Annotated in this window: 54 protein-coding genes (1 of these 54 running past the window's edge); 21 read left to right on the top strand and 33 right to left on the bottom strand. The window is 69.9% G+C overall.

Annotated elements, in window-relative coordinates; all coding sequences use genetic code 11:
• From secA to HQ308_RS15150, 14 genes are all read right to left on the bottom strand, one after another.
• A protein-coding gene (secA, locus tag HQ308_RS15215) for a preprotein translocase subunit SecA (protein ID WP_027506864.1) crosses the window boundary here: on the bottom strand, positions 1-1134 show its 5' end (the start). It extends 1779 nt beyond the left edge of the window; 1134 of the gene's 2913 nt are visible here — the first part of the coding sequence; it begins with the start codon at positions 1132-1134; its stop codon lies off the left edge, out of view.
• 218 nt (positions 1135-1352) lie between these two features.
• Positions 1353-1940, bottom strand: a complete 588-nt coding sequence (gene hpf, locus HQ308_RS15210; RefSeq protein WP_027506865.1) for a ribosome hibernation-promoting factor, HPF/YfiA family — start codon at positions 1938-1940, stop codon at positions 1353-1355.
• Positions 1941-2386: 446 nt separating this feature from the next.
• Positions 2387-3055 carry a ComF family protein gene (locus HQ308_RS15205; RefSeq protein ID WP_056447788.1) on the bottom strand — a complete coding sequence of 223 codons (669 nt, stop codon included), beginning with the start codon at positions 3053-3055 and terminating at the stop codon, positions 2387-2389.
• A 42-nt stretch (positions 3056-3097) separates the two neighbouring features.
• Complete coding sequence (lpqB, locus tag HQ308_RS15200) at positions 3098-4867, bottom strand: MtrAB system accessory lipoprotein LpqB (RefSeq protein WP_027506867.1); 1770 nt, start codon at positions 4865-4867, stop codon at positions 3098-3100.
• Between the two features lie 11 nt (positions 4868-4878).
• Entirely contained in the window at positions 4879-6564 is a 1686-nt protein-coding gene (mtrB, locus tag HQ308_RS15195; RefSeq protein ID WP_027506868.1) for an MtrAB system histidine kinase MtrB, read from the bottom strand.
• A 28-nt stretch (positions 6565-6592) separates the two neighbouring features.
• A complete protein-coding gene (mtrA, locus tag HQ308_RS15190) occupies positions 6593-7270 on the bottom strand; it encodes an MtrAB system response regulator MtrA (RefSeq protein ID WP_027506869.1) in 678 nt (225 codons plus the stop codon).
• Between the two features lie 5 nt (positions 7271-7275).
• Positions 7276-7959 carry a dTMP kinase gene (locus tag HQ308_RS15185; protein ID WP_222638677.1) on the bottom strand — a complete coding sequence of 228 codons (684 nt, stop codon included), beginning with the start codon at positions 7957-7959 and terminating at the stop codon, positions 7276-7278.
• A gap of 40 nt (positions 7960-7999) precedes the next feature.
• Positions 8000-9511, bottom strand: a complete 1512-nt coding sequence (gene ahcY / locus HQ308_RS15180; protein ID WP_222647023.1) for an adenosylhomocysteinase — start codon at positions 9509-9511, stop codon at positions 8000-8002.
• Positions 9512-9625: 114 nt separating this feature from the next.
• Complete coding sequence (locus HQ308_RS15175; RefSeq protein WP_222647021.1) at positions 9626-10786, bottom strand: alkane 1-monooxygenase; 1161 nt, start codon at positions 10784-10786, stop codon at positions 9626-9628.
• 155 nt (positions 10787-10941) lie between these two features.
• Positions 10942-12369, bottom strand: coding sequence for an amino acid permease (locus HQ308_RS15170; protein ID WP_222628507.1), 1428 nt, complete (start codon positions 12367-12369; stop codon positions 10942-10944).
• A 178-nt stretch (positions 12370-12547) separates the two neighbouring features.
• A complete protein-coding gene (gene manA / locus HQ308_RS15165; protein WP_222627119.1) occupies positions 12548-13795 on the bottom strand; it encodes a mannose-6-phosphate isomerase, class I in 1248 nt (415 codons plus the stop codon).
• Positions 13796-13844: 49 nt separating this feature from the next.
• A complete protein-coding gene (locus HQ308_RS15160; protein ID WP_027506874.1) occupies positions 13845-14999 on the bottom strand; it encodes a hypothetical protein in 1155 nt (384 codons plus the stop codon).
• A 56-nt stretch (positions 15000-15055) separates the two neighbouring features.
• The gene (locus HQ308_RS15155) at positions 15056-16426 is read right to left on the bottom strand and encodes a phosphomannomutase/phosphoglucomutase (protein ID WP_222638679.1); all 1371 of its coding nucleotides are present in this window, start codon (positions 16424-16426) and stop codon (positions 15056-15058) included.
• 136 nt (positions 16427-16562) lie between these two features.
• The gene (locus HQ308_RS15150) at positions 16563-16970 is read right to left on the bottom strand and encodes a DUF3499 domain-containing protein (RefSeq protein ID WP_200933827.1); all 408 of its coding nucleotides are present in this window, start codon (positions 16968-16970) and stop codon (positions 16563-16565) included.
• A gap of 167 nt (positions 16971-17137) precedes the next feature.
• Here HQ308_RS15150 and HQ308_RS15145 point away from each other — a divergent pair, with 167 nt between their 5' ends.
• Positions 17138-17560, top strand: a complete 423-nt coding sequence (locus HQ308_RS15145; RefSeq protein ID WP_051613606.1) for a metallopeptidase family protein — start codon at positions 17138-17140, stop codon at positions 17558-17560.
• Between the two features lie 50 nt (positions 17561-17610).
• Here HQ308_RS15145 and HQ308_RS15140 read toward each other — a convergent pair whose 3' ends face one another.
• Positions 17611-17841 (bottom strand): WhiB family transcriptional regulator, encoded by a 231-nt coding sequence (locus HQ308_RS15140; RefSeq protein ID WP_197027846.1) that lies wholly within the window; start codon positions 17839-17841, stop codon positions 17611-17613.
• A 603-nt stretch (positions 17842-18444) separates the two neighbouring features.
• Here HQ308_RS15140 and cofD point away from each other — a divergent pair.
• The 3 genes from cofD to HQ308_RS15130 are packed head-to-tail and all read left to right on the top strand — an operon-like array spanning position 18445 to position 21324.
• The gene (cofD, locus tag HQ308_RS22655) at positions 18445-19401 is read left to right on the top strand and encodes a 2-phospho-L-lactate transferase (RefSeq protein ID WP_308115791.1); all 957 of its coding nucleotides are present in this window, start codon (positions 18445-18447) and stop codon (positions 19399-19401) included.
• Positions 19398-20756: a coenzyme F420-0:L-glutamate ligase gene (locus tag HQ308_RS15135; RefSeq protein WP_308115790.1), complete on the top strand. Its 1359-nt coding sequence runs from the start codon at positions 19398-19400 to the stop codon at positions 20754-20756. The genes cofD and HQ308_RS15135 overlap by 4 nt, the downstream gene beginning before the upstream one ends.
• 10 nt (positions 20757-20766) lie before the next feature.
• On the top strand, positions 20767-21324 hold the full coding sequence (locus tag HQ308_RS15130; RefSeq protein ID WP_027506881.1) for an NUDIX hydrolase: 558 nt from the start codon (positions 20767-20769) through the stop codon (positions 21322-21324).
• Between the two features lie 54 nt (positions 21325-21378).
• Here HQ308_RS15130 and HQ308_RS15125 read toward each other — a convergent pair whose 3' ends face one another.
• Genes HQ308_RS15125 through rfbD form a run of 3 tightly spaced genes read right to left on the bottom strand, consistent with a single transcriptional unit; the run spans position 21379 to position 24291 of the window.
• Complete coding sequence (locus HQ308_RS15125; RefSeq protein ID WP_027506882.1) at positions 21379-22455, bottom strand: sugar phosphate nucleotidyltransferase; 1077 nt, start codon at positions 22453-22455, stop codon at positions 21379-21381.
• Positions 22456-22481: 26 nt separating this feature from the next.
• Entirely contained in the window at positions 22482-23372 is an 891-nt protein-coding gene (locus HQ308_RS15120; protein WP_222647020.1) for a glycosyltransferase family 2 protein, read from the bottom strand.
• Positions 23373-23382: 10 nt separating this feature from the next.
• Positions 23383-24291: a dTDP-4-dehydrorhamnose reductase gene (gene rfbD, locus HQ308_RS15115; RefSeq protein WP_285188816.1), complete on the bottom strand. Its 909-nt coding sequence runs from the start codon at positions 24289-24291 to the stop codon at positions 23383-23385.
• 267 nt (positions 24292-24558) lie between these two features.
• On the opposite strand from rfbD, the gene HQ308_RS15110 reads away from it, so the two are divergent.
• Together HQ308_RS15110 and HQ308_RS15105 are read left to right on the top strand one after the other, a co-directional pair.
• Complete coding sequence (locus HQ308_RS15110) at positions 24559-25995, top strand: LCP family protein (RefSeq protein ID WP_222647106.1); 1437 nt, start codon at positions 24559-24561, stop codon at positions 25993-25995.
• Positions 25996-26022: 27 nt separating this feature from the next.
• Positions 26023-26736: a TIGR03089 family protein gene (locus tag HQ308_RS15105; protein WP_056448037.1), complete on the top strand. Its 714-nt coding sequence runs from the start codon at positions 26023-26025 to the stop codon at positions 26734-26736.
• Here the strand turns inward: HQ308_RS15105 and HQ308_RS15100 are convergent.
• The 5 genes from HQ308_RS15100 to HQ308_RS15080 are packed head-to-tail and all read right to left on the bottom strand — an operon-like array spanning position 26717 to position 29750.
• The gene (locus tag HQ308_RS15100) at positions 26717-27130 is read right to left on the bottom strand and encodes a hypothetical protein (RefSeq protein ID WP_308115789.1); all 414 of its coding nucleotides are present in this window, start codon (positions 27128-27130) and stop codon (positions 26717-26719) included. The two genes, HQ308_RS15105 and HQ308_RS15100, sit on opposite strands and share 20 nt — an antisense overlap.
• Positions 27127-27513: a fluoride efflux transporter CrcB gene (gene crcB, locus HQ308_RS15095; protein WP_222647018.1), complete on the bottom strand. Its 387-nt coding sequence runs from the start codon at positions 27511-27513 to the stop codon at positions 27127-27129. Before crcB ends, HQ308_RS15100 begins: the two co-directional genes overlap by 4 nt.
• A complete protein-coding gene (locus HQ308_RS15090) occupies positions 27510-27950 on the bottom strand; it encodes a CrcB family protein (RefSeq protein ID WP_222647016.1) in 441 nt (146 codons plus the stop codon). The genes crcB and HQ308_RS15090 overlap by 4 nt, the downstream gene beginning before the upstream one ends.
• Complete coding sequence (gene purE, locus HQ308_RS15085) at positions 27947-28465, bottom strand: 5-(carboxyamino)imidazole ribonucleotide mutase (protein ID WP_027506889.1); 519 nt, start codon at positions 28463-28465, stop codon at positions 27947-27949. The genes HQ308_RS15090 and purE overlap by 4 nt, the downstream gene beginning before the upstream one ends.
• Complete coding sequence (locus HQ308_RS15080) at positions 28458-29750, bottom strand: 5-(carboxyamino)imidazole ribonucleotide synthase (protein ID WP_222647015.1); 1293 nt, start codon at positions 29748-29750, stop codon at positions 28458-28460. Before HQ308_RS15080 ends, purE begins: the two co-directional genes overlap by 8 nt.
• 54 nt (positions 29751-29804) lie before the next feature.
• Here HQ308_RS15080 and HQ308_RS15075 point away from each other — a divergent pair, with 54 nt between their 5' ends.
• The gene (locus HQ308_RS15075) at positions 29805-30395 is read left to right on the top strand and encodes a GtrA family protein (RefSeq protein ID WP_037186749.1); all 591 of its coding nucleotides are present in this window, start codon (positions 29805-29807) and stop codon (positions 30393-30395) included.
• Positions 30396-30560: 165 nt separating this feature from the next.
• Positions 30561-33002, top strand: a complete 2442-nt coding sequence (locus HQ308_RS15070; RefSeq protein WP_222647014.1) for a cytochrome P450/oxidoreductase — start codon at positions 30561-30563, stop codon at positions 33000-33002.
• A 33-nt stretch (positions 33003-33035) separates the two neighbouring features.
• Here HQ308_RS15070 and HQ308_RS15065 read toward each other — a convergent pair whose 3' ends face one another.
• Genes HQ308_RS15065 through HQ308_RS15045 form a run of 5 tightly spaced genes read right to left on the bottom strand, consistent with a single transcriptional unit; the run spans position 33036 to position 37075 of the window.
• Entirely contained in the window at positions 33036-33593 is a 558-nt protein-coding gene (locus HQ308_RS15065; protein ID WP_027506893.1) for a TetR family transcriptional regulator, read from the bottom strand.
• A 27-nt stretch (positions 33594-33620) separates the two neighbouring features.
• Positions 33621-34946 carry an ATP-binding protein gene (locus HQ308_RS15060; RefSeq protein ID WP_222647012.1) on the bottom strand — a complete coding sequence of 442 codons (1326 nt, stop codon included), beginning with the start codon at positions 34944-34946 and terminating at the stop codon, positions 33621-33623.
• 12 nt (positions 34947-34958) lie between these two features.
• The gene (locus tag HQ308_RS15055; RefSeq protein ID WP_222638688.1) at positions 34959-35642 is read right to left on the bottom strand and encodes a response regulator transcription factor; all 684 of its coding nucleotides are present in this window, start codon (positions 35640-35642) and stop codon (positions 34959-34961) included.
• 9 nt (positions 35643-35651) lie between these two features.
• Positions 35652-36194, bottom strand: coding sequence for a PH domain-containing protein (locus tag HQ308_RS15050; RefSeq protein WP_222647010.1), 543 nt, complete (start codon positions 36192-36194; stop codon positions 35652-35654).
• Positions 36195-36220: 26 nt separating this feature from the next.
• On the bottom strand, positions 36221-37075 hold the full coding sequence (locus HQ308_RS15045) for a biotin--[acetyl-CoA-carboxylase] ligase (protein ID WP_056448034.1): 855 nt from the start codon (positions 37073-37075) through the stop codon (positions 36221-36223).
• Positions 37076-37152: 77 nt separating this feature from the next.
• Here HQ308_RS15045 and HQ308_RS15040 point away from each other — a divergent pair, with 77 nt between their 5' ends.
• A complete protein-coding gene (locus HQ308_RS15040) occupies positions 37153-38814 on the top strand; it encodes an acyl-CoA carboxylase subunit beta (RefSeq protein WP_261776163.1) in 1662 nt (553 codons plus the stop codon).
• A gap of 3 nt (positions 38815-38817) precedes the next feature.
• Here the strand turns inward: HQ308_RS15040 and HQ308_RS15035 are convergent, their stop codons facing one another.
• Genes HQ308_RS15035 through HQ308_RS15025 form a run of 3 tightly spaced genes read right to left on the bottom strand, consistent with a single transcriptional unit; the run spans position 38818 to position 42840 of the window.
• Entirely contained in the window at positions 38818-40215 is a 1398-nt protein-coding gene (locus HQ308_RS15035) for a hypothetical protein (RefSeq protein WP_222647008.1), read from the bottom strand.
• Complete coding sequence (locus HQ308_RS15030) at positions 40202-41548, bottom strand: hypothetical protein (RefSeq protein ID WP_222647006.1); 1347 nt, start codon at positions 41546-41548, stop codon at positions 40202-40204. The genes HQ308_RS15035 and HQ308_RS15030 overlap by 14 nt, the downstream gene beginning before the upstream one ends.
• A complete protein-coding gene (locus HQ308_RS15025; protein ID WP_222647005.1) occupies positions 41545-42840 on the bottom strand; it encodes a glycosyltransferase in 1296 nt (431 codons plus the stop codon). The genes HQ308_RS15030 and HQ308_RS15025 overlap by 4 nt, the downstream gene beginning before the upstream one ends.
• A 443-nt stretch (positions 42841-43283) precedes the next feature.
• Here HQ308_RS15025 and HQ308_RS15020 point away from each other — a divergent pair, with 443 nt between their 5' ends.
• The 12 genes from HQ308_RS15020 to HQ308_RS14965 all read left to right on the top strand — a co-directional run bounded on the left by HQ308_RS15020 (position 43284) and on the right by HQ308_RS14965 (position 56459).
• Entirely contained in the window at positions 43284-44621 is a 1338-nt protein-coding gene (locus HQ308_RS15020) for a glycosyltransferase (RefSeq protein ID WP_222647004.1), read from the top strand.
• Entirely contained in the window at positions 44618-45493 is an 876-nt protein-coding gene (locus HQ308_RS15015) for a glycosyltransferase family 2 protein (RefSeq protein ID WP_222647002.1), read from the top strand. The genes HQ308_RS15020 and HQ308_RS15015 overlap by 4 nt, the downstream gene beginning before the upstream one ends.
• Before the next feature lie 58 nt (positions 45494-45551).
• On the top strand, positions 45552-47012 hold the full coding sequence (locus HQ308_RS15010) for a condensation domain-containing protein (protein ID WP_222647000.1): 1461 nt from the start codon (positions 45552-45554) through the stop codon (positions 47010-47012).
• Positions 47009-48439, top strand: coding sequence for a condensation domain-containing protein (locus HQ308_RS15005; protein WP_222646998.1), 1431 nt, complete (start codon positions 47009-47011; stop codon positions 48437-48439). The genes HQ308_RS15010 and HQ308_RS15005 overlap by 4 nt, the downstream gene beginning before the upstream one ends.
• On the top strand, positions 48430-49818 hold the full coding sequence (locus HQ308_RS15000; RefSeq protein WP_222646996.1) for a condensation domain-containing protein: 1389 nt from the start codon (positions 48430-48432) through the stop codon (positions 49816-49818). Before HQ308_RS15005 ends, HQ308_RS15000 begins: the two co-directional genes overlap by 10 nt.
• A 36-nt stretch (positions 49819-49854) precedes the next feature.
• A complete protein-coding gene (locus tag HQ308_RS14995) occupies positions 49855-50112 on the top strand; it encodes an acyl-CoA carboxylase subunit epsilon (protein WP_027506905.1) in 258 nt (85 codons plus the stop codon).
• Positions 50109-50789, top strand: coding sequence for a nucleoside triphosphate pyrophosphatase (locus tag HQ308_RS14990; RefSeq protein ID WP_222646990.1), 681 nt, complete (start codon positions 50109-50111; stop codon positions 50787-50789). Before HQ308_RS14995 ends, HQ308_RS14990 begins: the two co-directional genes overlap by 4 nt.
• Positions 50790-50871: 82 nt before the next feature.
• Positions 50872-51759, top strand: coding sequence for a sulfurtransferase (locus HQ308_RS14985; RefSeq protein WP_027506907.1), 888 nt, complete (start codon positions 50872-50874; stop codon positions 51757-51759).
• Positions 51756-52175: a SufE family protein gene (locus HQ308_RS14980; protein WP_222646989.1), complete on the top strand. Its 420-nt coding sequence runs from the start codon at positions 51756-51758 to the stop codon at positions 52173-52175. The genes HQ308_RS14985 and HQ308_RS14980 overlap by 4 nt, the downstream gene beginning before the upstream one ends.
• A 102-nt stretch (positions 52176-52277) precedes the next feature.
• Positions 52278-53735 carry a condensation domain-containing protein gene (locus HQ308_RS14975; protein WP_222646988.1) on the top strand — a complete coding sequence of 486 codons (1458 nt, stop codon included), beginning with the start codon at positions 52278-52280 and terminating at the stop codon, positions 53733-53735.
• Between the two features lie 89 nt (positions 53736-53824).
• Positions 53825-55618, top strand: coding sequence for an acetyl/propionyl/methylcrotonyl-CoA carboxylase subunit alpha (locus HQ308_RS14970; protein WP_222646987.1), 1794 nt, complete (start codon positions 53825-53827; stop codon positions 55616-55618).
• A 115-nt stretch (positions 55619-55733) separates the two neighbouring features.
• Positions 55734-56459, top strand: coding sequence for a haloacid dehalogenase type II (locus HQ308_RS14965; protein ID WP_222646986.1), 726 nt, complete (start codon positions 55734-55736; stop codon positions 56457-56459).
• Here the strand turns inward: HQ308_RS14965 and HQ308_RS14960 are convergent.
• Entirely contained in the window at positions 56438-56950 is a 513-nt protein-coding gene (locus tag HQ308_RS14960) for a bifunctional 2-polyprenyl-6-hydroxyphenol methylase/3-demethylubiquinol 3-O-methyltransferase UbiG (protein WP_222646985.1), read from the bottom strand. The two genes, HQ308_RS14965 and HQ308_RS14960, sit on opposite strands and share 22 nt — an antisense overlap.
• A 42-nt stretch (positions 56951-56992) precedes the next feature.
• On the bottom strand, positions 56993-57671 hold a 679-nt coding region (locus HQ308_RS14955), incomplete at its 5' end, for a nucleotidyltransferase family protein (RefSeq protein ID WP_308115788.1).

Raw genomic sequence — 57671 nt, 5'->3', positions numbered from 1 at the left:
GGTCTCGGCGGTACCGGTCATGCCGGAGAGCTTGTCGTACAGACGGAAGTAGTTCTGCAGCGTGATCGTGGCGAGGGTCTGGTTCTCGGCCTTGATCTCCACCTTCTCCTTGGCCTCGATGGCCTGGTGCATGCCCTCGTTGTAGCGGCGCCCCACCAGGATGCGGCCGGTGAACTCGTCGACGATGATGACGTCGCCGTCTCGGACGATGTAGTCCTTGTCGCGCTGGTAGAGCTCCTTCGCCTTGATGGCGTTGTTCAGGTAGCTCACCAGCGGCGAGTTGGCGGCCTCGTACAGGTTGTCGATGCCGAGCTGGTCCTCGACGAACTCGACGCCCGCCTCGTGCACACCCACCGTGCGCTTCTTGATGTCCACCTCGTAGTGGACGTCCTTCTTCATCATGGGGGCGATGCGGGCGAACTCGGGGTACCACTTCGACGACGCGTCCGCGGGGCCCGAGATGATCAGCGGGGTACGGGCCTCGTCGATGAGGATCGAGTCCACCTCGTCCACCACGGCGAAGTTGTGTCCGCGCTGGACCAGGTCGTCCAGCGAGTGCGTCATGTTGTCGCGGAGGTAGTCGAAACCGAACTCGTTGTTGGTGCCGTACGTGATGTCGGCCGCGTAGGCGGCACGCCGCTCGGCGGGCGTCATGCCCGAGAGGATCACGTCCACGCTCAGTCCGAGGAAGCGGTGAACGCGGCCCATCCACTCCGAGTCACGCTTGGCCAGGTAGTCGTTGACCGTGACGACGTGGACGCCGTCACCGGACAGCGCGTTGAGGTACGCCGGGAGGACGCAGGTGAGGGTCTTGCCCTCACCGGTCTTCATCTCGGCGACGTTGCCGAAGTGCAGCGCGGCACCGCCCATGACCTGGACGTCGAAGTGGCGCTGGGACAGCACCCGCTTGGACGCCTCGCGGGCGACCGCGAACGCCTCGGGCAGCAGTTCGTCGAGGCTCTCGCCGTCCTGGTGCCGCTTCGTGAACTCGTCGGTCTTCGCACGCAGTTCGGCGTCCGACAGGGACTCGACGTCCGGCGACAGGGACGACACGTGGTCGGCGATGTGCTTCAGCCGCTTGACCATGCGACCTTCACCGACACGGAGCAACTTGGACAACGACAACGTCGGCACGGGCTATTCGTCCTCAATATCGGGTACGTGGGGCGTGAACCGAGCCCGTCCACACGGGGGGCGCAGTTCGATGCGAAGAGACCTCGTCGGTCTCCCGGCGGAACCATCGTAGGCGTCGAGCCTGACAGCGCGCTGTGAGGCACACCGGATGTTCCGCGCACGACACCGGGCGCCCGCCGGAGCGGACGCCCGATGTGGTCGGCGCGGCGGTGCGAGCGTCAGGACAGACGCAGCAGTCCGTAGTCGAACGCGTGGCGGCGATAGACGACCGACGGCCGGTCGGACTCCTTGTCGTGGAACAGGAAGAAGTCGTGGCCCACGAGCTCCATCTCGTACAGGGCGTCGTCGACGGTCATCGGCACGGCCGGGTGTTCCTTGACGCGCACCACGGTGCCCGGGCCCTCGGTGGCGTGGTCGTCGACGGCGGGCGCCTCCTCGACGGGGGCAGTGACGGCCTCCTCGACGAGCGCGGCGGTCGCCTCGGCCACCGACACGGGCCGCTTCTCCCCGTAGTGGACCTTGCGGCGGTCCTTCGTCCGTCGGAGTCGGCTCTCGAGCTTGGTGGTCGCCGACTCGAGGGCGGCGTAGAAACTGTCCGCGCAGGCCTCGGCACGCGCGACGGGGCCCTTGCCCCGCACGGTGATCTCGACTCGCTGGCAACTCTTGGACTGACGACGGTTGCGTTCGTGGAACAGCTCGACGTCGAACAGATGGATGGTGGGATCGAAGCGCTCGAGTCGAGCGAGCTTCTCGGAGACGTACAGGCGGAAGTGGTCGGGTATCTCGACGTTGCGACCCTTGACCACGACCTCGGCGGCGGGTTCGGCGCTCGAGTTGTCGTCGGCCGGGACGGCACTGGGTGCATCGTCGAAGTAGACGGAATCCGCAGTGGCGTCGGTCGAGTCGAGGGCGGTGGAGTCGTTCTGCTCCGGACCATGGGCGTGAGCTTCGCGGGGATGCGCGTGCACCCGGTGGGTGCTCGTGTGTGCAGTCGTCACTGGTGACGTTGTCGTCATACGTACCTCCCGATAGAGGCCGCGCCGAGATCGCTTCTGGCGCAGCGGAAGAACGGTGACACCGGAGCGCGGACCGCCCGGCGCCTTCGGTGGTGAGGCATCACCTCCAGACCCGGTAGCGAGGATCGATCGTGGCCCTGACCGTAGTCGCTCCCCGGATGGTCTGCCACTGTTCACGGGATATTCACGGGACCTTTTCAGGCTCCCATTCCGGCACCGGGACAGGCACTGCGACGTCAGCGCACGGCGGCGAGAACGAGCACCGCGTCGACACCGACACCGGACCGTCGCAGTGCCGCCACCGACTCCGCGGCGGTGGTTCCGGTGGTCACCACGTCGTCGACGAGCAGCACCGGTCCGCGACCGATCGCGGCGATGCCCCCGCTCCGGACACGGACCCGCCCCCGCAGGTTGTCCGCACGCTCGTCGGCGGTGAGACCGACGGAGTCACGCACCTGCGCGTCCACCCGCAGCACCGACACGACGCGCACGTCCTCCGGCGCGAGCACCCGCGCGACACGGCGGCAGGTACGCAGGATCGGATCACCACCGCGCGCCCGTGCCGCGCGGCGTCGGGACGGGGCCGGAACCAGCACGAGGGGCGACAGCTCGGGTGGATCGATCTCCCCGGCGTCGCGCAGGCGCGTCACGGCGGCGGCGAGGGCGACCCCGAGCGGTGCCGCGAGATCCCGTCGACCGCGTTCCTTCATCGCCAGGATCGACGCACGGTGCGGGCCGGCGTACGGGCCGAGCGCCCAGCACGGCACCCCGGGATCGACACGCGGCCGCACCGACCCCGGCGCCGCGTCGAGCGCGCAGGCGCAGGCGGGGCACCACGAGGCGTCGACACGGGCGCAGCCGCCGCACTCGCGGGGCAGGATGAGGTCCAGCAGGGTCGTCGGCACCGGGACACTGTGTCGCGGGGCTCCGACAGAGTTCGCCGCTCGTCAGCCCGGTAGGACGGGCACGGACTTCGTGCCGGTCAGGCCGGGCACCTCGCGCCAGTAGCGGTCACTCGCCGGGTCGCTGTCGTCGATCTGGAACACGGCGCGCGAATCGGCCACGTAGGTGCTCGACGCGGAGGCGTCGACGGACACGACAGGAGCGGTGAGGTTGCGGCTGGGCAACCCGTCGAGACGTGAGCCGTCGACGGCCACCTGCACGATCGGGATGTCGGTCGCCGCTCGGGCCACGACCACCGTGTCACCGGTGCTCCAGTCCAGGGACAGCGCCGCGCTCGCCAGACCGTTGGCCACCGCCTCGGGCTCGCGGAGTGCGTAAGTGCCGTCGGCGCGCCGCACCACCACCGCCACGTAGACGGCGCCGTCCACGATGAGAGCCGCTCGCACCCCGTCGCGGGAGAGCCGCAGTTCGGTGATCTGGCCGCCGAGCTCGGCGATGTCGGCGGAATCGACGTCCACCACCGACACCTGTCCGGTGGCCGGGTCGCGGACGGCGCGCTTGACCACGGTGCCGTCCACGACGGCCCACACGGCGTCGCGGTCGGGACCCCAGGTGGGCCGGGTGATCGAGCCACCCTCCGCGACCGGGAAGGCGTTGCCGCCGTAGGAGCCGATGAGCAGCGCGTCGGGCGGCTGCGGCGCCGCACGACCGGTGTCCGACACGGCCGCCACGAGCGTTCCGTCGCTGGACAACGAGATGGACCGCATGTTGTTGACGGTGCCGAAGTAGCCGGGAACCGGTGTCACGCCGTCGGTTCCGATGCGGACGAGCCCGCCGTTGCGCAGTGCGTGCAGGCCCACGTCGGCACCCGTCACCGCCAACGGATCGAATTCTGCGACCTCGGCGGTGGTCCAGCCGTCCGGATAGTTCGGGTCCAACGGCGCGCCGTCCGAGAGCAGGACGTAGGGACCCGACACCTCGGCCTCGGCCAGTGTCCAGATGATCTGCGCGGCAAGTAGTTCGCGGGTCGCGCGGTCCAGCGCACCGGCGCCCCGGAAGTCGATGCGGACACCGCCGAGACCGATGCCGACGGCCGAGGTACGCCCGTCGGCTTTCGTGATTGGACCGGCCGTGGTGACACCGTTGAACACGTTGCGCACCGCCGGCTCCAGCGACAGTCGCGGACCCGCCTGCAGCAGTGCCGTCAGGGTCTCTGTCATCCGGTCCTGCGTGGTGTTCACCCAACGCTGATCGGGCACCAGTTCGGTGCCGGTGGGATCGACGAAGTACAGCGACTTGCGCTGGTACGAGGTGAGGAACTGGGTGCGGTCCATGACGACTCCGGACGGCAGCTCGTCGATCCGCCACTCGCCGTCCTCGCGGGCCAGCGTCACCTGGGTCTCGAACGATCCCTGCTCGGCGCGGTACTGCCCACCCTGATCGAGCTGCCCCACCCGGTTGGCTCGGATCGTGTACTGCGCGGCGTCACTCGACCGGGAGTCCTCGAGGACGTCCACCTTGTCCACGACGATCGCGCTGGCGCCGTCGTTCCACTCCGAGGCGGCGTTCGCCGTCAGGAACTGACGTGCACCCGCGTGGTCGTCCGCCGGATCGGTGCTGGCCTTGACGAAGTCGCGGACGAGAAGATTGGGTTCACGACCCGCGGCGGGAACGGGGAGTTCCTGCTCGACGGGCCCGCGCGCGACGGTGCCGATGGCCTGCGGCGCAGACGACGCGGGCAACGACGCGCATCCGGACGCGACGAGCGCGAGCGCGGCCACGCACGCCACGAGGGCGGCTCGTCGCCGCGGCACGGTGCGGTCTCTCACGGTCGCTGCTCCCCCGCCGTGGCGCCGACACTCGTCGGGCGCGCCGCCGGAAGCGGCTGTCCCTGTGCGTACCTGCGGCCCGCGGGTCGCAGCGGCAGGGGGCTGGACACGACCTTGCGACCACGCACGCGCGGCAGCGTGAAGCGGAACCAGGCGCCCTGGCCCGGTTCGCCCCAGGCCTCGAGCTTGCCGTCGTGCAGGCGGGCGTCCTCGAGACTGATGGCGAGCCCCAGGCCCGTACCGCCCGAACGTCGGACGCGGGACGGATCCGACCGCCAGAAGCGGTTGAACACGAGCTTCTCCTCACCGGGGCGCAGTCCCACACCCTGGTCCCGCACGACGAAGGCGGCGGCGTCGTCGTCCGCGCGCAGGCGCAGCAGGACGGGCTTGCCCTCCCCGTGGTCGAGAGCGTTCGCCAACAGGTTGCGCAGCACGCGTTCGACACGGCGCGGATCCACCTCGGCGTTGACCGGCTCGTCGGGCATGTCGACGATCAGCTCGGTGCCCGTCTCGCGGGCGAGGTGCCGCACGGTGGACACCGCGGCGCGGGCGCACATACGGAGATCGAGTTGCTCGGACGCCAGTTCGGCGACGCCCGCGTCGTGGCGGGAGATCTCGAGCAGATCGTTGAGCAGTGTCTCGAAACGGTCCAGCTCGGCGACCAGCAACTCGGACGAGCGCTTGAGCAGCGGATCGAGACTCTCACTGGCGTCGTGGATGAGCTCGGCGGCCATGCGGACGGTGGTGAGCGGCGTCCGCAGCTCGTGCGAGACGTCGGACGTGAACTGGCGCTGCAGGTTTCCGAACTCCTCGAGCTGGGTGATCTGCTTCGACAGGCTCTCGGCCATCTCGTTGAACGACATGGCGAGCCGGGCGATGTCGTCCTCGCCGCGCACCGGCATCCGTTCCTTGAGCCGGCCGTCCGCGAAGCGCACCGCGATGCGCGACGCCGATCTGATGGGGACCACCACCTGCCGGGCGACCAGCATCGAGATGGCCGCGAGCAGCACCAGCAGGACCGCACCGCCGATGAGCAGGGTTCCGCGGACGAGGGCGAGGCTGCGGTCCTCTCCCGCGAGGGGGAACACCAGGTACAGCTCGAGGGTGGAGAGGTCCGACGCGGTGGGACTGCCGACGATGAGGGCCGGACCCGAGTAGCCGTCCGGTTCCGACACGGTCGCGTACTGGTAGCTCACCTGGCCGGCCTGGACGAACGAGCGCAACGTCTGCGGGATCTGGTCGGCGGGACCGGTGAACAGCTCGTCGCGGGCTCCGTCGCCGGGAACGATGAGCACGGGGTCGAACGTGCCGGCGGACGTGCTGTCCGCGCCGCTCTCGGTGTCCCGGCTCGTCAGACCGGACCGAGCGAGCTCCAGACGGTTCGAGATCGACGTCGAGTCGTCGCCCGCCAACTGGCTCTCGACGGACGCACGCGCGCGATCGAGCTCCTTCGTGGCGGCGTCGATCTTGGTGTCGAGAAGTCGATCCGTGATCTGACTCGTGAGCACGACGCCGAGGATCGTGATGACGATGAGGGAGAGCGTCAGCGTCGACACGACGACGCGCAACTGCAGCGACCGACGCCACGCGTGACCGGCGGCAGCCCACATGGACCGGGACCATCGCACCAGAGGCGAGAAGGTTCCGTTGATGCGTCGACGGGAGCGGGACGTGAAGATCACCGACCGTCCCGCAGTCGATCGGCTCCGATCACGGCGGGCCGGCCTTGTACCCGACACCGCGCACGGTGAGAACCACCTCGGGGTTCTCCGGATCCGTCTCCACCTTGGCGCGCAGTCGCTGGACGTGCACGTTCACGAGGCGGGTGTCGGCGGCGTGCCGGTATCCCCACACCTGTTCGAGCAGCACCTCGCGGGTGAAGACCTGACGAGGCTTGCGGGCCAGCGCCACCAACAGGTCGAACTCGAGCGGCGTCAGCGAGATGAGCGAGCCGTCGCGGGTGACCTTGTGCGCCGGAACATCGATGACGACGTCGCCGATCGACAGGAGCTCGGCCGGCTCCTCCTCGGTGCGTCGCAAGCGCGCGCGGACGCGGGCCACGAGCTCCTTCGGCTTGAAGGGCTTCATGATGTAGTCGTCGGCGCCGGACTCGAGTCCCAGCACGACGTCGACCGTGTCGGTCTTGGCGGTGAGCATCACGATCGGCACACCGGAGTCCGCCCGCAGCACGCGGCAGACGTCGATGCCGTTCATACCGGGGAGCATCAGGTCGAGCAGCACCAGATCCGGTCGGTTCTCCCGGACGGCGGACAGCGCCTGGGTGCCGTCTCCCACCACGAACGGCTCGAATCCCTCACCGCGCAACACGATGGTGAGCATCTCGGCAAGAGCCGTATCGTCGTCGACGACCAGAATTCGTGGCTTCATGACGACTATCGTGTCATCCCGTCGTACTCCGCAGTCTGATTGAGAAGTTCGGCGGCGAGTCTCGTCACGTCGACCTGCTCACCGTCCGCCTGCGCGCCGTTCACGACGAACCACGGCGACATCCACGACGAGGCCGCGAGTCCCGCGTAGACCGCCGCGGTACGGGCCTGGAGACCACCGTCGCGCTCGTACGCGTCGCGGGCCCGCGACGGATCCTCCTGCTCCCGACCACGCGCGCGATGCTCCGCGACCTCGACCGGAACGTCGAGGAGGATCTGGGCGGAGGGACGCGGCAGGACGAGACGATCGAACTCGAGCGCGCGCACCCACTCGACCATCGCACCGTCCGCGTCCTGGTGGACCCGCGCGGCGGAGTACGCCGCGTTGGACGCGACGTAGCGATCGAGCAGAACGACGTCGTGCCGGTGCAGCATCCGACGGAGGTCGGACACCGCACCGGCACGATCGAGGGCGAACAGCACTGCCATCGAGTTCACCCCGGCGGCGAGATCGCCGTGCTCACCGGCCAGCGCCTCGGCGGCCAGGTCGGCGTGGATCGACTCCCCGTAGCGGGGGAAGCCGACGCGGACGGCGTCCACCCCGGCGGCCTCCCACGCGTGCGTGAGGCGGGACGAGAGCGTGAACTTGCCTGCTCCGTCGACGCCCTCGATCGCGATGAGAGTGCCCATCGACTCCACTCCTGCCTGTCGAGGCCTACGGGACCGAGTGTCAGTACCGGTAGTGCTCGGGCTTGTACGGGCCCTCGACGTCGACACCGATGTACTCGGCCTGCTCCTTGCTGAGCTTGGTCAGCGTGCCACCGAGAGCCTCGACGTGGATCTTGGCGACCTTCTCGTCGAGGTGCTTCGGCAGGCGGTAGACCTCGTTGTCGTACTCGTCGGGCTTCGTCCACAGCTCGATCTGCGCGATGACCTGGTTCGAGAAGCTGTTGCTCATGACGAACGACGGGTGACCGGTGGCGTTGCCGAGGTTCAGCAGACGACCCTCCGAGAGGACGACGATCGACTTGCCGCTGGAGAAGATCCACTGATCGACCTGCGGCTTGATGTTGATGCGTGTCGAACCGGACCGCTCGAGACCGGCCATGTCGATCTCGTTGTCGAAGTGGCCGATGTTGCCGAGGATGGCCTTGTCCTTCATCGACCGCATGTGGTCGAGCGTGATGATGTCCTTGTTGCCCGTCGCGGTGATGACGATGTCGGCCTTGCCGATCGCCTCGTCCACCGTGACGACGTCGAACCCGTCCATGAGCGCCTGGAGCGCGTTGATCGGGTCGACCTCGGTGACCTGGACGCGCGCGCCCTGGCCGGCCAACGACTCGGCACTGCCCTTGCCCACGTCGCCGTAGCCGCAGATCAGGACCTTCTTGCCACCGATCAGCACGTCGGTGCCGCGGTTGATGCCGTCGATCAGCGAGTGGCGGGTGCCGTAGGTGTTGTCGAACTTGCTCTTGGTGACCGAGTCGTTGACGTTGATCGCTGGGAAGGTCAGCTCGCCGGCCGCGGCGAACTGGTACAGGCGCAGCACGCCGGTGGTGGTCTCCTCGGTGACACCCTTGACCGACTCGGCGATGCTCGTCCACTTGGTGGCGTCCTGCGCGAGCGACTCGCGGAGCAGTCCGAGGAAGACCTTGTACTCGTCGGAGTCGCGGTCCTCGTCGACGGGCGGCACGACGCCGGCCTTCTCGAACTGCGCACCGCGCAGCACCAGCATCGTGGCGTCTCCGCCGTCGTCGAGGATCATGTTGGCGTGGCGGGGAGTGCCGTCCTCGGCGACCGGCCAGGTCAGCATCTTCTCGGCGGCCCACCAGTACTCGGCCAGCGATTCGCCCTTCCAGGCGAACACCGGGATTCCCTGCGGATCCTCGGGCGTGCCGTGGGGTCCGACGACGATCGCGGAGGCGGCGTGATCCTGGGTGGAGAAGATGTTGCACGATGCCCACCGCACCTCGGCTCCGAGCGAGACCAGCGTCTCGATCAGGACGGCGGTCTGGACCGTCATGTGCAGCGACCCGGAGATCCGTGCACCCTTCAGCGGCTGCACGTCGGCGTACTCGCGACGCAGGGACATGAGGCCGGGCATCTCGTGCTCCGCGAGGCCGATCTCCTTGCGGCCGTACTCAGCCAGCGAGAGATCCGCGACCTTGAACTCGATGCCACCGCGGATGTCCGCCTGCAGCGCCTCGGTGCTCGAAATGTCGGGGGATGTCGATGTCGTCATTGTGTGATGCCACTCCTGTCGGCTGATGATCGGCTTCCAGGCTATCGGCTCACGGCTGCCCGCGGGTGGGTCGGGGCCACGACGTGTCCGGTTCCGTCGTCTCGCGCCGACGGGTCAGGCAGCGGCGGCGCGTTCGGGAACGGTCGCCCAGCGCCGTTCCAGTCGAGCGCGGGCGCTCGGCTGCAGGTTCGCGCGGGTGACGTCGCCGTCGTAGTGCGCGACGACCCTGGGGTCCATCACGCGACGCCACAGGGGCGGGACGGCCGCGAGGACGACCATCGTCGCGTAGCCGGCCGGCAGTTGCGGCGCCTCGTCGAAGGTGCGCAACGTCTGGAACCGGCGGCCCGGGTTCGCATGATGGTCGCTGTGCCGCTGCAGGTGGTACAGGAAGATGTTGGTGACGATCCGATCGCTGTTCCAGCTGTGCCGCGGCGCGCACCGCTCGTACCGGCCCGTGGGTGTCCGTCCCCGGAGCAGCCCGTAGTGCTCGATGTAGTTGACGGACTCGAGGGTCATCACGCCGACCACCGCCTGGAGCACGAGGAACGGCAGGATGCCGACGCCGAAGACGGCGACCAGGACACCGAGGAGTGCAGCGGACATCGCCCACGCGTTGAGCACGTTGTTGCGGATCGTCCACACGCCGCTGCCCTTGCGCTCGAGACGCTGCTTCTCCAGCTCCCAGGAGGACACGAGGCCGCCGCTGACACTGCGGGACAGGAACCGGTAGAGGGATTCGCCCATGCGCGCGCTGGCCGGATCGGCGGGTGTCGCGACACGCGCGTGGTGTCCGCGGTTGTGTTCGACGTGGAAATGGCCGTACAGGCTCTGCGCCAGAGCGATCTTGGCCAGCCAGCGCTCGGTGCTCTCCACCCGATGGCCGAGCTCGTGCGCCGCGTTGATCCCGATGCCGGCGACGAGACCGACACTGACGGCGTACCCGATCTTGTCGACGGCGGACAGGGTGCCGAAGGTGACGAGGTAGCACGCGACACCGAGCCCCGCGTACTGCACCGGAAGGAACAGGAACGTGCACCACCGGTAGAAACGGTCGTGCTGCAGGTCCTGCACCTGCGCGTCGGACGGATTGTTGCCGTCCTCCCCCGCCAGCGCGTCGACCACGGGGATGACCAGGAAGAACAGCATCGCGCCGCTCCACCAGAAGGCTGACACCCCCGTGTGCAGAACCAGTTGGGACGGCAGCAGTGCCGAGGCGGGCGCCAGCATCCCCAGTAGCCAGAGCAGCTTCTTCGGGTCGTGCCACCGCCGCGCCATACGTCAACTCCTCGACATCGAGTGGACTCCGTGGCGGACTCGTGCCCACCGCAGAAACAAACTTCCGGTCTCGAATTCGAGTGTAGAGCAAGTAGCGCGACGGTCCGACGATCCGAATGGTGAGATCGGTCCGTTATCGGCGCGAAATATGGTGACTAGTGGGTGTCGTCCGCATGTTGCCGGGCTCCGAGCACCGAGTGGCGGCGGCTGTAGCCGAAGTACACCACGACTCCGAGCGCCATCCAGACGACGAACCGCAACCACGTCTCCACCGACAGGTTCAGCATCAGCCACACGCAGGCCAGCACGGCGAGGATCGGCACCAGCGGAACCAGGGGGACGCGGAAGCCGCGCTTCAGGTCGGGACGGGTTCGACGCAGGACGACGACACCGATGGAGACCAGGACGAAGGCGAACAGGGTGCCGATGTTGACCATCTCCTCGAGCGTCCCGATGGGGAAGAACGCCGCGAGAAGGCCGACCACGATGCCGACGAGCACGGTGATGCGCACCGGGGTGCCACGGCTCCCCGTCTTCGCGAGACGGCGCGGCATCAGACCGTCGCGCGACATGGCGAAAAGCACGCGCGACTGTCCCAGCATGAGCACCATGACCACGGTCGTGAGTCCGGCCAGCGCACCGAAGGAGATCACCTTCGACGCCCAGGTGATGCCGTTCAGTTCGAACGCCGTGGCCAGGGTCGCGCCCTCGCCACCGAGTTCGGTGTACTTCACCATTCCGGTCAGCACCAGGGTGACCGCGACGTACAGGATCGTGACGATCAGGAGCGAGCCCAGGATTCCGCGCGGCAGGGCCTTCTGCGGATCGGACGCCTCCTCGGCCGTGGTGGCCACCACGTCGAAGCCGATGAACGCGAAGAACACGAGACTCGCGGCGGCCAGGAGTCCGTACCAGCCGAAGTTGCTGCCCTCGGCGCCGGTGACGAAGGAGAACAGCGACTGGGTGAGGCCCGACTCCTTCTCGGCGGGGACGGCGGGCGGGATGTAGGGCGAGTAGTTCGCCGCTTTGATGTAGAACGCTCCGACCACGACGATGAGCAGCACGACGCCCACCTTGATCGCGGTGATGACGAGGGAGACGCGCGAGGAGATCTTCACACCCGTCGCGAGCAGGACGGTGAGCACCGCGACGATGACCAGGGCACCCCAGTCGACGTCGAGTCCGCCGATGGACACCACGGGCGACGACGTCCCGAGTACCTCACCGAGGTACAGGGACCAGCCCTTCGCCACGACGGCCGACGCGAGGGCGAACTCCAGGATCAGGTCCCAGCCGATGATCCACGCGACGAACTCTCCGAAAGTGGCGTACGAGAACGTGTACGCGCTGCCCGCGACCGGCACCGTCGAGGCGAACTCGGCGTAGCAGAGCGCGGCGAGTCCGCACGCGATCGCGGCGAACACGAAAGCGAGCGAGACGGACGGGCCCGCGACGTTCCCGGCGGTGCGCGCCGTCAGGGTGAAGATGCCCGCACCCACGGCGACCGCGACACCGAAGACGGTGAGATCCCACGATGACAGGCTCTTGCGAAGTTTCGTGTCCGGCTCGTCCGTGTCGCGCATCGACTGCTCGATGGACTTCGTTCTGCGCAGACCGGTGTTGCGCGAACCGGGTGCGTCCTTGCCGTCGATGGTCACCGTCGAAACTCCTCACGTCCTCCGGGCGGCCGTCGACCGCCCGAGGTCATCGTCACACGAACAGTGAACTCGGCGGGACGTATCCGCCAGCGTGTCGGGGCCGTCAGATCCCGCCGACGCCCGCCACGAACACGCGAGCCGAGTCGGTGAGAGCACACAGCTGCGGGTCCGGATCGGACGCGGCGATCCAGACGGCACTTCCCCGCTCCACGACCAGGGTGGACTCACCCGAGGAGACCTGTACCCGACCGTCGACACACAGGACGATGCGCGGCGCGGCGTCACCGTCGTGCGCGAGCGTCCACGGCTCACCGTCGCTGGACGCCGCGGACAATTCGACACCGACGAGTGCGAACTCCGGTGCCGGCGTGGGATAGCGCACCACGTGCGGACGGCTGGTGTCGGCGACGAGGACCGGTGAGTCGAGCGGCTCGAAGTCGAGCACCCGCAACAGTTCCGGGACGTCGACGTGCTTGGGCGTGAGTCCCCCACGCAACACGTTGTCCGAGTTGGCCATGATCTCCACCGCGGTTCCGCGCAGGTACGCGTGGAGGTTTCCGGCGTCCAGGTACAGAGCTTCGCCCGGCTGCAGCGTGACCCGGTTGAGCAGCAACGCCGCGAGCACGCCCGCATCGCCGGGGTAGTACTCCCCCAGTTCCAGTGCGGTGCGCAGTTCCGGCACGAAGGTGCGGTCCCCGGTCTGCTCGGCACGTTCGAGGGCGCGGACGCACGCGTCCAGAACGGCCGGCAGCACGGAGTCCAACGCCCGCTGCGGCAGAGTGATCCACGAGGTGAAGAGGGTGCGCAGGCCGCTCGAATCCGGTTGCGCGGCAAGCATCTCGGTGTAGGGACGCAGCTCGTCCGCATCGAGCCGACCGAACAGCTCCACCGTCTCGGCGGGACTGCGGAACCCGGCGAGCGCGTCGAACTCCGTCAGGGCGACCACGAGCTCGGGCTTGTGGCTGGCGTCCTTGTAGTTCCGGACGGAGGCGTCGAGGGGCACGCCCGCGGCGTTCTCCCGCCGGAAACCCTCGCGCGCCTGGTCCGAGGACGGGTGAGCCTGCAGCGACAGAGGCTCCTCGGCCGCCAGGAACTTCACGAGGAACGGCAGGCGCGGACCGTGCCGCTCCACCACACCGGTTCCGAGCAGTCCGGTCGGGTCGGAGTCGATGGCCTCGAGCAGCGAGACCCGACCGCGCGGCGTGACGAGATGCGCCGGGTCGCCCGGATGAGCACCGAACCACATCTCCGCCTCGGGATGCCGGGTGGGTGCGGGCACGCCGCGCAGTTCGGCGAGAGCCGTGCGCGAACCCCACGCGTAGGACCGTGCTGTTCCGTCGAGGAGATTCACCGACCACCACCTGCCGTCGTCATCGCTGCGAACCCGGACACGGCTGGGGTCACTCCCTGCCTCCCGAGGCCTGAGAATTCGAGAGTTGGAGATAGGCCGCCGCGGCCTCGATCCGCACCGCCAGGACGAGCGCCCTGCGCAGCGACGCCCCGACCGGCGTCGTGGGACCGGGCACCGCGGCGGGCGCGGGCGCCTCCAGATCCGTGCGGGGACCACCGTCGTCGTCGGCGCGCACCACGTCGACCTCACCCAGGACGGCCACCCGCCGGCGGACCAGACTGTCGTCGGGGTCGGTCGACACGGTGAACACCCGAACGGGATCGGCCGGGGGTGGACCGTCGAGTTGGTCGTCGTGGAACAGCGGGTCGTAGTCGACACTGCCGCTCTCGGCGGAGTCCCCACCGATCGCGCCGAGGTCGTGGATCACACCGACGGCATCGGAGAGTTCGGTGGCCGCCGCCACGACGCCCGCGGCACGCAGCAGGGACGCGGCTCCGTGCCGGGCCACCTCGGTCGCCACCACGCCGTCACCGGTCATGAGGACCCGACGACCCGCCATTCGGGACGCCAGACCTTTCGCGGGATTCTGGAACACCTCGACGGACGCGTGGTGTCGCATGGCCTCCGCGTCCACCGCATCGGCCACCGCGTCGAGGTCACCGACCGACGACGCCGGGTCCACCGCAGCGAGCACCGCGGCCATCACCGCGACGTGCCGGGCGTAGGAGTTGCGATCGAGGACACGGACTCGCGGCGGGAAGGACACCACCCGGCCGGCGCCGGCGTCCGCGACAGGACCCTCGTCCGGTACGGCCACCACGACCTCGGCACGCCGACGTACCCCGGCGGCGACGGACTCCGCGATGGCCGGATCGCCGGCGTCGTCGCCGGCCACGACCACGACGTCCAGGGGTCCGACCCACGGCGGGGTCGCGGGGAGCGAGACGACCGGCACGCCGGCGGTCGGAGCGAGGACCGCGGCGACCAGCGCCGACGCCCTCCGGGCGGGACCGGACGCGGCGACGAGCACGACACTGCGGGGACGCAGACCGTCCAGCGGCGCCAGCAGACCCTCGCGGACGGCGGACGCGGTGGCGCGGATCTGTGCGCCGGCCAGCGCGGCGGAGTGCAGTGCGCCCAACGAGTCCGCAGCCAGTATCGCGCTCGCGTCGTCGAGATCGACGTACGCCGAAGGAGCAGTCATGGGCACCTCACCCGCCTCTCTCGTTCCGTATCCCCCACTATGTCAGTCCGCAACCGTCACGCGCGGACGATGCTCAGGATCTCCGTCGTCAGGCGGTCCACGTCCTCGGGGGTGCGTGCCTCGACATTGAGTCGGAGCAGGGGCTCGGTGTTGGAGGCGCGGAGGTTGAACCACGCGCTGTCACCGAGATCGACCGTCACACCGTCCAGTTCGTCGGTGGAGACGGTGCGATCGGCGAACGCCGCGACCACCGCGGCGGTGCGCTCACGAGCGTCGGCCACCGTCGAGTTGATCTCGCCCGATGCCGCGTACACCTCGTACTTGCGCATCAGGGCGGACAACGGCTCGTCCTGTGTCCCGAGCGCGGCGAGCACGTGCAGCGCTGCGAGCATGCCCGAATCGGCGCCCCAGAAGTCGCGGAAGTAGTAGTGCGCCGAGTGCTCGCCGCCGAACACCGCGCCGGTCTCGGCCATCAGTGCCTTGATGAACGAGTGGCCGACCCGGGTGCGCACGGCGGTACCGCCGAGCTGCTCCACCAACTCGGGCACCGACCGTGAGGTGATGAGGTTGTGGATGATGGTCGAGGTGGGGTGCTTGCCCAGCTCCCGCTCGGCCACCAGCGCGGTGATCGCGGACGGTGAGACGGGCTCGCCGCGTTCGTCCACCACGAAGCAGCGGTCCGCGTCGCCGTCGAACGCGAGGCCGATGTCCGCGCCCGTCTCGGTGACGAACTTCTGCAGATCGACGAGGTTCGCCGGCTCCAGCGGGTTCGCCTCGTGGTTGGGGAACGTGCCGTCGAGTTCGAAGTACAGGGGGTGCACGGTCACCGACGTCGGGTCCAGGACCGCGGGCACCGTGTGCCCGCCCATGCCGTTGCCGGCGTCCACCGCGACCGACAGCGGACGGATGTCGCTGATGTCCACGAGGTCGCGCACGAACGTGGCGTAGTCCTCGAGCACGTCCTGCTCGCTGATCGTGCCCGGCGCACCGTCGAACGTCGGGACGCCGTCGATGATCTCGGCCGAGATGGTGGCGAGTCCCGAGTCCTGGCCGACGGGCTTCGCGCCGGCCCGGCACAGCTTGATCCCGTTGTACTTCGCCGGGTTGTGGCTGGCGGTGAACATCGCACCGGGGCAGTCGAGCCGACCGGAGGCGAAGTAGAGCTGGTCGGTCGACGCGAGGCCGATGAGAACGACGTCGAGACCCTGTGAGGTCACCCCCCGCGCGAAGGCGGCCGACAGTGCGGGAGACGAGTCGCGCATGTCGTGCCCGACCACGACGCGCTGCGAGACGCCCTCGCCGCGTACGAGTCTCGCGAAGGCGGCCCCCACGTCGGCGACGAAGTCCTCGTCGATCTGCTCTCCGACGACACCGCGCACGTCGTACGCCTTGATGACGCTGTGAACCAGGTCAGCTGGTCGGGCCACTGCACACTCCTGCATCTGGGACGAACCGGACGGATCACGCACGACGACGAGTCGGCGAGACCATGCTGGGAGCCTAGTGCCCGGGGGCGACGCGCGAGCAGTCCTGCAGCCCGACGCCGCGCGCAGGAACAGTCGTTCAGCTGGTGGGGTCGGGAAGAACGCGCAGATGTCCGCGTCGACCCGTGCGTGTCGGCGCGGCGGCCGGTACGTCGGCGGAGGTGCGCGTGTCGAACGACGAACCACGTCGACCGAGGGACGGAGCGGGACGCTCACGCGCACCGGCCTCGCGGACGGCCTCGGCGAGTGCGGTCAGATCGTCGTCGTCGGGGCTGGACGTGGAGAACCCACCCTCGTAGCGCACCATCTCCCACCCCTTGGGGGCGGTGATCGACGAACCGTGCACCTCGCACAGATCCCAGGAATGGGGCTCGTCCACGGTGGCGAGAGGTCCGACAACGGCGGTCGAGTCGGAGTACACGTACGTCAACGTCGCGACGGCCGGTCTCTTGCATCCCGGTCGGCAGCATCCCCGCACAGCTCTCACAGGTAGAACCCTAGCGCGTGTCCTCCGGCGTGCCTCGCAGGACACGGTCGTAGCATGGGCGCGTGTCGTTCACCGGATCCTCGCAACCCCGCGGCCGCGCCGGCGGCCGTCCCGGACGGGAACATCGGGCGTCCAGCTCGCGGTCCGCGGCGCGGCGGGGTCGCGGAATGCGCGGCACCCTGTTCCCCGACACGGTGCCCGCACGCAGGTCTCGCGCCGAGAAGTTCGATGCGGCGGTGCTGGACGCGTTCGCCGAGATCGACCGCAAGTGGCACGACCGGCTGACGAAACTGGACATCGCCGTCGACGACGTGCCGAAGATCCGTGCGGTGGACCCGGAATCGGTGAACTGGCCACCCGAGGTCGTGGCCGAGGGCCCGGTGCCGTTGTCGAGACTCGTTCCGGCGGGAGTGGACACGCGCGGAGCGACGACGCGGGCTCGGATCGTGCTGTTCCGTCGGCCCCTCGAGCGGAGAGCACACGACTCGCTGGAGCTGACGGACCTGGTGCACGACGTGTTGGTGGAGCAGGTGGCGACCTACCTGGGGGTCACGCCCGAGGTGGTCGACCCCGACACCGAGGACGACTGACACCCCGGCGCCTGCGGCGCGTCGTTCGGCGGCTGCGGTGACGCGACGCGTCAGATGATGCCGCGCTTGAGGCGGCGACGTTCGCGCTCGGACAGCCCACCCCAGATGCCGAACCGCTCGTCGTGCGCCAAGGCGTACTCGAGGCAGTCGTCCTTCACCTCGCACCCGAGGCAGATGCGCTTGGCCTCGCGCGTCGAGCCGCCCTTCTCCGGGAAGAACGCCTCGGGATCGGTCTGAGCGCACAGAGCGCGCTCCTGCCACTGATCCTCGAGCGGATCCATGTCGCCCGGCACCAGACTCAGATGCAGTGCGGGCGCAGGCATTCCGAGGCTCGTGAGCGGCGGGTCGACGTCGTCGACAGAGACGTCCTCCGGGTCGATCCCGTCCACGGGGTCCGCCGGGGCGTCCTCCGTCACGGCATCCACGTGCAGTACGTCGTCGAGTTCCCCGACGGGGGACTCCTGTCGACCGAGGTCGTGGTGTTGTTCCGGCATCACGTCCGCCTCCTCACCTGTTCGAGCGCAGTTGTTGTCGGTCACTTGTGTCGATGATCGACCGCGAAGCCGGATCGAAGAGCGAAGCCTCGTGTCACCATGGGACGTGACGCTGCGGAACGCAGCGCGCGAACTCGTGTCGACTCATGGGAACACGTGTTCGAACGGTGGTTCGCTACAAGCGATTCCGCCGTTCGAACCGTTAATGACATGACTGTGATTAGACACGCCGCGGTGTGTCGCGGTCAAGCGGACCGCTCGATTTGCAATACCATCCGATCTCCGGTTTTCCCGGAAGGCGAGACTTCCCCGGTGTTTCGCGTCGGACACGCCGTGGTTCGCGCCCACCGGCCCGATCGCGCCGACGGCGACCGCCTAGGGTCGAGGGTCATGAAGGTGACTGTGGTGGTGGGCGGCGTCGGTGGCGCGCGGTTCCTCCAGGGGGTTCGGGAACTGCTGGGGCCGGACGGCGACGTCACGGCCGTGGTGAACGTCGGTGACGACGTCTGGATGCACGGCCTTCGCATCACACCCGACCTCGACACCTGCATGTACACGCTCGGCGACGGCATCGACACCGAGCGCGGGTGGGGTCGACGCGACGAGGCGTGGAGCGTCAAGGAGGAACTCGCGGCGTACGGGGCCCACCCGGACTGGTTCGGACTCGGGGACCGCGACATCGCGACGCATCTGATCCGGACGCGCATGCTCCGCACCGGGTACCCGCTGTCCGCAGTCGTGGAGGCCCTGTGCGACAGGTGGTCTCCGGGCGTCCGCCTGCTGCCCGTCACGGACGACCGCAGCGAGACCCACGTGGTGATCACCGATCCCGACGACGGCACCGACAAGGCCGTTCATTTCCAGGAGTGGTGGGTGCGCTACCGCGCTGCTGTGACGACTCACAGTTTCGCGTACGTCGGAGCGGACAAGGCGACCCCGGCGGACGGCGTCGTCGAGGCGATCGAGACCGCGGACGCGGTACTGCTCGCACCGTCCAACCCGGTGGTCAGCATCGGCGCCGTCCTGGCGGTGCCCGGTATCCGCTCCGCTCTGCGCACCACACCCGCGAAGGTCGTCGGGCTCTCCCCCGTCATCGACGGCAAGCCGTTGCGCGGCATGGCCGACGAGTGCCTGTCCGTCATCGGTGTGGAGACGACGGCCGAGGCCATCGGCCGCCACTACGGCGCCCGCTCGGCGGCGGGCATCCTCGACGCCTGGCTGATTCACGAGACCGACACCGCCGACGTTCCCGGCGTGGACGTGCGCGCGGTACCTCTGCTCATGACCGAGCCCGCGGTGACCGCACGGATGGCGCGCGCCGCGCTCGAGGCAGCGGGCGTCCTGTGACCCGATCCGACGGTCCCGGCGATCATGCACCGGGCGGTTCGATCGAGGTGATTCCCGTCGCGGGACTCCCCGAGTTCCGGCCGGGCGACGACCTGGTGGCAGCAGTCGTCACGGCAGCACCGTGGCTCGCCGACGCCGACGTCCTGGTGGTCACGAGCAAGATCGTCTCCAAGGTCGAGGGACGCCTGGTGACCGCGCCGACCGACCCGGAGGCGCGGGACGCACTGCGCCGCATCCTCGTCGAGCAGGAGGCCGTGCGCGTCCTCGCCCAGCGCGGTCGCACGCTCATCACCGAGAACCGCCTCGGCATCGTGCAGGCCGCGTCCGGCATCGACGGATCCAACGTGTCGACGGACGAGTTGGCCCTGCTCCCCGAGGATCCCGACGCGTCCGCCCGGGCACTGCGCGACGGTGTATTCCGTTCGCTGGGCGTGGCCGTCGCCGTCGTCGTCACCGACACGATGGGCCGCGCGTGGCGGAACGGCCAGACGGACAACGCGATCGGATCGGCCGGGTTGCCCGTCCTGCACGCGTACGCCGGTGGTCGCGACGCGCAGGGCAACGAGCTGATGGTCACCGAGGTCGCGCTCGCGGACGAGCTGGCGTCCGCTGGGGATCTGGTGAAGGGCAAGCTCGGCTCGGTTCCCGTCGCCGTGGTCCGGGGTCTGCACTACGCCGACGACGGCTCCTCCGCCCGCGATCTGGTGCGGCCGGGCGAGGACGACCTCTTCTGGTTGGGAACGCAGGAGGCGCTGCGACGAGGTGCACTCGGCGCGGTACCCGCCCGTCGCTCGGTACGCGAGTTCGACTCGGCCCCGGTCGATCCCGCTGTCGTCGAGGCCGCCGTGGCGGACGCCGTCACCGCGCCGGCTCCCCATCACTCCCACCCGATGCGCTACGTCGCCGTCCGGACGCCGGCGGTGCGCACCGCACTGCTCGATGCGATGGCAACGCGGTGGCGCGCCGATCTCGAGCGAGACGGACGGACCGCGGACTCGATCGAGGCCCGTCTGGCACGCGGTGATCTGCTGCGCACCGCGCCGGAACTGATTCTGGCGTTCGCGGTGCTCGACGAGGCGCACGACTATCCGGACGCGGAACGGCAGTCCGCGGAGACCGTCATGTTCACGGTGGCGGCGGGCGCGTCGGTACAGGCGTTCCTGGTGTCCCTCGCGGCGCGCGGCCTCGGCAGTTGCTGGGTCGGGTCGACCATCTTCGCTGCCGACACCGTGCGCGAGACGCTCGATCTGCCCGCCGACTGGCATCCCGTCGGGGCCGTCGCCGTCGGGCACCCGCTCACTCCCCCGTCGCCCCGCGCGCCGACGCCGCCCGGCTCCGCGTTCCGAGAACTGTGAGGAACCGTCCGTGAGCGCCGAGAGCCTCCACGAGTCCGCGAGAGAACTGCTCCGTTCCTGGTCGACCATCGAGCCGCACGACGACTCGATGCGCCACACGATGCTGGCGTTCCTCGACAGTGCGCCGCGTGGCTGTCTCCGCGAGAACGTGGCCGGTCACGTCACCGCGTCGGCGCTGGTGCTCGATCGGAGTGGGTGCCACGTGCTCCTGACGCTGCACCCGCGGGTCGGACGATGGCTCCAACTGGGCGGACACTGCGAGGTCGACGACGAGACCGTCCGGGACGCGGCTCTCCGCGAGGCGCGTGAGGAGAGCGGCATCGACGACCTGGTTCTCGAGCCGGAGCTGCTCTCCATTCACACACACCCGATCACGTGTTCGCTCGGCGAGCCGACGCGCCATCTCGACCTGCGCTTCGTCGTACGCGCTGCGGACGGTGCACACATCGTCCGCAGCGCAGAGTCGAACGACCTGCGGTGGTGGCCCGTCGACGACCTCCCCGACGGGGAGGCGGGCGCCGAACGAGACGCGTTGCAGGACATGATCTCCCGCGCGGCGGCTCGCTGAGCCTCGGGCGCCCTGGATTCTCGGACGCTCTGGATTCTCGGACGCCCTGGATCCTCAGACGTCGGTCGAGAAGCGCACTCCACCGTCGGGCAGCGTCACTCCGGGCCACACCCGGGCGCCGCGGAGCAGCTCGCACCGCGCGCCGATGTTGGCTCCGTCGCCGATGACGGCGTCGCGCACGAGTGCCCGCGGTCCGATGCGCGCACCGAATCCGAGGATCGATCGTTCGACCACCGCGCCGGCCTCGACCACGGCACCGTCGAAGAGGACGGCACCGTCGAGACGGGCGCCCGCTCCCACCTCGGCGCCGCGTCCGACGACCGTGCCGCCGATCAGCAGCGCGCCGGGCGCGACGCCCGCGCCGGGATGGACCAGCGACTCGCCCCGCGTCCCCGTCAGCGCAGGCGACGGTGCGATTCCGCGCACGAGGTCGGCGGAGCCCTTCACGAAGTCCTCCGGCGTACCCATGTCGCGCCAGTAGGCGGCGTCGACGTGTCCGAAGACTCGCTTGTCCTCGGCCAGCAGTGCGGGGAACACCTCACGCTCGACGGACACCGGACGATCGGACGGGATCTTCTCGATGATCTCCCGCTTGAACACGTAGCAGCCGGCGTTGATCTGGTCCGTCGGCGGATCCTGGGTCTTCTCGAGAAACGCGGTGACGCGGCCGGACTCGTCGGTGGGCACGCAGCCGAACGCGCGCGGGTCACCGACGCGGACGAGGTGCAGGGTGACGTCCGCCTCGGTGGTGCGGTGGGTGTCGAGCACGCCGCGCAGATCGGTACCTCCCAGCACGTCACCGTTGAAGACCATGACGTTGTCGGCGCGGAGCCGGGGCAGGACGTTGCGGATGCCACCGCCGGTTCCCATCGGCTCCTCCTCGAACACGTACTCGAGCTCGAGGCCGAGTGCGCTGCCGTCACCGAAGTGCTGCTCGAACACCTCCGACTTGAAGGACGTGCCGAGCACCACGTGATCGATCCCGGCATCCTTGATGCGCGCCAGGAGATGGGTGAGGAACGGCAGACCTGCCGTGGGCAGCATCGGTTTGGGGGCGGAGAGCGTGAGCGGACGCAGTCGCGTGCCCTTTCCTCCGACCAGAACTACGGCATCGGTCGCCGGAGCAGTCATCGCGTATCGCCTTTCTCAGAAACTTCTCACGAGCTCGAACCTGACCCGACCGTGTCGTCGCGTTGCCGCAGTGCAGCAGTCACGACCACCCTGGACCGCAACGCCAGTCCGGCGCGCAACGTCCACCGGAGAGGAGCTTGCCATCTCCGCGGGTGTCTATCAGCTTGGAAGCGGTAGGCGCTGCGGTGGTGCGCCGGCAACATCGACTCCGGATGACGCCCCGCGGCATGACCTTTGGCGTGCGTCACGACGGCCGTGGGCACGTAGATGTTGGTCCAGCCCGCTCGTCCGAGGCGATCTCCGAGATCGACGTCCTCCATGTACATGAAATACCGGGAATCGAACCCGTCCACCGAGTCGAACGCGGCACGGCGCAGCAACAGGCACGAGCCGGACAGCCACCCGACCGACCGCTCGCTGACTTCGTCGTTGTCCTGCCGGTAGCGCTGCGTCCACGGATTCGACGGCCACACCGAACCGAGCAGTGCGTGCAGCGACCCGGACGTGAGATCGGGAACGCGGCGGGCGGACGGGTAGCGCGAACCGTCCGGCTCGAGGATGAGGGGCCCGAGCGACCCGGCCCGCGGATGCCGTTCGGCGGCCGCCAGCAGCTCGTCGATCGACCCGGGGCCGAACTGGACGTCGGGATTGACGACCATGACGAACTCGGTGGCCGGATCCACCTCGGCGACAGCGCGATTGGCGGCGCCGCCGTAGCCGATGTTCGCTCCGGTGCGCAGCAATCGGACGTTGTCGTACGCGGCCTCGGCCGCCTCGGGCGCGCCGTCGGTGGACCCGTTGTCCGCGAGAATCACCGACACCGGCCGCGTCGTCGCATCCCGTAGGGACTCGAGGAATGCGTCGAGGTGCTCGCCGGGCGAATAGGTCACCGTCACGACGGCCAGGGGGGCACTCACGCCGGTCACCCTACTGGGCGGCTCCGGGCGGGTCCGCGACCGCCCGAGCCGCCAGCGCGGCCGTCAGGGCGTCGCGCCAGGGCCGCAGCGGGGTCAGCCCGGCACCCTTCCAGGCCGCGGGCGAGAGCACCGAGTAGGCGGGACGCGGCGCCGGCCGCACGTAGCGATCACTGCCGCACGGGTGAACACGGTCGGGATCGGCGCCCACGGTCTCGAAGGTCGCCCGAGCGAGATCGAACCAGGACGCCGTGCCGGCGTTAGTGGCGTGCAGGATCTGCGGCAGCGCTCGCGGCGACGTCGCCGCCTCGAGGAGCGCGTCCGCGAGATCACCCGAGTACGTCGGCGAACCCACCTGGTCGTTCACGACGTCGAGGGTCTCCCGCTCGGCCTCGAGCCGGAGCATCGTGGCGACGAAGTCGGAGCCGGTGCCGGTGTAGACCCACGCGGTCCGCACGATCGTCGCGGACGGCAACGCCTCCAGGACGGCCCGTTCCCCCGCCAGCTTGGTGCGCCCGTAGGCGGTCGCCGGCGCGGTGGGATCGTCGGGTTCGTACGGGGTACGCGCGTCTCCGGCGAACACGTAGTCGGTCGAGACGTGCACGAGACCTGCACCGACCTCGGCGCACCGCTCGGCGAGCAGGCGCGGTCCCACCTCGTTCAGCAGTGCGGCGCGGTCCTCCTCGGTCTCCGCCGCGTCGACCGCCGTGTGCGCTGCGCAGTTGATCACCACGGTGCCCGGCACCACGGCGGCGGCGATCGACTCCGGATCCGTGATGTCGAGGTCGGCCGATCCGAAGCCGAGCACGCGGGCCCCGCGGTACCCGTCCCGCGCGCGGTCGACGAGTCGGCGACCGAGCTGACCTCCGGCTCCGGTCACCACGATCGTCCTGTCCGAACTCTGCTCTGCGTCGGTGGTCACAGCGACAGAGTGTGGCACGCCGTGGCGGGTTGCGCGGAGCACGGCGACCCTGCCGTTAGCCTGGGGATCGTGACGGATTCTGTGACGGGCCCCGGGACACCGCGCGATCCGTACAGACCTCGGACACAGCGCGGTGCGCAGCGGCGACCCGATTCTCGCGAGTCGGAACCGGGTGCGCGGCGCTCCTCCACCCGCTCCGACCGGGGGCGTCGACCTCCGACCAGCCACCGCCCCTCGCGGACACCGGGGCACTCCAACGCCGGCCGGATAGCCGTCGCTCTGTTCTCCGCCGGCGCGTTGCTGGTGACGGGCGTGGCATGGCAGAGCATCGACTCGCTGCGCAGCAACCTCGCGACGGTGTCGAACCTCGATCTCGGCGACGGGGCCGACGGTGCGGTCGACATCCTGCTCGTGGGCACCGACAGCAGGACCGACGCGCACGGCAACGCGCTCTCGCAGAACGAGCTCGACTCGCTCCGCGCCGGCGACGAGGTGGCCAACAACACCGACACCATCATTCTGATCCGCGTTCCCAACGACGGATCGTCCGCGTCGGCGATCTCCATCCCGCGCGACGCCTACGTGAACGTGCCCGGCATCGGCGACAGCAAGATCAACGCCGCGTACGGAGCCACCAAGGAGGAGAAGCGCCTCGAACTCGTCGAGAGCGGGGTGCCCGACGCCGAAGCCGACAGCGAGTCGACGCTCGCGGGCCGCAAGGCGCTCATCGACTCCGTCGCGGGCCTCACCGGCGTGACGGTCGATCACTACGCCGAGGTCGGGCTGCTCGGATTCGTCCTGCTCACCGATGCCGTCGGCGGCGTCGACGTGTGTCTGAACGCGCCGGTCGACGAGCCCCTCTCGGGCGCGCGCTTCGCGGCCGGGCAGCAGACGCTCTCGGGTGCCGACGCCCTCAGCTTCGTGCGCCAGCGCCACGATCTCCCCCGTGGCGATCTCGACCGCATCGTCCGTCAGCAGGTGTTCATGGCGTCGCTGGTCCGCAAGGTGCTCAGCGCCCGCACGCTCAGCAACCCCGGCACGTTGGGGCAGCTCGGGTCGGCCGTGCAGCGCTCCGTCACCATCGACGACGACTGGGACGTCCTCGACTTCGCCACGAAGTTGCAGGACGTCGCCGGCGGCGCGGTCACCTTCGACACCATTCCCGTCGCGGACATCAACGGCGTCACCGACTACGGCGAGTCGATCGTCGCGGTCGACCCCGTCGAGGTCCAGACGTGGGTGCGAGGCCTGATCGGCGACGCGGCGCCGTCCGAGAGCGTGACGCCGACGCCCACCGTTCCCGACATCGACGCCTCGAGTGTCACCGTGGACGTCGCGAACGACAGCGGCGTCGACGGTCTGGCGTCCTCGGTCTCCGACACTCTGTCGGGCGAGGGCTTCGTTCCGGGCGAGGTCGGCAACAACGAGGGTGCGAGCGTCGACCGGACCACCGTGTACGCCGCGTCGTCGGACGGTGACGCCGCGGCGGCCGTCGCCGCGCGGGTGGGCACCGACCGGACCGAGACCGACGACTCGCTGCCGTCCGGGACCGTGCGCGTCGTGCTGGCCTCCGACTACTCCGCTTCCGCAGCGGCGGGCTCACTTCCGGCCGGTGTCTCGCCCGCAGGCGACACCGCCACCCCGGCTCCCGCGGCGGCCGACCCGATCGACGCCGGGTCCACGGGCCCCCAGTGCGTCAACTGATCGGGCCCGTTCGGAAGAATGTCGTCGATGACCTCAGGTGGCACGACGCTCACGGACGCGCTTCTCGGACCAATCCTCGCGGCGGACGCGGCGGGACCGCGCATCACCTACTACGACGACTCGACCGGTGAGCGCATCGAGTTGTCCGCGCTGACTCTGGCCAACTGGGCCGCGAAGACGGCCAACTTCCTCCGCGACGAGCTCGGTGTGTCGCCCGGCGACGTCGTCAGCGTCGTGCTTCCCGCGCACTGGCAGACCGCCTCGGTGCTGCTCGGCGCGTGGTGGGCCGGCGCCGAGGTGACTCTCCGGCCCGATCCGGACGCGGCGGTCGCACTGGTGACCGCCGCGGGTGTGGAGACCGCCGACGCCGGTGAGGTGGCCGCGCTGTCGCTCGACCCGTTCGGTCGGCCCGTCGACGACCTCCCCCTCGGAGTCACCGACTACGCGACGTCGGTTCGCGTGCACGGCGATCAGTTCGTTTCCGTCGGCGCCGGTCCGGCCCTGGAGGGTCGCTCCGTCCAGGACGTTCTGACCGATGCACAGGGCCGCGCCGCAGCGCGCGGACTGTCGGCGACGGACCGGGTTCTCGCGACCGGGTCGTGGGACGACGCCGACGGACTGCTCGACGGTCTCGTCGCGGTGCTCGCGGCCGGCGCGTCACTGGTTCAGGTGACCGCGCTGGACCCGGCGGCACTCGATCGCCGCGTCGCCACGGAGAAGGTCACGACGGTCCTCGAGTGAGATAACCCCCGTCGCCGAGTCCGGCTTCCACCTCGAAGCGGTTGGCGGCGCCCGGCCGGCGCATCTCCTCCACCACGTACCGGATCGCGAACGAGAAGCCGTAGCGGGCCCACTGGTCGGCGTGCACGGACTCGTGGCGCAGCATCGCCCGCCGTCGACGGGGATCGACGAGCGCGTGTCCGGTGAGGAACGCTCCGCCGAAACACGTTCCGCCGCGGGCGTATCCGCCTCGCATGGCCTCGCACACGATCAGGTTCGACGACGCGTCGTACGAGATCCGCGAGCGCCACAGACGAGCCCAGGTGAGCGCCGTGGCCGTCACGACGAGCGACTGGATGCTGCCGCGCGACACCCGTCGCAGCGGGCTCGACCTCCGCGGACCGGAGGACGTCACACCGAGCTCCCACCCGACGCCGCCCACACGAGAGCCAGTCCACCGGCGCAGGCCAGGACGGAGGCGATCACGGTGGTCCCCGCGTTCGCCGCGGCCGCCCGGTGCCGACCCTCCTGCACGAGTCGGACCGTCTGCACGCTCGCGGTGCTGAACGTGGTGTACCCGCCGCAGAACCCGGTGCCGGCGACGGCCTGCCACTCGGCGGGCCGGCCGGCGAACAGCACGAGCCCGGCCAGGATGCCGAGAAGGAACGACCCACTGACGTTGACGATCAGAATCCCCAGGGGGAACGGCCGACCGAAACGAGCCGTCACCTCGCCGTCGACGACGAAGCGGACCACCGCCCCGAGCGCACCCGCGAGCAGCACCGCGGCGACCGTCATGTGCGTGGCCTCCGATGGAGTGTGCCACCGGTCACGATGCCCGCCCAGGCACAGATCAGTCCCGCCGCGACTCCGACGGCGGCGTAGGTCAGTGCAGTCGTCGGTGCGCCGTCCCGGACGAGCTCGACAGTCTCGAGGGCGAACGTGCTGTAGGTCGTGAACGCGCCACAGAAGCCGGTGCCCGCCACCAGGCGCACCCACCGACGCCGCCCGACGTCCGGTCCCGAGCGCGCCAACGCTTCCAGCAGCAGACCGAGGACGAACGCACCGCTCAGGTTGATCAGGAACGTGGCCCACGGCCATCCCGTTCCGGAGTGCGGCACCCAGGACTCCCCCGCGTAGCGGGCACCCGTCCCCGCGGCACCGCCGACGACGACCGCGGCCAGAGCAGCGGGCGTGCGGTGCAGAGGACGGACCGAGTCCGCGGACGCGGTCATTCCAGCAGACTGCGACGCAGCGCCTCGTCCTTGTCCAGCACCATCTGCTCGAGTCCGCGCTGGAACTCGGCCATCCGTCCACGCAGCTGCGGATCGGCGGCACCGAGAATGCGCACGGCGAGCAGACCGGCGTTGCGTGCGCCGCCGATGGAGACCGTCGCGACGGGAACCCCCGCCGGCATCTGGACGATCGACAGGAGCGAGTCCATCCCGTCGAGGTACTTCAGGGGAACCGGGACACCGATGACGGGGAGCGGCGTCGCGGAGGCCACCATGCCCGGCAGGTGAGCGGCACCGCCGGCGCCGGCGATGATCACCTCGATTCCGCGGTCCGCCGCGTCCCGCGCGTAGTCGAGCATGCGCTGCGGCGTCCGGTGCGCGGAGACCACGCCCACCTCGAAGCGGACGCCGAACTCGGCGACCGCCAGGGCGGCGGCCTCCATCACCGGCCAGTCCGAGTCGCTGCCCATGATGATGCCGACCCGGACGGCCGTGCTGTTGCTGTTCTCATCCATGATGCGGATCCCATCCGTCGGTCCAGACGCCGTGCGAGAGCCAGTGCGCGGCACGCTCGGCACGCTCCCGGACCTCGGCGACGTGCTCGGCATCGGACGCGGAGCCGTTCCGCGGGCCCACGATGTTGACGTGGCCGATCTTGCGGCCCTTGCGCTCACCCTTGTCGTAGAGGTGCACCTTGGCGTCGGGCATCCGCGCGAACAGGTGATGCACCCGCTCGTCCATGGTCGAGGACGGCTGCTCCTCGGCGCCGAGGACGTTGGCCATGACGGACACCGGCGCGAGAGGCGCGCAGTCACCGAGGGGATAGTCGAGTACCGCGCGCAGGTGCTGCTCGAACTGCGAGGTCCGGGCACCGTCCTGCGTCCAGTGGCCCGAGTTGTGCGGGCGCATGGCGAGTTCGTTGATCGACAGGGTGCCGTCGACCTTCTCGAACAGCTCCACGGCCATGACTCCCACCACACCCAGCTCGGACGCGACGCGGAGCGCGATGTGCTCGGCGTCCGCAGCCAGGTCCTCGGACAGGCCGGGAGCGGGTGCGATGACGACGGCGCACTGTCCGGACCGCTGCACGGTCTCGACGACGGGCCAGGTCGCTCCCTGCCCGAACGGGGACCGCGCGACCATCGCCGAGAGTTCGCGCGCCATGTCGACACGCTGTTCCGCCATCAGCGGCACTCCGGCGGCGAGCTGGTCGGACACCACGGTGCGCGCCTCGTCGGCGTCGTCGGGCATCCAGACGCCGCGACCGTCGTAGCCGCCGCGCACGGCCTTGATCACGATGCGCCAGTCGTGGGCGTCACCGAAGGTGACGACGTCCTCGACGGAGGCCACCTCCGTGAAATCCGGTACCGGTAGTCCCAGTTCCCGCAGGCGAACGCGCATCCGCAGCTTGTCCTGCGCGAAGATCAGCGCCTCAGGAGGCGGCTGGACGTTGACGCCCTCGGCGACGAGGACGTCGAGATGCTCGGTGGGGACGTGTTCGTGATCGAACGTCAGCGCGTCGGCACCGGCGGCGACCGCACGCAGTGCCGCGAGATCGGTGTGCTCGCCGAGCACCACGTCGGCGCTCACCCGAGCCGCCGGATCGTTCTCCCCGGCCGCGAGCACGCGCAGGGTCTGACCCAGCTCGATGGCGGCCTGGTGGGTCATCCGTGCGAGCTGTCCTCCGCCGACCATCGCGACGACGGGCAGGGACGAGGTGCGCTGCCGCGGCGGGTCGGTGCGCGGGGTCTGCTGGGGGATGTCCGAATTCACGGTGTCTCCTGCTGTCACGCCGCTCATCGTGTCACGAGTCCGATTAGTGTTTGGTCACTGCTCTTCGTAAAGTGGGTCACCGTGCCTCTGATCGACCGTGTGGTTGCCGGTATCCCGCAGCCGTTCCGAAGCATCGCCCTCCGCCACTCCGAACTGATCAAGTTCGCGATCGTCGGCGCGACCACGATGGTGTTCGACCTCGCGATCTTCTACTCACTGAGCCTCACCGTGCTCGAGTCGAAGCCCGTCGTCGCCAAGATCTTCTCCGGCGTGATGGCGACGATTCTCAGCTACATCCTCAACCGCGAGTGGTCGTTCAAGAACCGTGGTGGCCGCGAGCGTCATCACGAGGCACTGTTGTTCTTCACCATCAGTGGCATCGGCGTCATCCTCGCCGCCGCTCCGCTCTGGATCGCGAACAACGTCTTCGACATCCGCGAGGGACAGACCACCCTCACCGCGTTGATCATCATCGACTTCGTCCTCAACTACGTCATCGGCAATCTGCTGCAGATGGTCTTCCGATTCTGGGCACTGCGTCGCTTCGCGTTCCCGGACGAGAACGGCCGCGGGATCATCGCGAATCCGCTGATCGAGGACGAGCCGGACCCCGATCTCGATCCCGACGTCGACCCGGACGACGAGCAGACGCAGTTCATGGGTCACAGCTGACGCGACGCGTCAGGCCCCCTCTCCTCACTCACCCGGCGACGGGCCCGCTGGTGCGCTGCCGCTCAGCGGCGACAATACGTCGACTGTTGTCATCTTCGGATACACATGGTTTAGTTCTGTCATCCCACTCGTCAGAACCATCCCAGCACCGAGGCGGTAGTCGTCATGAGCGTTCGCGACACGATCATCACGAGAACACAGGCACTGGTCCCGATGGAGCGTCAGATCCAGGGACTGCATCTGTGGCAGCGCGCGAAGAGGCTCGTGGTGAGCGACGGGCAGCCACACTTCCGTGAGTCCGCGATCCCCGACGTGGCGGAGCTGGATCTGACCGAGATCGATGTCAGCAACCCGTTCCTGTGGCGGCAGGGATCGTGGGAGGCCTATTTCCGGAGACTGCGAGACGAGTCGCCCGTGCACTTCCGGGCCGACAGCGCGTTCGGGCCGTTCTGGTCCGTCACGCGCTACGACGACATCGTCGCAGTCGACCGGGATTTCGAGACGTTCTCGGCGGAACCGCAGATCATCCTGGGCACACCGCCGGAGGGTCTCGACATCGAGATGTTCATCGCGATGGACCCGCCGCGCCACGATCAGCAGCGCGCCGCGGTGCAAGGCGTCGTCGCACCTCGGAATCTGGAGGAGATGGAGGGTCTCATCCGCTCGCGGGTCGCGGAGGTCCTCGACGAGCTCCCGGTGGGCGAGCCCTTCGACTGGGTCGACCGGGTCAGCATCGAGTTGACCTCGCGGATGCTCGCGACGCTGCTCGACTTCCCGTACGAGGAACGTCGGAAGTTGGTCGAGTGGACCGATCTGGTGGCCGCGAGCGCGTCGGCCACCGGCGGGTCCACCGACACGGACGCGGCGTATCGGGCCGCGGCGGAAGCAGCGCGCAGTTTCAGTGCGCTGTGGCACGACAAGGCGGCGCGCCTCGCAGCCGGCGAGAAGCCCGGGTACGACCTCATCACCCTCATGCAGCTCTCCGAGGACACGAAGGACCTGATCGACCGCCCGATGGAGTTCCTGGGCAACATCGTCCTGCTCGTCGTCGGCGGAAACGACACCACCCGCAATTCGATGACGGGCGGACTGCTGGCCCTGAACCAGTTCCCCCAGCAGTTCGATCGCCTGCGCGCCGATCCGGGCCTGGTACCGAAGATGGTCCACGAGATCCTGCGGTGGCAGACGCCCCTCGCCTACATGCGCCGCATCGCGACTCGAGACACCGTCCTGAACGGTCAGTTCGTCCGCGAGGGCGACAAGGTCGTCATGTGGTACGCCTCGGCCAACCGCGACGAGCGCACGTTCGACGACCCGGACAGCTTCGTGATCGACCGGCGCAACGCACGGCATCACCTCGCGTTCGGCATCGGCACCCACCGCTGCATGGGAAGTCGGCTCGCGGAGATGCAGCTGCGGATCCTCTGGGAGGAGCTGCTGACGCGCTTCGACGACATCGAGGTCCTCGCGGAGCCGACGCGCGTGCAGTCCAACTTCGTTCGTGGCTACAGCTCCATGATGGTGACGACGACACCGAAGGGCGGGGAGCGTCGACGGCACGGCACCTACCGCGCCGACCGGAAGGCCGCCGGCGCCGCTCCCGTGGTGGACACGTCCACCGTCACGCCCCCTCGGCAGCGCCGCGACGGCGACGGAGCAGAGCGGACGCAGCTCGATGTGCGGGTCGCACACCGGCGTACCGCGGCGGAGGGCGTCGTCGAACTCGTCCTCACCGATGCCGCCGGCGGATCGCTGCCGTCCTGGACGCCCGGCGCGCATGTCGAACTGATGCTGCGCCCCGACCTGGTCAGGCACTACTCACTCTGTGGAGACACCGCCGACGAGTCCTCGTGGACGATCGCGGTCCTGCGTGAGCCGGACGGCCGCGGCGGCTCGGCGCACGTGCACGACCACCTGCCGGAGGGAGCCACTCTGCGAGCACGAGGGCCGCTCAACCACTTCGCACTCGATCCCGCACCGAGCTATCTCTTCATCGCCGGCGGGATCGGCATCACACCGATCCGCGCCATGATCGCCGCTGCCCGAGCCGACGGCGCCGAGTGGAACCTGGTGTACGCCGGTCGATCTCGTTCGTCGATGGCGTTCCTCGACGAGTTCGACGGCGACGACCGCGTGACGGTCTGGGCCAAGGACGAACGCGGCGAGCGTGTCGATCTCGACACCGTGCTGGGTGAGCCCCGGCCCGAGACCCTGGTCTACTGCTGCGGGCCCGGCCCACTCCTCGATGCCGTGGAGAACGCGTGCGCGGCGTGGCCGGACGGGAGCCTGCGCCTGGAGCGTTTCGCGGCCGAGACCGTCGAGGCACCGGACGACGCGCTCGACTCGTTCGAGGTCGAGTGCGCGCGCTCGGGGGTGACCGTCACCGTCCCCGACGGCACGTCGATCTTCGACGCCGTCGAGAAGGCCGGCGCCGACGTCATCGGGTCGTGCATGGAAGGCATCTGCGGGACGTGCGAGGCCGACGTCCTGAGCGGCACTCCCGACCACCGCGACTCCGTGCTGTCGCGTCGCGAACGCGAACGCGGGGACACGGTCATGATGTGTGTCTCGCGATCGCTGTCGTCGAAGCTGGTGCTCGACCTGTAGTGCGCCGGGCCGGTGGGACCGAGCCGAGTCCGCTCAGGCGAACCCGCGGACCACCCGGTCGATGCGATCCACCGCCTCGTCCACGTCCACGGACGGTTGCACCAGATGGCTCAGCGTCAGTCGAACCACGCAGTCCACCAACGCGTCCGGCGCTCTCTCGCCCACCAACGCACCGACGGCACTGTTCGCGTGGCCCAACACGGCGTCGGGGTGGACCGTGACCAGGGCGAGCAGACCCGAATCGTGCCCCGGCCGCAGAACGGCTGCGAGAGCGACATTGGCCCGACCGTGTTCGAGCACGCCCCGAACGGCAGCGGAGATGCCGTCCTCGAAGCTGTCGGGATGTGCTGCCAGCCCGGTGCGCACCTGCTCCAGGAATCGCTCGACCTCGCGGTCCACGACGGCGCGACCGAGGTCGTCCTTGGTACCCACCTCCTTGTAGAGGCTCTGCCGGGGCACCCCGGAACGCTTCGCGACCTCGGTCATGCTCAGGCCGTCCCACCCGCGGTCGGCGATGATCTCCACCCCGGCGTCGAGCACCCGCTCGAGTCGCAGAGTCCGCAGTTCGGAATAGAAGTCGGGCGCAGTCACGTCGCGAGCCTAGGTGAGTCGAGCCGGTCAGCGCGGTTCGGACATCCCGGCCGGGATCACCTGGTCCACGCGTGCCGCGGGCAGGAACACCGCGAAGAGCGCCGGACGTCGGCGCTGCAGTTCGAGTCGTCCCCCGTCCGCCTCGACCAGCGCGCGGGCGAGGGCGAGGCCCACCCCGGTGGATCCGGCGCCGGAGAAGCCACGGTCGAAGATGTGCGGCGCGAGTTCGTCTTTGACACCGGTTCCCTCGTCGGAGACCTCCACGACCACGGGCGGCCGTGGTCCGTCCTGCGCGGGTGCACGCGACTCCCCCACGAGGCGCACCGTGACGACGCAGCGCCCGCCGCCGTGGTCCAGCGCGTTGTGCAGCAGCACCGACACCGCCTCGCGGAGCCGGGAACCCGTGACCAGGGCGGTGACCGACGAGTCGCCGCGCAGCTCGAGGTCGCGCCCGGCATCGGCGAACGGCCCGCGCCAGTCGTCGATGACGGGTTCGAGTTCGCCGCGTACGCGCACGGTCGAGGCGTCGGCCGCGCCGTCACTGCGGGACGATCGCACGAGGTCGTCGATCGCGGTGGTGAGCCGGTCCACCTGGGCCATCGCCTCGTTGGCCTCGGTGACCACCTCGGGATCGGGGTGGCCGGACAGCTCGTCGAGACGCAGGCGCACCGCGGTGAGACGGCTGCGCAACTGGTGGGAGACGTCCGCGACGAGGGAGTGTTCGCGTTGCAGGCGCCCCACGATCTCCACCGATGCGGAGTCCAGCACGTCGGACACCCGGTCGAGTTCGGGAATGCCGTGGCGGGTGGGGTCCTTGCGAAAATCGCCCTCGGCCAGCCGGGCGGCCCGCCCCGCGACGTGCTGCAGGGGCGTGGAGAGTCGGCGGGACGTGAGGACGGCGACGACGGTGCCGGCCGCGATCGAGGCCAGGACGACGAGCGCCACCGCGCCGACGGCCTGCTTCTGGGCGGTGCGCATCTCGTCGGACGGCACTTCGAGGAGCAGCGACCCGGAGGTGCCCATCGAGAGGGACTCCTCGATCGGATCCTCGACGGACGGTGCGCCGATGTCCATGCGGGACGCCGGGTTCTCGGGGGTGGGGTAGACGACGACGAGGCGCCCGCCCATGGGCACGACGAGACGCAGCGAGGCGGTGTCGAGGCCGCCGTCCACGCGGCCGTCCCCGCCCTCCTGATCGATGATCTCGGACGCCATGCGCTCGAGTCGGGTGCGCAGGTCGCCGCGAGTGAAGTCCTCGACCCACAGCCAGGCGGTGTAGGTCAACGGGATGCCGAGCAGCATGCCGGTGAGGATGACGACCGCGAGGATCGACTGCAGGATCCGACGCCTCATGCGGTGGCCCGGTCAGTCCGTGTTGATCCGGAAGCCGACGCCGCGCACGGTCGCGATGCGTCGTTCGGCCACCGAGCCCTCGTCGCCGATCTTGCGGCGCAGCCAGGACATGTGCATGTCCAGCGTCTTCGAGCCGCGCAGCTCGGCGTCGCCCCACACCTCGCGCAGAATGGTCTCGCGCGAGACCACCTGACCGGCATGGTCGAGCAGGATCTTGAGAAGTTCGTACTCCTTGTTGGCGAGGGGGATCTCGTGGCCGTCGAGCAGGACGCGCCGTGCGGCGGGTTCGAGGCGCAGGCCGCCCACCTCGATGGTGCCGTCCTCGGAGGCCGCGCCGCGGCGCCGGAGCAGGGCCCGGACCCGCGCCATGAGCTCGGCGACGCGGAAGGGCTTGCTCACGTAGTCGTCGGCTCCCGCGTCGAGACCGACGACGAAGTCGACCTCGTCGGTGCGTGCGGTGAGCATCAGGACGGCGAGGTCGGACCTGGTGGCGCGGATCTGCCGGCACACCTCGAGACCGTCCATCCCGGGGAGCCCGAGATCGAGGATCAGGAGATCGAACGAGCCTTCCAGGGCGCGCGCGAGCGCTGCCGGACCGGTCTGCTCGACCGTCACCGTGTACCCCTCTCGTCCGAGTGCGCGGGACAGCGGGGTCGCGATGGCTTCATCGTCTTCGGCGAGCAGGACTTCGGTCACCGGACCACCCTACGTAGTGCGCGCGGGACCGAGATCGTCTCCGTCGTCCCAGCCGTGATTCTGGGAGTCGAAGACCTGGTGGTACAGCAGGGAGTGGACCCGCTCGACGTCGGGGATGTCGTCGAACTCGAGGGGGTCGTCGGAGCTCGCCACGATCACCAGGGTGCCGGTCTTCAGGAGCCGGTCGAGAAGACCGTGACGGAACTGCACGTTGGACACCCGGCGTACCGGGATGTCGATGCCCGAGTGCGACAGCACACCCTGGCGGACGAGGACGCGTCGGTCGGTCACGACGAAATGTGTGGACCGCCACCGCAGTACGGGGACAGCGGTGCGCCAGGCGATCAGCCCGAGCCACACCACCGCGACGGCGATCAGCGCGGCGGACCGCGCCGTGGACTCCAGCGACCGTCCGATCAGACCCACGAGGAAGCCCGCGAGAAGTGTCGCGACGAGGAACGTCAGCACCGGCAGCACGAGCATCTTCCAGTGCGGGTGCCGATGCAGGATCAGGTCCTCCTCGTGCCCCAGTGCGTCCTGCGGAAACGACATGCGATTCTCCTGAGGGGAAGGGGCGGTCAGGCGTCGAGCGCGCGGAGGTGAGTGACGTCGCCCGCCGAGACGGCGACCGGCGTGGTGTCCCCCGACTCGGGCACGATCACCACCCGACCGTGCTCGTCGATGTCGGTCGCGACGCCCACCAGCTCGGTGTCGCCCGGCATCGTGACCCGCACGCGGCGGCCGAGAGTATCGCACCGGGAGCGGTACAGTTCCGCGATCGGCGCGGTGTCCCACCCCGACTCCCGCCACTCGTCCAGTGCCGAACCCATGGCCCGCAGGAAGGCGCGCACCACGGTGCCGCGATCGATCACCGCCGCGCCGGCCAGTTGCAGGGACGTCGCCGTCGGGACGGGCAGCTCCGCCTCGGTGAGGCTGACGTTGATGCCGACTCCGGACACCGCCGTCACGACGGGATGGGTCGAGGCCACCTCCACCAGGATGCCCGCCACCTTGCCTCCGGCGTAGCCGGACGACTCGTCGCCGCGGATGAGGACGTCGTTGGGCCACTTGAGCACCGCGTCGACCTCGGTGACGGTGCGCAGCACGTCGACCACCGCGACACCGGTGAGCAGCGGGAGCCACCCCACCGATCCGGGCGGCACGCCGGGCAGCTTGACCAGCGCCGACACGATGACCTGCGACCGCGCGGGAGCGGTGAACGACCGCGAGTGCCGTCCGCGGCCCGCGTCCTGGACGTCGGCGATCAGCGCGGTGCGGTCACCGGCGGTGTCGGCGACGGCCAGCAGGTCCGCGTTGGTCGATCCGGTCCGCGCCACGACGTCGACACGCGACCACGATCCGCGGGGTCCCTCGACGAGTGCGCGGGTGAGCGCACGCCCGTCGAGCGGCGGTCTGTCCAGGTTCTCCCACATGGGGCCGAGCATAGAGACGCGGCCGACGCACCACCCCTGCCACGTCCGGCGGCGCGGCGTCGATACAGTGCTGGTCTATGACGAGTGTTCAGGATGCGTCCGCGCAGGAATCAGTGGCTCGAGAAGAGACGGGGGCTGCCGCACCCGACATCCACACCACTGCCGGAAAGCTGGCCGAGCTCGCCGCCCGCCAGGCCCAGGCCGAGAAGCCCATGGGCGAAGCAGCCGTGGAGAAAGTCCACGCCAAGGGCAAGCTCACCGCCCGCGAACGCATCACCGCACTCCTCGACGAAGGCTCGTTCGTCGAACTCGACGCCCTCGCCCGCCACCGCTCCGTCAACTTCGGCCTCGCCGACAACCGCCCCTTCGGCGACGGCGTCGTCACCGGCTACGGCACCGTCGACGGCCGCGACGTGTGCGTGTTCTCCCAGGACGCCACCGTCTTCGGCGGCAGCCTCGGCGAGATCTACGGCGAGAAGATCGTCAAGGTCATGGACCTCGCCCTCAAGACCGGACGCCCCCTCGTCGGCATCAACGAGGGCGCCGGCGCCCGCATCCAGGAAGGCGTCGTCTCCCTCGGCCTCTACGGCGAGATCTTCCACCGCAACGTCCGCATGTCCGGCGTCGTCCCCCAGATCTCCCTGATCATGGGACCCGCCGCCGGCGGACACGTCTACTCCCCCGCCCTCACCGACTTCGTCGTCATGGTCGACAAGACCTCCCAGATGTTCGTCACCGGACCCGACGTCATCAAGACCGTCACCGGCGAGAACGTCACCATGGAGGACCTCGGCGGCGCCCACACCCACATGGAGAAGTCCGGCGTCGCCCACTACGTCGCCTCCGGCGAGCAGGACGCCCTCGACTACGTCCGCGACCTCCTGGGCTACCTCCCCTCGAACAACCAGGCCACCGCGCCCCGCCTGGCCCCGTCGGACCCCATCGACGGGGCCATCGCCGACTCCCTCACCGCCGAGGATCTGGAACTCGACACCCTGATCCCGGACTCGCCGAACACCCCGTACGACATGCACGAGGTCATCCGCCGCATCCTCGACGACGACGAGTTTCTCGAGGTGCAGGAAGGGCGCGCCCGCAACATCATCGTCGGGTTCGGCCGCGTCGACGGGCGCAGCGTCGGCATCGTCGCCAACCAGCCCACCGCGTTCGCCGGCACCCTCGACATCGACGCCTCCGAGAAGGCCGCCCGGTTCGTGCGCACCTGCGACTGCTTCAACATCCCGATCATCACCCTCGTCGACGTCCCCGGCTTCCTGCCCGGCACCGATCAGGAGTTCAACGGCATCATCCGCCGCGGCGCGAAACTGCTCTACGCCTACGGCGAGGCCACCGTCGGCAAGATCACCGTCATCACCCGCAAGGCGTACGGCGGCGCGTACGACGTGATGGGGTCCAAGCACATGGGCGCCGATCTCAACCTCGCGTGGCCCACCGCGCAGATCGCCGTCATGGGCGCCTCCGGCGCCGTCGGCTTCGTCTACCGCAAACGTCTCCTCGAGGCCGCGAAGAACGGTGACGACGTCGACGCACTGCGCCTCGAGCTGCAGAACGAGTACGAGGACACCCTCGTCAACCCGTACGTCGCCGCCGAACGCGGCTACGTCGACGCGGTGATCCCCCCGAGCCACACCCGCGGACAGATCGTCACCGCACTGCGCCTGCTCGAACGCAAGATGGTCACCCTGCCTCCGAAGAAGCACGGCAACATCCCGCTCTAGACCTCACCAGAACGAGTGCTCGAGTGACCACCGGTCGAGCTCCGCGGACACCGTCTCGCGGAGTCGGCCGGTGTCTCCCGCGTACTCGGGGTGAATGCCGAACACGGTGACCGTCACCTTGTCGCCGTACTCCACCGCCCACGCGGCGATCGCCGGTCCCTGTCGACGCCGGGCGGCCGCGTCGCGGCCCTGCATGATCGCGCGGATCCCGAACGACTCCGCGACCTGATCACCGAGTTCGAGGGCGCTCTGCGGCGCGGCGCCCAGGTTCGACACCGTGGTGTCCGGCCCGGCGATGGACGTCATCATCCGCCCGAGCACCCGGTCCGGAAGCAACCTGGCCACCGCCTGCAGGTGGTCGGTGACCGCGTCGTCCGTGGTCGCGTACTTCGCGAACGCCGCCTTGCTCAGCGCGCGGATCTCGCCGAGCCCCACCTCGGGTCCGATCGGCCCGGGCACCCGGATCCACACGCCCCCGGACGCATTCGCTCTGTCGTCGCCGTCGGCGCGGTTGCTCACCGCGATGCAGATGCGCGTGCCGTCGGGACCCGTCGGGTGGCCGGACGCACGCAGAACCCCGCCCATGACGGCCGTGAAGAGGCTGTTCGGCGTACCACCGTGCTCCGCCGCGCGGGCGACCCACTCACGGCGATCGAGATCCACCACGGCGAGAGTGGTGTCGGACTCGGTCGGAGTGGGTTCGTCCGCGCGAGCCGCGACCGGCGCGGCGGTCGGTGCAGTCTCGTCGGATCGCGTGATCGCCGTCCGCAGCGCCGTCGCGCCGGCCGTCGCCGCCGCCTTCCCGATCACCGCGAGAGCCCGCGCCACCGCCGGAATCTGCGCCCCCGCGTCACGGAGATCGCCCCGCACGCCGGCCCACCCGGCGACGTCACGCCCGGTGGGCAGTGCCGAGCGCGTCGGCCCCCGACGAGCCGCATCGAGCGCCGCGTACACGGCCTGGCCATCGGCGATCATGTGCGAGACCAGCAGTGCCAGAACGGTTCTCCCGGTATCGGTGTGCGCGCACTCGAGCGTGAAACCGCGTCCGGCAGACGGGTCGAGATCGGCCGCACGGAGCCGCGCATCGACCCAGTCCCCCACCGCGTCATCCGCGATGGTGCCCGGTTCGGTGTACACCGTGGCGGGGCGCTCGGCCCGCACCCATCGGTCGTGGCCGAACGGCACGGAGGTGGGGACCACCCGGCGGTCGAACGATCCCGACGCGAGCCGGTCGGCGAGCGTCGCGACGGCGTCCGCACCCGGGTCGGCCGGGAAGATCCACAGGTACTGGATCGGCGCCGTCCATCCGAAGAGTCGCTCCGCCAACGCGTACGACTCGTCGGCACCCGCCACGCGGTCTGCCGGGCGGACCTGAGCAGTGGTCACGTCACCAGAACTCATGCGGCACATCCCATCCGGTGAGCTCCGCGGACAGGGCTGCCGTCAGCGCCTGCGCGGAACCCACGCGTGTCTCGTCGAACCCGGCCACGGCGAAGGTCGCCGCACCGTCCGTCTCCAGGTACCAGGACTGCACGCCCTCGCCGAAGCGTTGCGTGCCGGCGGGGTCGACGTGGTGCGCTGTTCCCCGGAAGGCGACGTCCGTGGCGGTACGGCCGCCGACCCGGCGGAGACCGTCGAAGGACCCTAGATTCGACGCGACCACGTCGGGCATACCGGACCCGCCGCCCGTCACCACGGACGTCACGACGGACAGCGGGAGTACCTGGAGCAGCGGTTGCAGATGAATCATCGCCGGCCGGCGTCCGGCGGACAGCGCCGCGAACGCGTCTCGGCACAGCGCGCGGACACCGCCCAGATCGGAGCCCGGAACCACGCGCTCGGCGAGTGAGATCGACACGCCCCCGGTGGCATTGCTGCGCTGATCGTCGTCACCCCGGCGCAGACTCATCGGGATGCCGACCTTCACGGGCAGCCCGTCGTCTGCGTAGCCGGTGGCGACGAGCGCACCGGCGAGTACCGCGACGAACAACGAGTTCCGTGTCCCGCCGTGACGCTGCGCGACGGCGTCCCACTCCGCCACCGGCACCGTGACCGTCGCCCAGGACGGACGAGCCAGCGGCGCACGGGTGTGTGCGGGGGTGCGCGGGGTGACGGAGGCCGGACGTGCGACGCCGGAGTCGGTCGAGCGGAGATCGGACACCACCGCGACGGCGGTCCGTGCCACGCCGGCCACGGCTCCGACCACCTGACGTGCTGCGTCGCCGACGTCCCCGACGAGTGCGGACGGCCCGGTCGGCGCGGCGCCGATGTCGTCGCGCACCCCGGCCGTGTCGGCGACGGCGGCCACAGCGGCCGCCGTCATCGCTCGGCCGTCCGCGACGAGGTGCAGGCAGGTGAGTGACATCGCCGATCCACCGGTGGTCGTCCGGGTGGACCGCAGCGCCCAGCAGCGACCCTCCTCGGCGTCGAGGTCGACGGTCTCGAGATCGCGCGTCGCCCAGTCGAGGACCTCGTCCGGTGTCACAGACTCGTCGTCGAGCCGAACGGCGGGATCCCGGTCGGACCGGACCCAGCCCGGGCGGGCGACGGGAATCGACGGTCGCACGATGCGTCGATGCAGTGCTCCGCGCGCGAGTCCCACCGCCATCGCCGTCACGTCGGCGTCCGGCACCGCGTCGTCGAAGCGCCACACGAGTTGCAGGACCACGTCCCACCCGAACGCCTCGGAGAGGAACCAGTAGGTGAAGTCCTGATCCTGAAGCCGCGCCGTCATGCGACCACCGCGTCCGTCGGTGCGGGGCGGGCCGACTCCACGAGGTCGGACGCGCGGCGGACCGCCTCCGCGGGACTCGTCATGGCGGCGGCCACGGCGGCTGCGCCCGCGGCCGCCTCGGGCGTCAGAGCGAGGCGCAACGCCTTCTCCAACGACTGCGCCGTGATGTCGGAGGCGGACATCGCGGCGCCGCACGACAGGGCGACGACCCGCCGACCCCAGAAGGGCTGATCGGACGACACCGAGCACACCACCGTCGGCCGTCCGGCCCGCAGTCCCGCCGCGGTGGTCCCCGCGCCGCCGTGGTGCACGACGGCGCGGCACCGGGGGAAGACCGCGGCGTGGTCGACGGCGCCGGTCACACGGACGTGATCACCGAGCGCGTCGGCGGAGTCGACGTCGTTCCAGCCGGCGCACAGCAGAACCCGTTCGCCCACGCGCGCCGCGGCATCCGCGACGGCGGCCAGGACGGCCGCCGGGTTCGTCACCGGCATGGATCCGAAGCCGACGTAGACGGGCGGGGGGCCGTCGTCGATCCACTCGTCCAGGGACGGGTCGGACCGCTGCGGATCCATCCGTGCCCGCAGCTCCGGGCACACCTCGAGGAAACCTGTGAGGGGACGCGTGCCGTCCCAGTCGACGGCGAGTTCGGGGCAGAACACCCGGTCGTAGGCCTGGATCTCGACGGTCCGGCGACGGGCCATGCGACCGGGAAGCGGTGACGACACCGTGGGGATGCCCAGGGAGCGGCGCAGCGTGTTCTCGCGCCGCCGGGTCGCCGTCCACAGGACATGGTCCAGCACGGTCCAGGCAAGTCCGACGACCGCAGCCGGCGCACCGTCGATGCCGGGCACCGGTGAGTACCGCGGGTTGGAGCGCACCGGCGCGTGATGCAGCGCGACGAGACCGATCCCGCGCGCCTCGGCGAGGGGCAGCGCGATCTGTTCGGTGGTGATGCCGGTGAGCAGCACGTCCGGCGCCGTGGTGTCGACGACGTCGCGCAGTTCCGTCACCATCTGGTCCCACCCGAAGTTCCACAGTGCGGCGAGCGCCCGCGCACGGTCGGCGACCGACCCGCGGGACAGGCCGTGACGGACCAGGTCCGAGTTCATGTGCTCGCGGGTGTCGTACCCGAACGGCACCGTCTCGAGTCCGACCCCGCGGGCCAGGTGCACGAGGTTGGGCGGAACTGCCATGACCACGTGGTGGCCCCGGCCCGCCAGATCCGAACCCAGGACGACGGCAGGTTGTACGTCGCCTCGCGTTCCGCTGACGGCCATGACGATGCGCACGACTCGATTCCCCCTCGGACATACCTGATGTGGAGTGCGCCGGAAATGGCGTCTCGTCCGCTTGTGTCACTTGTTCGTACCATTCGACGCACGGGACGGCATGTCGTGGTGCCGATCCGAGAACTGGACCACGGACAGACCTCGAGGTCGGGAACGCACGCTGGTCACAAGCAGTGCCGCAGTCGACTTGTCAAGGCTGACAGCAGAATACGCCGAACAAGGAGGTCGGGTCGGCGCAGCGGCGTGGGATGTCACGACGGGCCCGATCGCAACTCGGACAGCGAGACACTCGTCACCCTGGCGTGTCGGTGTGGCGTAGGACGTCACGATTGGCGGAGTCCCACCATGTCTGCAATGGTCGTTCCACGAACAGTTCGCGGAGGTCATCAGTTGCGGACGCTCGGCGCGCGGGGGTCGCGGAGCAACGCTCGAGGGGGTGAGACATGCAGGTCACGTTGGCATTTCAGGGAAGTAGAGGCGACGTGCAGCCCGGCGTCGTCCTGGCCACCGAGCTGGAACGACGTGGACACCGGGTGGTGCTCGCCGTTCCGCCGAACCTCGTCGCCTTCGCCGCGTCCGCCGGACTCGATGCTCGCCCGTGCGGTGTGGACACCGCGGAGCTGCTCACCTCGCCCCTCGTGACCCGAGACATGGCCTCGCGCAACCCGCGCCGCCGGCTGGCAGCCATCACGGCCGTCACCGTCGCGGGAGGTCGCGCCGCGCGAGCCGCGCTGACCGACCTGGCCGCCGGCAGCGATGTCCTCGTGGGGTCGTCCGTCGGTCAGGAGAGCGCGTACGACGTGGCTGAGGTGCACTCGATCCCCTACGCACCCCTGCACTTCTGCCCGGTTCGCAGCAACGGCGTCGCCTCCGTCGTCCCGGTACCGTCGGCCCTCCCGGGGTTCGTGCACCGCGCGGCGTGGTGGGCGCTCGACACCACACTGTGGCGCGCCTCCCGTGGTGCGCACACCACCCTCCGAGCAGAACTCGGACTTCCGCCCATGACATCCAGTGTCGCTGGGGCGCTGGCGCGTTCCGGCGTCACCGAGATCCAGGCGTACGACGCGGCGCTGTTCCCCGGGCTCACGGAGGAATGGGGCCCGGCGCGACCTCTCACCGGTTTCCTGCATCCCGACGCCCGCACTCGCGCCGCGGTGCAGCGAGCTGCCCCGGTCGCCGACGGTCTCGATTCCTGGCTCCGCGCGGGCACACCACCGGTGTACATCGGGTTCGGCAGCATGACGGTCCCCGGCGGCGCGGCTCTTCTCGACGAACTCGTCGCTGCCGTTCGGCGTGCCGGGAGACGCGTTCTGCTCGTCGGCGGCTGGGACGACCGGCTGCTGCGCGAGAACGCCCCCGGTTCCAGCGAGTTCGGGCACGATGTCCTCTCGGTGTCGGCCGTCGACCACACCGCGGTGCTCCCGCAGTGCGAGGCCGTCGTCCACCACGGCGGCGCCGGGTCCACCGCCGCCGGTCTGCGCGCCGGTCGACCCACCCTCGTGTGTCACGTCGGTGCCGATCAACCCCTGTGGGGACGACGCGTCGTCGCCTCGCGAGTCGGCGCGAGCGTCGCCGCACGATCGGCGTCCTCCGCCTCGCTCGATGCCGCTCTGGCCCGGGTGCTCCACCCACGGACACGTTCTGCTGCAGAGCGTCTCTCGAATTCCCTCGTCTCGCCCACCGATGCGGTCCGGCGGTGCGCCGACCTCGTCGAGGCGGCAGCGCAGCGCCGCACGGCCCCGCTGCACCCGACCGCCTCGCGAACGGAGACCTCCCGATGAACCGACTGTCCCTGTCCGTCGTCGTCCCGGCATTCGACGAGGAGGAGTGCATCGGCGCGTGCCTGGACCTGCTGTGCACCCAGCTCGACTGCATCACCGAGATCATCGTCGTGGACAACAACTCCGCGGACGGCACCCGTGACATCGTGCGACGACATGCCACGGACCACCCCGAGATCCGCGTGGTGACCGAGAAGCAGCAGGGTCTCGTCTTCGCCCGGAACGCTGGTATGGATGCGGCGTCCGGGGATCTCGTCGCCCGGATCGATGCCGACACCCGCGTGCCCGATGACTGGGCGGCAACGATTCTCGACTTCTTCGCCGCCGACGTCGACCAGCACTGGGCCGCCGCGTGCGGACGCGGTGAGGCGTACGAGCTGCCCTACGGCGACGCGGCCGCCCGCATCAAGGCGCGGTGGTCACCGCTCGCCCGGCGGTCGCCGTCCACGCCGGAGGTCCGCGACGTTCCGGTACTGTACGGCTCCAACATGATCCTGCGCCGCGAGACGTGGAAGCTGATCCGCGAGGACGTCTCGCTGCGCCGCGACGTCTTCGAGGACGTCGACATGGGGCTCTGCGTCCAGGAGTCGGGCGGGTGCAACGCCTTTCTGCCCTCCCTCACCGTGGGAGTGTCGCCGCGCCGAATGGAATCGGGAATGCGGTCCTTCGTCCGCTACATGGCGTGCCTCCCCCGAACCCTGCGACTGCATCGACGCCACGCGCTCGCGGCGGCAGCGCTCGTGCTGTACGTGCCGGGGGTGTCCGCGCTCCACGCCTGCCGACTCGTGATGATCCGCGCCTACGACAGCGACAGCGGATCCTTCTCCGCGCGACATCTCCTGCGCCCCCGCACCGATCGCGGAATGCCCTGAGCGCACCGCTCCACTTCCCGACCCTGCGATCTCGACTCGAACGGACGTGAGACCGAAGATGGAATTCACCGAGCTCGCCGATCACCCGCTCCCCCGGGGCGTGGTGACCGAGTGGATCCCCACCGTCACCGCGACCGACCGCTGGTATCGGGACGACCGACCACTGGCCTACACGCACGAGGAACATTGCCGTCACAGCCTCGCCAAGGCTGCCACGGGATCCTCGGACGAGATCGGCGCCGCCTGGATCGGGGCGGTGTTCGAGATCCACGACCGGTACGACGCCGAGGCGCTGCGTCGTGCTCTGCGCGCGTGGACCTCTCGCCACGAGACCTTCCGCTCGACGGTCACGACGGACGGCGTCGACGCCGACGGCGGCGCCCGTCTCGCCCGCTCCACCGTCCCGGAGGATGCGGTGGACGTGGTTCCGCGTGTACTCGGGCGTCGGCGCACGGGATCCGACGTGCACGCCGACGTCTCGGACTTCTTCGCCCGCACCCTGTCGCCGTTCCGGTGGCCGCACTGCGTGGTCGCCACGGTCGAGGACATCGCCCCGAGTTCGTCGACCGAGGAGGACGACGAGACTGACCGGTTCCTGCTCGTCTTCGGAGCCGACCACTCCGTCATGGACGCGTACTCGATGCTGTTGGCCGTCAGCGAACTCCGCCGGCTGTACGAGTTCGAGATCCACGCGCGCGATCCACGGCTGGCGGCGATCGGCAGTCATCTCGACTTCAGCGTCGTCGACCGGGAGAACGGTGACTGCCTGACCCCCGACCACGAGGTGGTCCGCACCTGGTCGTCCTTCCTCTCCGACGGCAGCTTCCCCCCGTTCCCCCTCCCGGTCGGCGCCGACGACGAGCACGGTCCCGAGCGGCAGAGCAGTCTCTCCCGGTACCTGTTGAGTGCGGCGGACACCGACGCGCTCGCCGCACACACCCGCGCGCGGGGTGCGTCCATGACCGCGGCCGTGGTCGGTGCGCTGGCACTGACCTCCCGCGACCTCGCGGGTGAACGCCGACTGCGTGTGACCATGCCCATGCACACGCGCTTCGAGCCCCAGTACGCCGAATCGGTCGGCTGGTACGTGGGAGTGGTGCCGGTCGACGTCCACGTCGACCCCGCCTCGGACGTGGACGACGCCGTGCGCCGCGCCGCCGCCGGCCTGGACGCCGTCAAGGGCTATGCACGCCAGCCGTACTCCCGTGTCGCGCGGCTGCTGAACGTGGACTCGGTGCCGCAGTTCGTGGTGTCCTACCTCGATCTGCGTCACACCCCCGATGCCGAGTCGTGGCCGCTGTGGAACACGCGCACACTCCGCAGTGCCACCGCCTCCCGCGACGAGGTCTACTTCTGGATTCTCCGCACGCCGCTCGGCCTCAGCATCGCGGCCCGGTTCCCCGGCCACGAGGAGGCGGTCCGCAACGTGCACGCCTACCTCGCCCGATTCCAGGAGGTGTTGCGCGAGTCCGCCGGCGCCGTCGTCGAGAGCGGGGCGGACAGGACGGTGCACGCATGATCATCACGGCGATGCGCAACTGGCAACCCGCACCCGGCGAACTGCTCGAGTGGCATCCGGTCGACGACGCACGGCCGCTCGTCGAGTCCGCACCGGTCGATCCCACCCCGCCGTCGTTCCTGCAGGAGAACCATGTTCGCGGTGTGCGCGCGGTGGCGGACCGGGGAGGCACGCACACCGCGTACCTCGGCTCCGCGACCGAGGTCGCCGGAGATCTCGACGTCGCCGCGTTGACCCTCGCCTTCGAGCAGTTCCTCCTGCGCCACGAGGGACTGCAGACGTGGTTCGAGACGGACGGCGGCGCGGTCGTGCGGCGCCGCGTTCCCCCGGCGGCCGCGCGCCTGCGGGCCGTCTCCGCGGGCGAGTGCTCGGCGCCCGACCAGTTCCTCGACTACGTGCGCGATCGGCTCTCGCGGGACGCCACACCCCTGAGTTGGCCCGCCGTGGCGTTCGGGGCGGTGGCGCGACCGGGGGGATTCACGCTCTACTACGGAGCGGACCACGCGTTCTCCGACGGCGCCTCGCAGGTCCTGGTCCTGGCGGAGCTGATCGATCTCTATCGCGCGGCGCAGTCGAACCGTGCACCCACCGACATCTCGGCGTGGACCGGGAGCTTCCTCGAGCACGTCGCGATCGAGAACGAGAAGGCCGAGGCCGTCGACGCCGACTCCCCCGAGCTGGCCGAGTGGATCGACGTCGTGCGAGCCCACGGCGGCGCGATGCCGTCCTTCCCGCTCGACCTCGGACTCGCACCGGGTGAGACCGCTCCCGTCGAACCGATCGAGATGGACCTGCTGGGCGCGGACGACACCGCGGCCTTCGACGCCGCGTGCCGGGAGGCGGGTGGGAAGTTCGTCACGGGCCTGTTCGCCGCGGTCGCGATCACCGATCACGAGCTCGCGGGCCGCGACGACTACGCCGGCATCACCGTGCTCGGTACCCGCCACCTCGGGGACTTCGCCCTGTCCCAGGGCTGGTTCTGCAACTTCGCGCCCGTGACGTTCCCCGTGGCGGGCGTCGGCGACTTCCGCACCCTCGTCGGTCGAGCGAGCGAGGCCTACGCCCGCACGAAGGCCACCGCGGCAGCGCCGATCGGGAAGGTGCTGCAGCTGCTCTTCGAGTCCGGCGTCGGCGGCGCCGGACTGGCATCGAGCCCGCACCTGTTGTCCTACATCGATTTCCGCTGGTTCCCCGGCCACGGCTCCGAGGCCGACGACGACGCGATCCTGTTCACCGGCGAGGGCCGCACCGCGAACGCGTCGATGTGGTTCAACCGGGACGATCGCCACTTCTATCTCGGGTCGCAGACTCCCGCGACGCCCGAGGCTCAGCGGCAGGTGGCGCGATACCACCAGCACCTGCGGGAGGTCCTGCAGACGGTCGCGCGGGACGGGAACCGCGTCGTCGGTGGTGGCGCGTGCACGTGATCGGAGTGGACGCCTGGGCCCCGCGCCCCGGCGTCGTCCTGCAGTGGCTCGTGCGTTCCGACGCCGAACCCGTCCCGTCGACGGTCCCGCCGTCGTTCAACCAGAGTGCGCACCTCGCCGACGTCGACGACGGCAGCACGTGGCTCGCAGCATCGTTCGACGTCCCGGGGCCGCTGGACACCGATGCCCTGGAGCGTTCTCTCGAGCGGTTGGTCGCACGCCACGGTTCGCTCCGGACCGGGTTCGTGCGGTCCGACGCCGGTCCGTCACGCGTGAACCATCCGCAGGGTGCGCTCACCCTCCGACGACGACCGGACATCGCGGTCCCGTCCGTCCCGGAGGCGCACCGCGTCGTGCGCGCCGCGCTCGACGCCGCGTGCGCTCCCTTCTCCGCACCGGCCTACACCTTCCTCGCCATCGATCGTCCGGACGTCTCCACGGTGGTGTGCGGGTTCGATCACGCGCACGTCGACGCCTATTCGCTGGCGGTCGTCATCGACGACGTCCGTCGGGGCTATCTCGGCGAGCCGGAGACCGCGCCGGATCCGGGTGACTTCGTCGACTACTGCGCAGCCGAGTCCGCGGGCACGCCGATCGACCTCGAGGACGACCGGCTCCGCACGTGGGTCGACTTCCTGCACGCGGGCGCCGGCGCTCCGCCGCAGTTCCCTCTCGATCTCGGAGTCCCGCACGGGCGCACGGACCGCTGTGCGGTCCGCGTCGACACCCTGCTCACCGCACGGGAGGCCGACGCGGCCGAGACCGGGTGCCGGGCCGACGGGGCCAGCCTCTACGCCGGTGTGCTCGCGGCCATGGCGCACGCGGTACGCGACCTCGGTGGTGGCGCCACGGTTCCACTGCTGTTCCCGCTGCACACCCGTCGATCCGCGGCGTGGCGGTCGTCCGTCGGCTGGTTCGTCACCAACGCGCCGCTCGAGGTCGTCACCGAGAGCGACCTGAGGGCCACGATCCGCTCGGCCGGTTCGGCGGTGCGACGCGCGGTCGCGCTGGGCGAGGTGCCCATCGCCCGCGTGGTCGAGGCCGCGGGCGGACTCCGGCGCCCGCGCAAGGACGTCTTCATGGTGTCTTACGTCGACTACCGGTCGGCCCCCGGACACGACCTGCTGCGCAGCATCGACGCCCACCACATCTCCAACGTCACCGTCTCCGACGACGCGCAGTTCTGGATCTCCCGCACCGCGGACGGTCTCGCACTGCGGAGCCGGTTCCCCGACAACCCGACCGCCCGCACCACGATCGAGGCCTTCGTGGCCGCCGTCACGGACCACCTCGCACTCGTCGCCCAGCCGTGCGAGGCCGCCCTACGGTTCGCGGTGGACACCCGGACCGCGGCCGACGCGCCGGTCACCGTCCCCTAGAGTTCGGGGAACACCTGAACCTGGAGGAGACGCTTCGTGACATCAGCCGACGACCGGACCGAGTCCGGTACGGACGAGACCGCTCCCTCGGCGCCCTTCCTGCGCGTCGAGTCGGGCAACCCGACCGACGAGGAGATCGCCGCCCTCGTGGCCGTCCTGTCCGCCGCCACGGCCGACGCCGGGCCGACCGAGATCCCCGTGCTCGATCACTGGGGTCGCCCGTCCACCATGCACCGCGCGGGCACGGCCTTCTCGCCCTACTCGTTCACCACCGGGGTCACCGGACCGCGGTGACGGTCCGGTTCGTACTCGCGTCGCGCTCGCCCGCCCGCCTGGCCGTGTTGCGGGCAGCCGGGGTGGATCCGATCGTCCGGGTCTCGGACGTCGACGAGGACGCGGTCGCCGCAGCACTGCCCTCCGACTCCCCGCACGAGGTGGTGGTCACCGAGCTGGCCGCGGCCAAGGCGGCCGTGATCGCAGAGTCTCTCGCCCACGATCCGGAGCTGTCGACCGGCACCGTCGTCGTCGTGGGCTGCGACTCCATGCTGTCGATCGGCGGCGACCTCGTGGGCAAACCACGAGACGTCGCCGTCGCTCGCGAACGCTGGGCGGCGATGGCCGGTGCGAGCGGTGACCTGCTCACCGGTCACTGCGTCCTACGGCTCGACGACGGCCGGGTCACCGCACGCGGCGCGGCCCACTGCGGGGCCACGGTGCACTTCTCCTCGCCGACCGAGCGGGACCTCGAGGCCTACCTTCGCTCGGGCGAGCCACTCGCCGTCGCGGGCGCGTTCACCCTCGACGGTCTCGGTGGCTGGTTCGTCGACGGCATCGAGGGTGACCCGTCGTCCGTCATCGGTATCGGGCTGCCGCTGGTACGCCGGTTGCTCGCCGAGGTGGGTGTCGGCATCGCCGATCTGTGGGAGAGCGCCGCGGCGCATCGTGACGGGATCGACGACACCAGCGTCTGACGCCGTCCCGACGCGCGCCCTAGGATCGTGTGGTCACGCACAATCAGTTCGACCCCCCGTCTGACAACCTCAGGAGACGCACGTGTCCGTCGCGCCAGATCCCCACCCCGCCTTCGCGTCGTTCGCGCACCCCGAACGACTCGTCACGACGCAGTGGCTCTCCGCCAACATCGGCACACCCGGACTCAAGGTCGTCGAGTCCGACGAGGACGTGCTCCTCTACGACGTCGGCCACATCCCCGGCGCGGTCAAGATCGACTGGCATCTCGACCTGAACGACCCCGTCACGCGCGACTACGTCGACGGCGAGAAGTTCGCCGACCTGATGAACCGCAAGGGCATCTCGCGCGACGACACCGTCGTCATCTACGGCGACAAGAGCAACTGGTGGGCCGCGTACGCGCTGTGGGTCTTCACCCTGTTCGGCCACGAGGACGTGCGCCTGCTGGACGGTGGACGCGACGCCTGGCTCGCCGAGAATCGCGACACCACACTCGACGTCCCCGACATCTCCGGGGCGGACTACCCCGTCGTCGAGCGCGACGACGCCGCCATCCGTGCGTTCAAGGACGACGTCCTCGCACACCTCGGATCCGGCCCGCTGGTCGATGTGCGGTCCCCCGCCGAGTACACCGGCGAGCGCACCCACATGCCCGACTACCCCGACGAGGGCGCGCTGCGCGGTGGACACATCCCGACAGCGCTGAGCATCCCGTGGGCGAAGGCCGCGGCACCCGACGGCCGGTTCAAGTCCCGCACCGAGCTCGACGAGGTCTACGGGGACGTGTCCGCCGACGCCGACGTCATCGCGTACTGCCGCATCGGCGAGCGGTCGTCGCACACGTGGTTCGTGCTGACGCATCTGCTCGGCTACGAGAACGTCCGGAACTACGACGGTTCCTGGACCGAGTGGGGCAACGCCGTGCGCACACCGATCGCGCGCGGCGAGGAGCCCGGAGCCCTGCAGTGAGCGGAACACTGCCCGCGCCGCTGGCCGAGATCGTCGACGACTTCGCGGCCGTCGAGGGCCAGGACAAGATCACGATGCTGCTCGAGTTCAGCAAGGAGCTGCCGGCCTTGCCCGCAGGTCTCGAGCAGGCCGCGATGGAGCCCGTCCCGGAGTGCCAGTCACCGCTGTTCCTGTCGGTGGACTCGTCCGACCGGTCTGCGGTGCGCCTGTACTTCAGCGCCCCGCCGGAGGCACCGACCACGCGCGGCTTCGCGTCGATCCTGGCGCAGGGGCTCGACGGTCTTGCCGCCGACGACATCCTCGACGTCCCGGACGACTTCTACACCGAGCTGGGACTCGCGGCGGCCGTGAGTCCGCTACGGCTGCGCGGGATGTCGGCGATGCTCAGCCGCGTCAAACAGCACCTGCGTTCCTGACTCGCCGCTTTGTTCGGACAATGTCGCTCTCAGCGGTAGACTGAGGTACCGAGAGCGGCGTCCGTACGGGGCGCCGCGCCGGTGTGGAAGGACAGCCGAATCGTGGAGTTCACCGAACTGGTCGACTACCCGATTCCGGCAGGCACCCTCACCGAATGGATCCCGAGTGTCGGTCCGCACGCATCGACGCCGGAGGACGCGGGGTGGCTGCCCGACGATCGGCCCACCTCCTACGTGCACGAGGCGCACCTGCGTCGCACCCTGGCCCGGCCGTCCGCCGGTCGCGAGTCGTGGCTCGGCACCGCGTTCGACATCGCGGGCCCGCTCGACACCGCCGCGTTCCGGCGCGCGGTGCTGGCGTGGATCGACCGGCACGAGGGTATGCGGTCCAACGCCACCGTCGACCCCGACACGGGCGTGCTCTCACGCGTGACGGCTCCGGTCGGTGCCACCGACATCTGGGTCATCCAGCAGGACGCGTGCACGCAGGCCGGCGAGGTGTACGAGCATCTTCAGCACCTGTTCGACGAGTACACGTCGCCGCTGGTGTGGCCGTCGTACGCGTTCGTCACTCTCGAACCCACCGGACACTCCGGCAGCGACGCAGTGCCGGACCACTTCACCGTGTTCTTCGCGGCCGATCACTCGATCATCGACGGGCTGTCCATCGTGCTCATCGCGCACGAACTCACCCGCCTCTACGAGCAGGAGACCACCGGCGCCCCGGCAGGGCTCTTCCCCACCGGCAGTTACCTCGATTTCGGCGAACTCGAGCGCACCCTCTGCAGCGGGGTCGACCGGACGCACGACGCCGCCGTGGAGTGGGCGAACTTCCTCGCCGAGGACGGGGGACGATTCCCGTCCTTCCCGCTCGACATCGGACCCGTCCCGGAGGTGCCGATCCCGCAGGCCGGACTGTCCGCGTGGGTCCTCTCGCCCGAGGAGGCGGACGCGTTCACCGTGGCGTGCCGCCGCGCCGGTCCGGGCTTCTCCGCCGGCCTCATGGCCTCGATGGGCGCTGCGGCGGCTGCCGTGTCCGGTGCGGGGCGTTTCCGTACGGTCACCCCGATGCACACCCGTCACGACCCGTCGTGGGCCGCGTCCCTCGGCTGGTTCGTCGGCGTGGCTCCCCTCGCGTTCGACGTCGCGGACGGCGAGTCGTTCGGGGACGTCGTCGTGCGCGCCGGAGCCGAGATCGCACGCACCCGTCCGATCTCGCGTGTCCCCCTCGATCTCGTCGCCGAGGCGATCGACCTGCACGACACCCCGCGTTTCGTCGTCTCCTTCATGGACGTGCGCTTCGCACCCGACGCGCGGACGTGGCCCGATGTCAACGCGCGCGCACTGCGGAGCAGGAAGTACGACCACGACGTCTACCTGTGGGTGCATCGCACTCCGCAGGGCGTCAACATCTCGGCCCGGTTCCCCAGCAGCGAGGTCGCCACCGCTGCCGTCCACCGGTTCGTGGCAGAACTGCGGACCGTGCTCAGCGACGTCGTGACCACCGGGACACACCTCGTGCGGGCCCGGAGTGACCTCACCCCTACACTCCGAAACTAGGATGACCAACCGATGGCGCGGGCGAAGGCCCGTGCTCGTCCGCCGGAGCGACACCACGCGACGGCCCACCCGACCTCACAGGAGGCTTCGTGCCCAGCCACGCCACTGCCCGCATCAGCAAGGTTCTCGTCGCGAACCGCGGTGAGATAGCGGTACGTGTGATCCGCGCAGCGGCCGACGCCGGCTACACCTCCGTCGCGGTCTACGCCGAACCCGACGCCGACGCGCCCTTCGTCCGCCTCGCCGACGAAGCCTTCGCCCTCGGCGGTCAGACCTCCGCCGAGTCCTACCTCGCGATCGACAAGATCATCGACGCCGCCGCCAAGTCCGGCGCCGACGCGATCCACCCCGGCTACGGCTTCCTCTCCGAGAACGCCGACTTCGCCCAGGCCGTCCTCGACGCCGGCCTGATCTGGATCGGACCGTCCCCGCAGTCCATCCGCGACCTCGGCGACAAGGTCACCGCCCGCCACATCGCCACCCGCGCGAAGGCCCCCTCCGTGCCCGGCACGTCCGAACCAGTCAAGGACGCCGACGAGATCCTCGCCTTCGCCGACGAGCACGGCCTCCCCATCGCCATCAAGGCCGCCTTCGGCGGCGGCGGACGCGGCATGAAGGTCGCCCGCACCCGCGAGGAGATCCCCGAGCTCTTCGACTCCGCCACCCGCGAAGCCGTCTCCGCCTTCGGCCGCGGCGAGTGCTTCGTCGAGCGCTACCTCGACAAGCCCCGCCACGTCGAAGCGCAGGTCATCGCCGACCAACACGGCAACGTCGTCGTCGCCGGCACCCGCGACTGCTCCCTGCAGCGCCGCTTCCAGAAGCTCGTCGAGGAAGCTCCCGCACCGTTCCTCACCGACGACCAGCGCGCCGAGATCCACGCCTCCGCCAAGGCCATCTGCAAGGAAGCCGGCTACTACGGCGCCGGCACCGTCGAGTACCTCGTCGGACAGGACGGACTCGTCTCCTTCCTCGAGGTCAACACCCGCCTGCAGGTCGAACACCCCGTCACCGAGGAGACCTCCGGCATCGACCTGGTGCTGCAGCAGTTCCGCATCGCCAACGGCGACGAACTCTCCATCACCGAGGACCCCACCCCGCGCGGACACTCCTTCGAGTTCCGCATCAACGGCGAGGACGCCGGCCGCGGCTTCCTCCCCGCCCCCGGACCGGTCACCACCTTCGTCGCCCCCGAGGGCCCCGGCGTGCGCGTCGACTCCGGTGTCGAGTCCGGCTCCGTCATCGGCGGCCAGTTCGACTCCATGCTCGCCAAGCTCATCGTCACCGGCGCCACCCGCGAGGAAGCCCTCGCTCGCTCGCGCCGCGCCCTCGCAGAATTCAAGGTCGAAGGCCTCGCCACCGTCATCCCGTTCCACCGCGCCGTCGTCTCCGACCCGGCCTTCATCGGCGACGGTCAGTCCTTCGACGTCCACACCCGGTGGATCGAGACCGAGTGGGACAACACCGTCGAACCGTTCACCGCCGGCGCCCCCATCGAGGACGACGAGAACGGACCCCGACAGAACGTCGTCGTCGAGGTCGGCGGCCGCCGTGTCGAGGTGTCCCTGCCCGGCCAGTTCTCGCTCGGCGGCAATGCTGCTGCCGGTGGCAACGTCATTCGTCGCAAGCCCAAGGCGCGCACCCGTGGCGGCGCCGGCAGCGCAGCCGCGTCCGGTGACGCCGTCACCGCACCCATGCAGGGCACCGTCGTCAAGGTCGCCGTCACCGAGGGCCAGGAAGTCGTCGCCGGCGACCTCATCGCCGTCCTCGAGGCCATGAAGATGGAAAACCCCGTCACCGCCCACAAGGACGGCGTCGTCACCGGACTCGCCGTGGAGCCCGGCTCCGCCATCACCCAGGGAACTGTTCTCGCAGAACTGAAGTGAGCCGGCCGGACGCCCGCCCCCGTTACGCTCCTCTCATGGCCGACGACAGTCCGCACGTGAGAACCGATCGACGAGGGCGGGCGTTCCTGTCTCCCGGCTCGTACGGGCGCGCGTCGTGACAGACGTCCGGGCCGCTCTCTTCGACGTGTTCGGCACCGTCGTCGACTGGCGTGGGGGTATCGCCGACGAGGTGCGGCGCTGGCTGGACGAGTACGCCCCCGAACGCGACGACATCGATCCGGGCGACTTCGCGGACCGGTGGCGTGCGAGGTACCAGCCCTCGATGCAACCGATCCGGACCGGTGAGCGCCCCTTCACCAAACTCGACGTGCTGCACCGCGAGAGTCTCGTGGAACTGCTGGCGGAGTACGTGCTCCCCACCGAGGCGGTCGACGATCTGACTCTGGCGTGGCACCGGTTGCCGCCGTGGCCGGACTCGGTCGCCGGTATCGCAGCCGTCCGCGAGTCCGTCATCGTGGCACCCCTGTCCAACGGCAACGTGTCGTTGCTCCTCGACATGGCCAAGCGTGCCGGCATCCCCTGGGACGCGGTCCTCGGCGCGGAGGTGGTGCAGGCCTACAAGCCGACTCCCGAGTCGTATCTGCGGACGGCAGAGTTGCTCGATCTCGCTCCCGGCCAGTGCCTGATGGTCGCGACACACAACGATGATCTCGCCGCCGCCCGTGGGTGCGGACTACAGACCGCCTTCGTGCGCCGCCCACACGAGCACGGACCGCAGCAGACCGAGTCCGAACCCACCGACGACTGGGAGTTCGTCGTCGACGACCTCGAGGAACTGGGCAGGCTTCTCCGGTCCGGTCAGGCGAGCAGTCGTTCGTAGACGCCGACCTCGGACCCGAGTTCCCAGGCGCCGATGCCCTCGAAGGACGACAGCACGCGCTCGTGATTCCAGTCCTCGTCGACGTGGATCTCGTGCGGATTGCCCTCGATCTCGTGCTGCGGGTAGTGGACGATCGGGATCGACAGGTACGCCGCCCGCGTCGCGGCCGCACAGCACTTGGCCCACAGCGCCACCGCGTCGGCCTCGGTCATGTGCTCCGCCACGTCGCCGATGATCACCACGTCCGCCGTCGGCAGGTCCACCGTGCGCGCGTCACCGAGGATGATCTCGTCGTAGTACTCGTGGAGGCGGTAGGTCTCCACGTACGGCTCCCAGATCTCGACACCGGTGATGCGGGAGAGCTGCGGTCCTGCAAGCAGTTTCGCGTAGGTCCCCACCCCCGGTCCGATGTCGAGCACGGAGACGGGTCGCTCGGACCCCAGGGCGTGGACACGGTCGCGGGTCCAGGACTTACCTTCGGACGAACTCATCGGCATGACTGTCCTGTGCCCAGCCGGGCCTCGGCGTAATCGTCAGGGGCTCGGGCGGTCGTGATCGCGACCCGTCGCGAGGTCCCCGCACTCGACGGTGATCACGTCGGGGTTGCCGCGGAGGAAGGTGCGGGCGCCCTGATCCCCCGTCGCCGCCTCCGCGACCTCCACCCACCACCGGCGCGCGAGCACCACGGGGTGACCGGGAGTGTCATCGAAGGTGGCCCGCGCGATTCCAGTGCTCGCGGCATGGTCGAGAACCCGCCCCACCACCTCGGCGCCGATGTCGGGGGTGTCCACCAGGTGCAGCACCGCGAGGTCGGCGTCGGTCGTCTCACATGCCTGCAGGCCCACCCGCACCGAGCTGCCCATGCCGGTGCGCCACTCGTCGTTCACCACGGCCTGCGCGCCGGGAGGCATCTCCGGCGCCGCGGCACCCACGACGACCAGGACCTCGTCGCACCCGCCCTCGCGCAGCGCCCGCACCGCCAGGTCCAACCAGAGCCCGTCGTGCGCCAGGATCTTGGGGGCGCCGTACCGGGTGCCCGCACCCGCCGCGAGCACCACGCCGACCGTCGTCATGCGACCACCCTGCACGGGCTGCGTCCCCGGCGCCAGTGCGCGCCGAGCACCTCCCGGGCGCCACGACCCACTTTTCGCACCCACCGCGCGGGAACCCGGCGGCACCGTCGAGTCGCGGTGCGAGCGCAGCGTCGTGATC

The sequence above is a fragment of the Rhodococcus sp. BP-241 genome (assembly GCF_019836145.1).
In the GTDB taxonomy this organism is placed as follows: Bacteria; Actinomycetota; Actinomycetes; order Mycobacteriales; family Mycobacteriaceae; genus Rhodococcoides.
Note: the sequence above shows the minus strand (reverse complement) of the source record. Positions and strands in the feature narration are given on the sequence as shown.

Coding starts and splice junctions, on each gene's coding strand:
- mtrA (WP_027506869.1), bottom strand. CDS start 7,270: ATGAAGCCACGAATTCTGGTCGTCGACGACGATACGGCTCTTGCCGAG.
- HQ308_RS15185 (WP_222638677.1), bottom strand. CDS start 7,959: ATGGGCACTCTCATCGCGATCGAGGGCGTCGACGGAGCAGGCAAGTTC.
- ahcY (WP_222647023.1), bottom strand. CDS start 9,511: ATGACGACATCGACATCCCCCGACATTTCGAGCACCGAGGCGCTGCAG.
- HQ308_RS15175 (WP_222647021.1), bottom strand. CDS start 10,786: ATGGCGCGGCGGTGGCACGACCCGAAGAAGCTGCTCTGGCTACTGGGG.
- HQ308_RS15170 (WP_222628507.1), bottom strand. CDS start 12,369: ATGCGCGACACGGACGAGCCGGACACGAAACTTCGCAAGAGCCTGTCA.
- HQ308_RS15160 (WP_027506874.1), bottom strand. CDS start 14,999: ATGACTGCTCCTTCGGCGTACGTCGATCTCGACGACGCGAGCGCGATA.
- HQ308_RS15145 (WP_051613606.1), top strand. CDS start 17,138: ATGCGCGGCACCCTGTTCCCCGACACGGTGCCCGCACGCAGGTCTCGC.
- HQ308_RS15140 (WP_197027846.1), bottom strand. CDS start 17,841: ATGGATCCGCTCGAGGATCAGTGGCAGGAGCGCGCTCTGTGCGCTCAG.
- cofD (WP_308115791.1), top strand. CDS start 18,445: ATGAAGGTGACTGTGGTGGTGGGCGGCGTCGGTGGCGCGCGGTTCCTC.
- HQ308_RS15125 (WP_027506882.1), bottom strand. CDS start 22,455: ATGACTGCTCCGGCGACCGATGCCGTAGTTCTGGTCGGAGGAAAGGGC.
- HQ308_RS15105 (WP_056448037.1), top strand. CDS start 26,023: ATGACCTCAGGTGGCACGACGCTCACGGACGCGCTTCTCGGACCAATC.
- crcB (WP_222647018.1), bottom strand. CDS start 27,513: ATGACGGTCGCCGCGGTGCTGCTCGCGGGTGCGCTCGGGGCGGTGGTC.
- HQ308_RS15090 (WP_222647016.1), bottom strand. CDS start 27,950: ATGACCGCGTCCGCGGACTCGGTCCGTCCTCTGCACCGCACGCCCGCT.
- purE (WP_027506889.1), bottom strand. CDS start 28,465: ATGGATGAGAACAGCAACAGCACGGCCGTCCGGGTCGGCATCATCATG.
- HQ308_RS15080 (WP_222647015.1), bottom strand. CDS start 29,750: ATGAGCGGCGTGACAGCAGGAGACACCGTGAATTCGGACATCCCCCAG.
- HQ308_RS15070 (WP_222647014.1), top strand. CDS start 30,561: ATGAGCGTTCGCGACACGATCATCACGAGAACACAGGCACTGGTCCCG.
- HQ308_RS15060 (WP_222647012.1), bottom strand. CDS start 34,946: ATGAGGCGTCGGATCCTGCAGTCGATCCTCGCGGTCGTCATCCTCACC.
- HQ308_RS15050 (WP_222647010.1), bottom strand. CDS start 36,194: ATGTCGTTTCCGCAGGACGCACTGGGGCACGAGGAGGACCTGATCCTG.
- HQ308_RS15045 (WP_056448034.1), bottom strand. CDS start 37,075: ATGTGGGAGAACCTGGACAGACCGCCGCTCGACGGGCGTGCGCTCACC.
- HQ308_RS15040 (WP_261776163.1), top strand. CDS start 37,153: ATGACGAGTGTTCAGGATGCGTCCGCGCAGGAATCAGTGGCTCGAGAA.
- HQ308_RS15035 (WP_222647008.1), bottom strand. CDS start 40,215: ATGAGTTCTGGTGACGTGACCACTGCTCAGGTCCGCCCGGCAGACCGC.
- HQ308_RS15030 (WP_222647006.1), bottom strand. CDS start 41,548: ATGACGGCGCGGCTTCAGGATCAGGACTTCACCTACTGGTTCCTCTCC.
- HQ308_RS15020 (WP_222647004.1), top strand. CDS start 43,284: ATGCAGGTCACGTTGGCATTTCAGGGAAGTAGAGGCGACGTGCAGCCC.
- HQ308_RS15015 (WP_222647002.1), top strand. CDS start 44,618: ATGAACCGACTGTCCCTGTCCGTCGTCGTCCCGGCATTCGACGAGGAG.
- HQ308_RS15010 (WP_222647000.1), top strand. CDS start 45,552: ATGGAATTCACCGAGCTCGCCGATCACCCGCTCCCCCGGGGCGTGGTG.
- HQ308_RS15005 (WP_222646998.1), top strand. CDS start 47,009: ATGATCATCACGGCGATGCGCAACTGGCAACCCGCACCCGGCGAACTG.
- HQ308_RS14960 (WP_222646985.1), bottom strand. CDS start 56,950: ATGAGTTCGTCCGAAGGTAAGTCCTGGACCCGCGACCGTGTCCACGCC.